Genomic DNA, 57,671 nt, shown 5'->3' on the forward strand with positions numbered 1-57,671 from the left:
TGGTATGAGCAGCTTGGCGGTGATAGCAGCCCTTTGGCTGACGCCATTCTGGACCGCATCGTCCATGATGCATATAAAATCAATATCGAAAGCTTGGATCCCTCGAAAGATATTTCTATGAGAGAGATTTATGGCTTGGATAAAGATTTAACAGAGTAATCTTCGGTATCGGCTCCCGCGGCTCCGGACAGGCGGCTCACACCGCTAGAACATCGGTTTCCTGTTCCGGACAAGCGGTTTCCGCTTCTCCGGAACCACGGTACTGCCGTACCGTAATATACAAGCGGCAATATATGCAATAGCAATTGGCTCTGTGCAGCCTAATGCCGGAACAAGTTCTTCCTTTAAAATTGCGATATACTTATCGCTGATTTTAGTATCCATCTTTATTGTCACCTCCATTTACTTGCACTACTTACAATAAAATTTGAAAACTACCTTACTTACTATTTATTGTTCTTTAATTCATTAATTTCATTTTGCATATAAATCATTTTTTCAATCAGATCTTTTGCCAGCATAGAAGTCATCAAATGATCTTGTGCATGTACCATCAATAAACTAAGTTCTAGCTTATCGCCACTAGATTCTTGCTGAATTAATTCTGTTTGAACTTTATGTGCGGCTATTAACCCTTCCTTTGCCATGCCTATATAACGATTTGCTTTATCCATATTACCAGCTTGAGCTGCACCCAAAGCTTCAAAAACAGTACTCCTTGCATCCCCTGAATTCGTAATTAATTGAAAAATTTTCGATGTTAGTTCGTCCATAATAACCTCCTGGTAGTAAAATTTTTTGTCATAATATAAACAATCTTCCCTTCTGTTCGAAATAGTTTTATGACTATTCTTACAGCAAGGAAGATTGTTATCCTATCTACATAACTATATCGTTTCTAACAATATCCTCTATTTTGTCTTTATAATTAACTATTTTTTTCTATTTCCTTGATTGCTTTTGTAAATTGCGGCAAATAATCTTTATGTGCCAATAACATTTCATTTAAGATTGTTTTAGCAATTTCCCCAGAAGGAATTAACGGATTGAGAATAAATGCTTGTAAAGCTTTCGCATAACTGCCAGTAACAGCAGCTTCAATCGTTACTTCTTCCATAGCTTTCATCAATTGCACCATGCCACGCATAGCTGGTTTAAATTTTCCAAAAGTGAGCGGTCTAGGTCCAATACCTGTTATGATACTACTTACTTCTACAACACATTCATAAGGTAAGTCCGTTAATGCTCCATGATTGCGCGTACTTACAACCATCTCTGTCTTTTTATTGTTCAATATTGAACAAATAAGTTCACAAGCAGCATCTGAATAATGCGTTCCACCACGTTTCGTTAACTGTTCTGGCTTGTCTTTTAGGTTGGGATCTTTATATAGTTCAAATAACTCAGCTTCTAATTTTTTTACCAACTCTGCACGTGTAGTGTGGTTTTCATAATTGACTAATTCTTTTTTTACCATATCATCTGTCAAATAATAATATTGATGATAGCTGCATGGTAACATTCCTAAATCACGAATCTGTTCTTCACAGAAGGGAACAAATTCAATATTTTCCATGGTACTTTCTTTCTGTTCAAATAATTTTTCCATGACCAAGGATGTTAAATCATCGCCCGACTTATCGTATATTTTGTGCCAATGATGATGATTCAATCCTGCATATTGGAATATTAATTCATCCGGTGATTTTCCGATTAGCTTAGACTCCCGAAAATTATGATTTATTGGCACATTACACAAGCCAACCACTTTTTCGAAATTTCCATAATTAAGAACTGCTTCTGTTATCATCCCAGATGGATTTGTGAAATTAACAAGCCATGCATTGGGGCACAATTTTTTCATATCATTAACAATATCTAAAATTACAGGTATTGTCCTTAAAGCTTTAAAAATCCCTCCGGCTCCATTCGTTTCTTGTCCTAATACACCATATTTTAATGGTATACGTTCATCTTTAATTCTAGCGTCTAAGAGTCCGACTCGAAATTGGGTCGATACAAAATCAGCATCTTTTAATGCTTCTTTTCTATCCAAAGATAAATGAATCTCCCAATCCAGTCCAGCTTTTTTGACCATGCGTCTTGCTAGATTGCCAACAATTTCCAATTTTTCTTTTCCAGCTTCAATATCAACTAACCAAATTTCTTTTATTGGCAGTTGATCTTTTCTAACAATAAATCCTTCTATCAATTCTGGAGTATAGCTTGATCCTCCTCCAATAGTAACAATTTTGATTTTTTTCATGATATTTTCCTCCCATTGGTAACTTTTCAAATTATAAAAACCTTATTTGTTCACGTCATTAGAACTTTCAGCTTCTTGTTTTATACATTGCTTCTCATAAATTTTAAAAAATGGATAATATATTACAAAGTCTATTACAATCAAGCATAATATCAATGCTGCCGCATGCCAATCCATGGTAGAAAGGAATGCACCTATAGGTGCAGGCGTTGTCCATGGCGCAGTAACAAAAGTAGCACCGACTAGTCCCATCTCCGTAACCGTATAGGCAATAACGCCATTAATTCCCTGAATAAAGACAAACGGTAAAAATAAAATAGGATTAAAAATCAATGGCAGACCAAAAATAATCGGCTCATTAATATTAAATAAACCAGGCAATAATCCAATACGCCCAATTCCTTTAAGTTGTTTCGATTTACTCCACAATAACATAAAGACTAACGCTAACGTAGCACCGGACCCACCTAATTGCATATAGAAATCTTGAAATGGTGTCGTATAAATATGTTCCAAAGGCAGCCCTGCAATTTTATCAGAAGCATTCGCCAAAAGATTGCTATCTAAAAACGGTCTGCTTACGCCACCGATAATGGCAGGTCCATGTAATCCTATAAACCATAACAAATTCATCATAGTCGCTATGACAAAAGTGCCACCTGCGCTATCTACAGCACCAACAAATGGCGCTAGACTTTTCATTATAGCTTCCGGTATAAGCATTCCAAAAGTTGATTCACATAATAAACTAATCAGATGAAAACCAAATACACAAATAATCAATGGAATGAGTAATTCAAAAGAAGAAGCAACAGCTGGTGGTACACCTTTTGGCATTTTTATTACAATATTTTTCTTTTTTAACCACCGAGCAATTTCAACAACCAGCAACCCTACTAGAATCGCCGTAAACATCCCTTTAGCATCCATGAATTTCAAAGGTAATGCATCTTGTCCTAATTTGCTTATTAAGGGATAGCTCATACTATCATTTATTTTAGAAAGAACTACTACGCTTTGAGAAGGTGCCGCAACCAACAAAAAAGTCGCAGCTGCCGTCATCGCACCAGAAAGTGGATTCATCTTGTAAGAAATTGATAAATTATACCCTACTGCCATAGCAACAAATAAAGCCATAATTCCCATAGTCATATTAAATGGTGCCAAAATTGTTGCCATATTGGCACTTGCCCAGCTATGCCACAGTAAAAGCATTTGAGTGAAAATATTGGGATTATCACTCACTCGAGTAGGATCAATTGGTGGAAAAGCCATTATCAAGCTTATCCCTCCCACAATTGTCAAAGGGACAGCGGCAATAACACCATTACGCACAGCTAAAATATGCTTTTGATTAGCAAATGAAGCAGCCATTGGACCAATTTTCAGTTCCAAAAACTGACTAAATTTTTCAAAAATGTTCATGTGATTCATGTTCTTGCTCCTAATGCCTTATTTTTATATAACTCTTTAGCAGCCTGCAAAATTTGATCTCCTCTGCAGCGTCCATAATCCATAGTGTTAATTACGGCTACAGGAATATTTACCCCCGCAATCTCTTGAAACTCATCCTTTTTAAATCGAACTTGCGGACCTAATAATACGACATCATATTCACTTACCACGTCATGAAATTGCTCAGCTGGCTCCGCTGAAATCACCCAATCTTTTTCCGTTTCACTTAAAGCATCCTGCATACTTTCTGCAACTAAACTAGTAGACATGCCTGCAGCACAAACTAATAGTATTTTCATGTTTACACCCTCTTTTCTATATGAATTTATCTATACTTACTTATATTGCAAATATCATGCCAACTTTTCAAGTAAAAAAAAGCGAGAGTTTTCCTAACGAAAACACCTCACTTTTCCTGGCGAATCATACACAATTCATACACTATTGCTTTTTCCACCAATAAATATACACTATTAATACACTATGACTGTTTTATAATTTGCAAAATAAAGCATATCTCATCAATATTAATATCAAGCGAATATGCTTGCTCAATAACCTCTAGAGTCTGCTTTATTTTATCAATCTCTACCGTATATTCTTGTAATATATTTTTTTTATTTTTACACTCACGAGTTTTTTTACCATCCAGCAAAATATCAATCGCACAAGTTACGTGAAAAATCAATCCTACCATCGTATCTTTATCTATAACAATATGCAAAACATCTTCCAAATTTTTTATAAACAACTCAAAATATTGCTTGAATTCATCAACATCAATATGTTTTAATTTGTCTTTAATAGCATCAAAAACTTGATTTTTGATTTCCATCATATCCGTTGCACTAACCGTTGTAATAACTTGTGCACCTTTCACTAAATTTCGAATTTTATCATAACGGTTAAACATAATTAAATCTGATAATGAAATAAATGGAATCCCATAAAAATGTGGATTTATTGTACCTACAATTGCAATAATTGTACGATCATTTGCAATTTTTTGTAATCTTTTTTCCAATTCTTGATCATCACTAATAGACATTGGTAAAATTTCTACGTGTTCTGCCTTAACATCCACATTATCTTCAATTAAGTTTTTAATTTTCACAGCACTACCTTCACCAGTTACACAAAGAGTAATAATGACAAATTCACTATTTACTTTAAAGTCCTTAAATAATTCTGTGCCATAGCTTAATGACATTGGAACTGTATCACGAAGTGATTGACATATAATATCAATATTATTTTCTACCGCTACTTTCCGTGCAGCCTCTAATGCCATAACCGTAGTAACTAAATGAATCACTCGCAAATCAATGCCTAATTCTTCACTAATTAATTCACCAAAGGTTCCAAGAGATCCCATATCTACAAGTAAAATCACACTGCTAGGGTTATTAACTTTTATTAATTGTTTAAGTTCTTCATAGCAAATCTTTGAACTTTTATCTAGGTTCATATCATAAGCTAGCACATACTGAATTCCCAACAGACAATTAACCACTTCAGCCATTGAACTAGCTGTGCTTCTACCATGCATAGCTATAACTAACAACGGATGATTTTTTTGGTATTCACCTTCTATTTTATCAATACTTAAGAACATTGTAATAAAGGCAATTTCCTCTACAGGTATTTTCACATCATATTCGTGTTCTAATTTGCGGCAATAATCATGGACAACTTTAAATTCTTCCGGGTACTTTTCTAAAATCTCGCCAAATTTATAATTAATGATTGGTTTCCCTATTCGCATTCTTTCCAAGCTAGCCTGCATATGTAAACATAAACTGTGAAAAACTTTAACAGGAAAAACTTTGTGCAATTCTTTGCCAGCATAACCTAGTAAACCATCAACAAATTTAATTGTATTTGCATTTACAATTTTAGAAATTTCCATTGTATAGTCATCAAAATTTCTGATATATTTATTAAAATAACCTTCAATTTCCGTAGTCATTATAAGTCGAATATCTTCTTCACTATATTGACGGCTATGCAACTCTTCCAATTTTTTTTCAATCTGCCCATAAAAGTTGTTTTTATATTTGCTTATATCTATTTCATTAGAAAATTCTAACTCTTTGCCAGCAAAAGAAAACCAGTGCTTATTTTGAATAATTTCTTCTATTTTTTCAGAATGATCCTTCAGATACAACATTCCTTGTTTAACATAATCAGGAAGATGATGTAATTCAATTGTAAATTTTTTCTGCATCTCGCCAATACAATCTAAAAAAGCATTTGCACAAGTTAATTTAATATCACTTTTTAATTGTCCTATATTGCCTATGCACGGATATAATAATAAGCTTTTTATTACTTCATCCGTTACAATGATTCGCCTATTTACCTGTCGTGACTCTTTTTGAAAAAAATCACGGATTAACAAAAATCGTTCTTCCAATGTCCGCTCTTTTAGCGACGGAATATAAATCGTCATAGGAATTCTGCGTTTAAATGTTTGCAATAAGGATGTATCTACTTGTTCTGTAGTCGCACACACCAGAAGAATATTGACTTTCTTTTTTACTGTATCTCCCAACGAACAAAATTCACCCTTATCTATTAAATAAAATAAAAGTTCCTGCCCTTCCGCAGGCAAACGATGAATTTCATCCAAAAACAGTACGCCTCCATCAGCTTTTTCAACGATGCCATGATGTTCTCGATCTGCACCAGTATACGCACCTTTTTTATATCCAAATAATTGTCCTATGAGTAATTGTGGATTATTTGAATAATCTGCACAATTGAATTCTATAAATGGAGAATTCAAAGGCATCACACCATTCTCACTAGCAAACTTATGCATTAAGCTAGCAAACATGGTTTTTCCGACACCTGTAGGTCCTAAAAGTAAAGTATGAATTCCCTTTGGAGGATATAACACTGCGGCCTTCGCCTGCCGAATTATTTTTTTTAAGCTGCCGCTACTTCCAATCAATGTAGAAAAACTAACCACATCGTTACTCATATAGATTGTTTTTTCTATTTCATCGGAAATAACATATCTAACTGGACGACCCTCTATTTTTTTAAGTTGTCCTTTTCGATAAAGCTTATTTAATACGGCACTCACATTACTTCGAAGTGATCCTACATATCGTGTAATCTCATTCGTTGTATGCCCTTGTCCGATTTTATTGTTTACACTCTTTATCTCTAAAAATTCAAATATTTTTTCTTCTAAACTTTTTTTCTCCATAAAGTCCTCCATATTTCACCTAAAGCACCTATACTGAGTTAAATTAATGGGGTGAATTGGCAACAGTTCATTGGTTTTTTCCATAATTAGTTGAATATATACTTTATTTAATTGTACTAAATTGCATTTTTTATTGCAGTGATATCTCTGGTTATACCATAAATGAAATCGATCTGCAACCTGAAAAATAGCCGTGGATCAATACTTAGACTATCAGTATTGATCCGCGGCTATTTTTCTTTACAGGCTCGCTTTATCTTTTCACTCCACGAAGGGAGGCTTTCAGAGATCACCTATAGACTTTTTTTAGTTTCTATAAGTGATTTCCATTTACCACAAAAACAATTTCACGTCTTTCCTTACAGTTTAAATTCCCCATCATGCTTTGCCTGCATTTCTTCCTCTGAAGCATCATAACAATGGTCACTATGTGGAGCCAGAATCAGCAATAACTATACTATTGATTGATCCATAGTCCGTGCTCTTTACAGCAATAATAAAGTGTTCCACGCTGACGTTTTGGAAAGCGCACTTCACCGCCTTGTTCCGGATATAACTTGATCAGAAGCACTCGGTCACAAGTTACATAAGCAAAAAAAGTGAGGTAATGCTTTTTTGTCATTTCATGTTTAAATGTGATGTAAAAATCATCCTCAATTTCTTCTACATTTATTTTGTGCAAATCATCTGCTGGTTTGGCTACGAGTGGCAAAAGTTTCCGACCGCAACAAGAAATCGTTGCCTCACCTGTAGCCGTTAAGATATTTCCACAAGTAGGGCATTCATAAAATTTAATTCGTTTCATATTGCCTCCATCGATATCATTCGGATCTAAATTTCCTAATAGGATTTTTTCAATATGTACGCCCAAGATATCAGAAAGAGATTTTAATAAAGATACATCTGGACAGCCCAAGCCGCGTTCCCATTTGGATATAGTTTTATCGCTGATATTCATTGCATCTGCCAGTTGTTTTTGTGTCATCTTCTTTTCTTTACGCAAATCAAAAATTAGTTTTCCACCCCTGCTGCAATCCATCTTGCTCACCCCCATACATTTATCATAACCATATAAGCCTCACGATTCAATAAACGTTCCGTAGAGTTAGCCGAATATTTATGCATCTGAAACATTTATGTTCCTAAAATTCAATGGATTTTACAGACATCAACCCAGCCCAAGCCGCGAGAATATTCTTCCAGTTCATGAATGGTCAGTTCAATAGCACTATTCGAACTTCCACAGGCGGGAAATACGCTATCAAATCGTTTTAGAGACTCGTCTAAATAAATTTCAACACCTTCATTAACAGCGAAGGGACAAACGCCGCCAACTGCATGACCGATCAAAGGCTCGGCTTCGTCGAAAGAAAGCATTTTCGCCTTCTTACCGAAGTGTTCTTTATATTTATGATTATCTATCTTGGTATCACCAGCAGCAACAATCAATACAACCCGATCATCAATATGAAAAGAAAGTGTTTTGGCAATGCGACAACCTTCACAATGTAAAGCCTGTGCCGCCAAATCAACAGTAGCACTGGATGAAGGAAATTCTTGTATCTTACTATCCAGGCCCTTTTCACGAAAATATTGTTTTACTCTTTCAATTGACATGTTTATCCCTCCATATAAGTATAAGCCTTTATTTTATGATTGATTCATATAAATTAGAAGACTGCATTTTCAATTGCATGACCCCGTCGTTCTAAATTTGCCGGTGAAAAAGCTGTTATATGCGTCTGATATTTTTTTGCGATACCAATATTATAGCCATAAACTATTCTGACTTGTATTTCTTTTGTGTGGCTCGCTAGTGGATATTTTTCTAAAACAATATTTATGATATTATCTTCCATCACCTTAAGATCAAGCTTTGGATCATGCGTGTAAACCGTGACATTCATATTTTGAATCATATTTCCATCGTTTGATTTCACCTGATTTCCAACATAAACACCAGTCGTATCTACACCTTCGATCTTGGCCAAATCTGCTTGTAAATTCGTCAGCATCGTCATCGTTTCAACGTTAGCCGGTTGATGCTGTAAATAAATAACGTATCCGCCCCAACACAAGACAACCATTACGAAAAGAGAACATATCACCAAATGGGCCCGTCCAATAATGGCACGAATTGGTTCTTTAACTCTATTCGCCTGCACAACAAACACCTTAGTTACAATATCATGAAAACCTTGGCGCGTATTACGGTTAAATAAATAAAAATATATTACGGCTACTGATATAGAAAAAAAGAGTAATCCTATAATAAGCTGGACAAAATCTGGTAACATTGGTAGATATAATACATTCAAGCAGATTGGAACCCCTAATATTGCTGCACGAGCAAAAGATCGTGCCAGTGTGATAAATTCTCCATCCTTATTTACAACACAAATCCTAAACAGTTTATTTCCAATACTTTGTCCTTTCCCAATATAGCTGTCGAGAACCCCAAAATAAAGTACCGTTATCACAAATCCAATCAATGGACCGCTTTCTCCCATAATAGCCAATTGCTGCTCAAGAGCTGTTCCAATAGCTATCCCAATTAGCCCCAATATAATAAGATCAATAACAAATGCCAGACTCCGGCGCCAAAACGCACTAATCATTTGATCCTTTTGAATCGTTTCTTTCGTTTTCATTTACAAATTCCTCTCTTGCTGCTTCTTTCTATTAAACTTACTAAATTTTACCAATAACAAGTGTCACTGCTACAAATATAGTTTGATTGGCTTTTAAAATGTTCTATGCTATTTCTATTTTTTCATCCTTGTATATTGAAAGAATGATCCACCCTTCTTCAGTATACAGGGATATTCTTTTTAAACATCTCCGATACAATCTGCTCCATTGAATATAAACCAGGAGATTGTTTTATAAGAAATTTTGCTGCAAAAATAGCACCTTGTCCAAAAGCAGCTCGATCAACACTCTCATGCATAAGTCGAACTGTCTGGTTGGGAAAGCCAAAAATAATATCATGTTTTCCAATCGTTTTTCCCACTCTAATAGAATGTATACTGCTTTGTTTTAAAGAAAGCACTTCTGCCATTTTTTTTGCGGTTCCAGAAACTTCTTTTTTTTCTTTGAAATGCTCTTCGACAATTTCAATGTCCGCATGTGGAGCAATATTTTGTAAAATTTGTGCTGCTACCATCAATATATTAATACCTACGGTAATATTCGGTGAATATAAGACTGCTGTTTTTGTCGCATAAGATTTTAGTGCAGCCAAATCTTCCGGTTCATATTTTGATATAGCTGATACAATCGGAATTCCTATTTGTGCAGCTGCATAATATTCATAAACTGCCTTACTAGATGAAAAATCAATAATAACATCGACCGGATTTTCACGAAAAAAGTCTTCGGTAATATCATTTTTCGCAAAAATTTCCCCTTGTTTAAATTCATAACCCAAAAGTTGACTCGCATACGTCAACTCTTCTTTATGTTGACGTATAACCCATTCCAAAATACAATCTGTTTCACTCATAATTTTATTTGCCACGATTTTGCCAGTTTTCCCAAATCCAAAAAGTCCCATCTTGATTTTTCCCATAACAGTCCCTCCTATCATTAATGGTTCATAAGTATAATATTTTTTAAAAATAGAGCCTAAAAATCGTGATAATCTTTCTTTTAAATCACAAAATATACGACGAGAATAGCATAACATCATTGTACCTGAAATCCAAAGTTACTGCAAAATAAATGTAGATTATAAATCCAGTTGCCGTATAAGAAATGGTTTACTAAAATGAAGAAAATATTGGATAGTGAGAACTTTTTTTATATTTTAGTGTATAATGAAAAGTAGTTTGATTTAAATGTTAAAGGAGGTTTTCTCATGGGTATTTCTTCAATTAACAGCATCCTTCCCAGTGCCTCTGTAAAAACCCAAGTGAATGGACAGTGTGTTCTAGGTAAGGGAACTTGTACCAATTGTGGACAATGCGGCAAACCAGTCAGCAATGCAAACACTACCAACAGTGCAAACATAGGTCCGGCAGCAGTATTAACATTAAGTGACAAGTCTGTCGCTGCTGCAGCCGCAGCCGCCAGCAATGCCATCAACCCTTATGAAAAAATGAATTTATAAAAAGTAAGCGGCCTCATATTGAAAACATAAATGTGAGCCTAGCTTATTCTAGATAAAATATATGAGCAGAAAGCATGCAGTTTATCAATTTCACCGCATACTTCCTGCTCTTTTTTATGCCTAAAATTTTTCAATCACATATTTGAAACGACTTTTTTGACCAAACCCATAAATTTTTCTTTGGCAATCTCTGCTGTTTCCATGACTTCTTTATGATTGAGTTTTTGCTTGGAAATGCCTGCTGCCATATTGGTCACGCAGGAAATACCGAGGACTTTCAGACCGCAGTGAACGGCTACGATTACTTCCGGCACCGTTGACATCCCGACGGCATCCGCACCGATCATTTTCGCATACTTGATTTCAGCCGGTGTTTCATAGCTAGGTCCACTCATCGCAACGTAAATCCCTTGCCGTAAGTTGATTTTAAGTTCATCGGCAGCAGCAAGAGCCAGCGTACGTAGTTCGTTCGCGTAAGCTTCTGACATATCCGGAAATCTTTCCCCAAACGTTTCTTCATTTTTTCCGCGCAAAGGATTGACGCCCAAAAGATTAATATGATCTCGAATCAACATCAAATCACCTGGCATAAAGTCTGCATTGATGCCTCCGGCTGCATTCGTAACGATAAGCTTCGAAATACCAATTTTTTTCATCACACGAACGGGCAGTGTAACCTGCTGTAAATCATAACCTTCATAGTAATGGAATCTTCCATCCATGCAGACAACAGCTTTCCCTGCTAAATAGCCAAAAATAAATTGTCCCTTATGCCCAACCACAGTTGATTGAGGAAAGTGTGGTATTTCACTGTATGGAACCACCGTTTGTTCTGTGATTTCCTGCGCCAGCATCCCAAGTCCTGAACCTAAGATAATTCCAATTTCCGGAGTTATTTTCACTTTACTTTTTAAATAAACAATGATTTCTTCATAATTCATTATAATTCCCCCTTGTATAATATATGTAACAAATTAAATCCATGCACTGACTCCAATTTTGCTCAATCGGAAGCATTCTATAAATATTCTTGCTATCTCTGCTTTTTCCCTTGTTTTATTCTGTATCGGAAATGTTGTTTATTTTAAAGCTTCAAGATCATGGGAAAACTGGCTGTTGTAAAGTTTGGCATACGTTCCATTTTTGCTCAATAGCTCTTTATGTTTTCCCTTTTCAACAATACTTCCCTGATCCATCACTAAAATCACATCAGCTTCTTTGATTGTCGACAAACGGTGCGCAATGACGAAACTTGTTCGGCCTTCGAGCATTTTCGAAAAAGCTTTCTGTATCCGTAATTCCGTTCTCGTATCAATGTTGCTCGTCGCTTCATCTAAAATGAGCATCGCCGGATTTACCAGCATAACACGAGCAATCGTCAACAATTGTTTTTGCCCTTGTGAAAGATTGGCTCCTTCATCGGTAATTAACGTATCATACCCGTTCGGCAGCCTGCGAATAAAGCTATGTGCGTCGGAAGCTTTGGCCGCCGCAATCACATTGGCCTCACTGGCATTCTCTACACCATAAGCAATATTGTCACGAATCGTCCCCGCAAAGAGCCAGGTATCTTGAAGAACCATCCCAAAATTACGACGTAAACTATCTCGGGTAACATTTTTAATATCAACATCATCAACTGCAATGGACCCTTGATCAATTTCATAAAAACGCATCAGCAAATTAACCAAGGTTGTCTTACCAGCACCCGTATGTCCAACAATGGCGATATGTGTTCCTGGACTTACCGTCAGGTTAAAATCACGAATCAATGGATTGCCTTCTGTATATGAAAAATATACATTTTTAAATTCTATATTTCCTTGACTATGCTCCAATTGAATTGCCGACACTTGATCTTGAACTTCTTCTTGTCTATCCAAAATATGAAAAATACGCTGTGCTGAGGCCAATGCACTTTGAATTTGCGTAAAAATACCGGTTATATCATTAAATGGTTTAGCAAATAGATTTGAATAAATAAGAAAACTAGCTATATCACCTACCGTAATTTTACCAGAAATTGCGAGAACGCTGCCAATTACACCGATTACACCGTAGGTAATATTGTTGACAAGACGCGTCGTCGGATTCGTTAGTGATCCATAAAATTGCGATTTCACACCCATTTGATACAAAGCATCGTTCATTTTTTTAAACTCGGCAAAAGACCGCTTTTCATACGTAAAGGCTTTGACCAGTTTTTGTTCTGAAATCACTTCTTCGGCATACCCATTTAATGCACCAAGACATTTTGCCTGTGCTTTAAATAATTGCTGCGACCGCTTTGTAATAAAACGTGCCACAAAATAAGCAACTGGTGCCGACAAAATAACCACGAGTGTCATCGATCCACTGATATAAAGCATAAAGCCAATTGCACCGAAAATCGTTATAATACCAGTCAGCATATTGGCGATACCTTGCACCATACCATCGGAAATAATATCAATATCATTAACAAAACGACTGACAATATCACCATGGGAATTTCGATCATAAAATTGCAGCGACAGCTTGTTGATTTTTGCAAAAAGTTCGTGCCGCATTGCATTCACGGTTTGATAAGATACTTTATTCGTAAAATAGGTTAAACTCCAGCCAAACACACTATTAATGCTGTATACCAAAACTAAAATCATTAAAATCCAGCGGACCTCAACAAAATCCACCTGATTTGTCCCCACCATATAATCCACAGCCTGTCCGATAAACATCGGTCCGAGTAAACTGGCTATAACGCTCACAATTGCCGAAAAAATTGATAGAATCATATATTTTTTATATTTTACAATATAGGTAAAAACCCGTGTCAACGTATTCATATTCATTGGACTGCCTCCTTGCTGGAAAGTTGTGATAAACAGATTTCCTGATACGTTGGACACGTTTTCATCAATTCAGCATGTGAATCGAATCCAACCAAAGAACCATCTTCAAAAACAAGAATTTTGTCCGCGTGTTTAATGCTACTGGCACGCTGGGAAACTAAAAGCACCGTCATGTCCTGACCATTTTTGCGAATTGCAGCTCGCAGCGAAGCATCCGTAGCGAAATCCAATGCACTGGATGAGTCATCCAAAATCAAGATTTCCGGCTTAGCAACTAAAGCACGTGCAATCGTTAGTCGCTGTTTTTGTCCACCGGAAAAATTCAAGCCGCCCCGAGTCACCGCCGTTTGATAGACATCCGGAAGCTGCTCAACAAACTCATGAGCTTGGGCAATTTGGGCCGCTTCGATGATTTCGTCAAGGCTGGCATCCTGTTTGCCCCAGCGAATATTGTCTTCAATACTGCCTGTAAACAAAACTGCTTGTTGCGGCACAATACCTATTTTATTTCGCAACGTATCCAACGAATATTCTTTTACGTTGATGCCATCAAGGAAAATTCCGCCTTTATTTACATCATAAAACCGTGGAATCAAATTGATGAACGTGGATTTCCCCGATCCCGTACTGCCAATAATTCCGACCGTCTGACCACGCTCAATCTGAACGGAAATATGATCGAGTGCCATATCCCCCGTTGTGTTATATTTAAAAGACACATCTTTGAATTCAATGATTGGCCGCGATACCTGGATTGGCAGAGAATCTTGTCCGTTACTAACGATAGAAGAATCAGTCGCAAAAATCTCCTGAACACGATTCGCCGATGCAACCGCTTTCGTAAAAATAACCACAAGGTTTGATACAACAATCAGTGCCAATAAAATTTGCGTTATATAATTGGCAAATGCAATAATTTCCCCTTTAGATAAAGTGCCTTCGTTAATATGCATACCACCAACCCAAAGAATAATGACAATTGCAGCATTCATGATAAAAGAAGTCATTGGATTTAAAAGTGCTGATATCTTGCCGATATGAATGGCCGTCACCATCAAATCATTATTTGATTTACTAAAACGCTCTTTTTCCTGGCGGGTTTTAGCAAAGGCACGAATGACCCTCACCCCTGACAGATTCTCCCTAAGTACAATGGCCAGCCGATCCAAGTTTTTCTGATACAAGCGATATAAAACAGAACTTTTTGTCATAATGAAATACAAAATTAAGGCAAAAATCGGTACCGCCGCAACCAAAATCATGGCCAATTTAAAATCAAGAAACATCGCCATCAAAATAGCACCAATACAGATAAACGGTGCTCGCACGACCAGTCGAATCATCATAGCAACCGCCAATTGCAGTTGGTTCACATCATTGGTGATCCGATTAATCAGCGACGATGTACCAAATTTATCGATTTCCGCATGCGAAAAAGATGCTATATGCTCATATAACGCATTTCTAAGGCTCGTTCCGACACCCTGCGATGCCCTGGCTGCATAATATTGGCAAACCATCGAACAGGCAAAACCTAAAATCGACATAGACAACATGATCCCGCCCATTTTTAAGACATAGTTTGTATCATGATTAGCAACACCATTATTGATGATAAAGACCATCATGGTTGGTAAAAGTAGTTCTAAAATAGCTTCAAATAATTTAAAAACCGGACCAATTATACATTCTTTTTTATACGCTGCTAAGAAAATCGCTAATTTAAACAAATTTATCATCCTTTATCTATATATCATTGCACCAAATCTATTGCATGTATTTCAATTTCCAGCTATGATTATATCATCTCGTTTCCCATATTAAAAATATCTGTTCAATCTATATTTCATATGAAAAAAGTATGAACAAAGGAGCGTCTCGTATGGATATACGACAGCTAAAATACTTCCTTACCATTGTCGATGAAGGACAAATTACATCCGCTGCCCAAAAATTGCAAATGGCGCAGCCACCGCTCAGTCAACAATTAAAACTTCTGGAAAATGAGCTGGGTGTAAAACTTTTAAATCGGGGGCCACGCCAAGTAGAACTTACAGATGCCGGTAAACTCCTACTTGACCGAGCGCGCCAAATCTTGGAATTATCAAATTCTACAATCAAGGAAATTGATGATTTCAAACGAGGTTTCAATGGTACACTGAAACTTGGAACCGTATCCTCTTCGGGTGGTATCCTTTTAACAAAAGGTCTGTCCAAGTTTCACAAAGAGTATGCCGGTGTCAAATTCGAAATTCATGAGGGCAACACCTTCCGCCTGATTGATTTACTAACAAAAGGAATCATTGAAGTCGGTATTGTCCGCACACCATTTAAAGGTGCAGCTTTTCATTGTAAATATTTGAGCTCTGAACCCATGATTGCTGCTATGACAAAGGAATATGACTGGAAGCCGAAACAACTCTCCATCGATTTTTCCGAACTCAACAACCGTCCCCTGATTATCTATCGTCGTTTTGAACCACTGATCCATGAAATGTGCGCAGAAAATAATTTTGAACCAAACATTACTTGCAAAAATGATGACGCCAGAACTACCTTACTTTGGGCAAATGCCGGTTTTGGTATCGCAATTGTACCAAAATCGGCCTTTTATCTTACTGCAAATCAAAATTTATCTTATAAAGAAATCAAAAATGTAAAAATGCAAACAAAAATTGCCGCAATCTGGGTTAAAGATCGCTATCTTTCCTCATTGGCCGAAAAATTCATTGAAAGTTTTGCTCTAGTCTAGTTTGTATATAATAAAATATTATGTAATATTAAAGAAAAATCCAATAAACCTTTGCTAAAATAAATAAAATATTAATTTGGCTGCATTGTTTTTAAATTGATGGCAAGTGCATTAGGCACTGTTATATAATATGAGGAGGAATGTATTTTGAGTATATACAAATATGGATTTAAAAAAGACAAACGGGATTTAAGGGATCATATTTTCTACTCAACAAAATTTAAGGTTGCTCTACCAACACATGTTGATTTACGTACGGACTGCAGTCCTATCGTTGATCAAGGTAATCTCGGCTCATGTACAGCAAATGCCATCGCCAGTGGATTACGTGAATATCAGCTAAAAAAAGATAACAAATGGATTGCGTTGTCTCGTCTTTTTCTATATTGGCAGGAACGAAAACTCGAAGGTGACATCGCTGATGATAGCGGTGCCCAAATTCGTGATGGAATGAAATCATTGCATAAGATAGGTGTTTGTCCTGAAATAGATTGGCCCTATGATATCACCACCTTTGCAAATACTCCCACGAGCAAAGATAATACGGATGCAGCGGCATATAAAATCAATGAATATCATCGTATCAATTCGCTTGATCTGCTTAAAGCCGCGCTCGCCGAAGGACTGCCCGTAGTCATAGGCATCACCGTCTATGATTCTTTTGAAAGTGCTAACGCTATTTCTACAGGCATTGTTCCCGTTCCGAATCTAAAAACAGAACAAATATTAGGTGGACATGCAATTTGTTGTGTAGGCTATGATGATACCAAATCTGCCAATGGACAAACAGGCTATGTAATATTCCGCAATAGTTGGGGCACATCATATGGAGAACAGGGTTATGGCTATTTGCCATATGCCTTTTGGACACAAAATCTAGTTTCCGATTGCTGGACAAGCAAAGATTAATATTTACATCAGAATGAAAAGAGTATCAAATCACTTATAAGATTTGATACTCTTTTTACTATGCAATATAAAATCCATATATATATATATATGAGCATCAATTCCTAGTATGCGAAAGCGGTTTTGGCACGTATTTTTCCTTTGTTAACCGTCCTGGCTCTTTTATAAATAAAGTAAGAACAAATCCAAATATTGGAAGTACCACCAGAATATCAAACACAAAAAGAATACCAAAATGATCTGCTACCCAGCCCAAAGCTAATACTCCCATGGTACCAAGACCAACACTAAACCCAAGTGTAAAACCCGATGCCATCGCTACATTTTTCGGCATCATTTTTTGCGTCAAAAGTAAACTGCTCGTTGCTGTGGCTGATAATAAAATACTGGCAAAAATCAAAATAACAAAGACCCACATGCCTGTAGCTGCCAAAAATGCATACATCAGAAACGCAATTGGTAAAATAGAATACAGCATCACCTGTTTGCTGCCATATTTATCGCTCAAAATTCCGCCGAACATCGTTCCTACAGCCCCGGCTGCTAAATATACCGTGAGCAGCGAACTTGCATAAATAGAACTGCCGCCCAAGTATGAAACATAATACAGTGGCACAAACGTACTGATACCGGATGTAACCGTGGCTCTAGTCAAAATCATACCAAGCAAAGCTAAAAGCGGCCAATTAATACATTCTTTAAGTGTCCCTAAGCTTCCACTCGTTTTGACTTCTTGATGCGGTATATTCTTTCTTTCATGCAATAAAGCAGCACCAATAAGCAAACTTGGAATTGTGTATAGCAATATCAGCGGCGTTTCACCATCAACCAAAAGCATCGCCAGTAGCATAGACCCTAAGGCCACCCCAACATACCCGCCTAATGAAAATAAGCTGACAGCTTTGCCTTTTTCTTTTCCCCCCATAAAATTAACTGTTTTTGCAGCTTCTGGATGGAAGGCAGAATTTCCCAAACCGCTGATGGCTGTACAAATCATAACCATATAGAAACTCGGAACTAATAACGATGCCGCCATAAAAACACCCGTAACAATACACCCGAGCGGCATCAACCACGGACGATGTTTTTGGTCACTCAAATAACCAAATAAAGGCTGGCTCACCGATGAGGCAATGTTTTGCGTCAATACAATCGCCGTAACTTCGGCATAGGATAAGGCAAATTTTGCTTTTAAAAAAGGTAACGCCACATACAAAGCTCCCGGCGATAAATCTGCCGCTAAATGCCCGAGAGCAATCAACCAAACAATTTTGGGAACATTTTTAAACATACTAAACAACGCACAACACCCTTACATGAAATAAAATTTCAAAACCCAATCTATATAAGCTGCATTAAATATTTTATATGGCAATCGTCAGGAATGGAGTATACACTATACCCCATCCTGGCATCCTAATAGGCTAGATGCAATTTCTTTAATGCATTCTATATAATCTAACTTTTTTGATTATTAAACTATATGCCACTGACAAAATTCTGTCAATGGCATATAGTTTAAATTTAAATGAAATTTATGTTTAAATCAATTCGATCGTGTAACCTCATATGGGTTTTCAGCGCCTTCAAGCCCATATTTCAGTGATAAGATTCCGCAGCGCACCATTGACTCTGTTGCCTCTTCGGTAAAAAATGCATAATGTTGGGTAAAAACAACATTTGGAAACTGCTTTAAATATAAAAGCGACCGTTTATCCAAAATCTGTGCCCCGATGTCAACATGCATTACGCCGTCTTCTTCTTCAATCGTATCAATACCAGCACCACTAATTTTTTCTTTCTCCAAGGCATGGATCAAAGCTTCCGAATCAATTAAACCACCACGTGCTGTATTGACTAAAACCACACCATCTTTCATTTTTGCAATTGTATCCTTATTGATCATATGATAATTATCGTCTGTCAAAGGCATATGCAGGGAAATAATATCACTTTGGGCATACAATTCATCCAATTCCACATATGTTGCATATTCTTCTACCGCTTTATTTTTATATTTGTCGAAGGCAATGATTTTACAACCAAATCCACTAAGATTTTGAATAACCGTGAAACCAATTTTTCCCGTACCAATGATGCCGATTGTCAAACTCCGCATTTCGCGGCCTTTTAACCCATCCAACGAAAAATCATTAACCAGCGAACGACAAACAGAAATTTTGACCTTTCTAAGTAACATCAGCATCAGCATTACTGTGAAATCAGCTACATTTGCTGGCATATATCTGGCATTGCTCACATGTATCCCCGTTTTTTCTGCCGCCTTAATATCAATGTTATCAAACCCGACCGTTCTGGTTGATAAATGAACAATCCCCATTTCTTTTAGCGTTTTCAACATTTGGGCAGTGACCCGGCTGTAACCCATAATTGACACTGCATCGCATCCAGCTGCAAGTGCTATATTTTCGGGCAGAAAATTTTCAGTTGAGCAGCGAAATTCTATTTCTAATTCTTGTTCTAGTTTTTTCAATACGGTTTTTTCATAGTCAAGTAAGTCATATACCATTATTTTCATAATAAATTCGCCCCTTTTTATCCTATAGAAACTATTTTTAAAACGGATATCGACAATTTCAAGTCCCGCTGACACAGCCAGTTACAACGAACGTGATCTTGGTCAAAAATAAAAAAATAGAGCTCCATTCTCTTCGTTGAAAATAGATAGCTCCATTGCTGCCTTTTACGAAACCAATATGAAAAATTATTTATCCATCCGTAATTTACTATATTTATTATATCATGAAAAATAAGCTCTTTACTTTTCATATAAATATGAAAATTTTAATTTGTATTTCATTTGAAATATAATATAATAAAATATATTGCAAATGATAAAACATTTACTATGTAAGTTGCATTATATATATCTATAGAAAACGTATGCAAAGGAGTATGCTTTCCATGATTGATGAAATTGATTTAAAAATTCTCCATGAACTAGAAGAAAACAGTCGTTTATCCTATCGAGAATTATCAAAAAGAGTCAATCTTTCGGCACCCTCGGTTGCCGAAAGAATCCGCAAGATGGAAGAACAAGAAATCATCACAGGCTATAGTATTAAAATTGATAAAAAGAAACTTGGGCTTGCCGTACAGTGTATTATCCGCATCACACTGCATAACAACAAATACGATTTCGAACCATCCTATATTATGAATTATCCAAACTGTGAATATTGTTATCGAGTATCAGGACAATCAAGCTATGTCGTTGTTCTTTCCGTAAAATCAATAAAAGCTGTCGAAGATTTCTTAAAAATACTTTCTCCCTATGCCAGCTGCAACACCACCTTTGTTTTCGACCAACTCAATATCCCCCAGGATATACGCAAATTTTTCCCAGAGCAAAAATAAGCAACAGGCCGTTTTTATGCCTGCTGCTTTTCATGTATAGATCAATAACCCAATTCTTCCAGTAATTGAATACTGCTTTGCACAAGATCATCGCAGGGTCTGACAGCATCTGTTTTAGCCCTTGTCGCCCTTTCCGGGGTTGATGGATCAAACCCCAATAAATCGCGGCAAACGATAGAATGATTCTTCTCTTGAAAAATCCTTATGAATTCTTTTGTTTTTTCACTGCATAATGCTTTTGCAGTTGTATCTGCCAAACTTTCATTTCCATATTTCAGTCCAATGACCATAGCTGCTCCGGAAACAACACCGCAAATTTCACCAGAACGAACGCCACTGCCAAACCCACAAGCAATTTTTAAAGCCAGCTTAGAATCAAGTCCATATTTTTCCGCAAAAACCGTTAGTACGGATTGGCAGCAATTGCCGCCACTATTAAAAATTTTCGCTGCGTTTTGCATATTTTGACTCAAAATAAAAACCCCTTTTTTAATATTTATCGGTATGATACCGTCTTTACTTAATAAATGTAGAATCTTCTAGTTCCTTGAATGCCAATTTTAATTCAGCTTTCGTATTCATAACAATAGGTCCGCCCCAGGCAATCGGTTCTTTCAAGGGACGTCCGGCCAGCAACAAAAATCGCATTCCATTATCAGCTGCTTTTACCATAAGCTGATTTCCTTGATGAAATAATATGGCCTGTTTTTTTGAAATGACACTATTTTCCGGCAATACAGCCCCTGTTCCCTGTAAAACATAAATAAACATCGTAGACTCCTGATCGATGTCAATCGACCACTCAGCATTTTTCTTCATTTCGACATCTAGATATAGCGGTTTCACATATCCACCCTCAAAAGCTCCCTTAATATCATGATAGGTGCCACCAATAATGTGTATTTTCCGATCACCCTCATTGCACACAGGAATATCAACCTTCCTTATTTCATGATAGTGCGGGGTGGTCATTTTATCTTTTGCCGATAAATTTAGCCATAACTGCACGCCGAGCATCCTTGGACTGGCTTTTGGCATTTCCTGATGGATAATACCAGATCCAGCTGTCATCCACTGGCAATCTCCATCCAGAATACTTCCCTTATTTCCAAGATTGTCGCCATGTTCAATATCCCCTTCAATAAGATACGTTATCGTTTCTATCCCGCGATGAGGATGCCAAGGAAAGCCTTTGATATAATCGGTCGGGTCTGTCGAGTCAAAAGCATCTAACATCAAAAAAGGATCTAATTCTTTTGTTTCTTTATAACCAAAAACACGCACCAAGTTCACTCCCGCACCATCAACCGTATGTTCTCCTATAATGATTTTTTTAATCACACATAGCTGTACCATGCTCAGACCTCCTCTTATTTCTTATATTGCCTAGGCTGGAATTTACACAAAAGGGAAAAATGCTTTACAATTCCAGAATACTATTGATAATGCACTTTTACAATATGTTTATTGTAATTTTAGCTCTATTATAAAAAAGCCGACTGGATAAATTGATTTCATCCAGTCGGCTTCAATGTGCTTTAAATATTCTATATGGCAATCGTCAAGAATAGAGGGAACGTTATTCTTTGCCGCTTACAGCGATATCGGTCTTTTGTAATTTAGGCAATTTGTGTGAGATAGCCGTTGTCTTTACTTCTTTAGCTGTATCACGCACCATCTGAGGAATTTCGATCGGATCGACTTTGTTATATTGCGAATACTTTACCTGCATCGTAAGCGTCGATTTTGTTAAAAAATCTTCCATCTCTGCTGCATTTTTGGGCTGGCTCATATCGAGAAATAAATTTCCTGCTTTTCGAATGGGATTTGCTAAATTCATATCAACTTCTTGTATCATTTGCGTTGTTTTATCAATTTTAACATTATATTTAATGTCACCTGCAGCTAATAAACCAAGCCGAGTGAATGCCGCCATACTCAATACATTTTTATCCTGATTCTTGTTTTCTCTAACCATTTCATCTATGGAATCACTGATTTGCATACTATCCAACGTGACTTCCATATATTTATAAGATGGTGTTTCTCTCGTAAGTTTCACATCTTTCACCATCTGCATCATAAGCAGCTCCATTTTGCTGTTTTCATCGGCGGTAAGTTCTTTATCCGCAGAAAATCCAACTGGCATGGTTTGTTTCATCCATTTGTTGTTACTCAATGAATAAATGACCACTGTATCCTTCTTTTGTTCAATATACTGCTGCAATGTCGTTGTAGTTTCCTTTCCTTTTACATCACGGAACAAAAAAACTGCATCGTTTTTATACAACATCGGTTTCATTTGTCCGTCACCAGCCATTGTAACATTTACATCGCCCATAGGTGTTTGTGCCGTTAACAAAATATCATAATGTACATTTTTGACATCAAGCATATTTTTATATACAGTTTCTAAATACTGTTTTTCCATTGGAACCTTCTCGGCCGCAAAAACCAAGGAACTACTCATCGTCACAAACAACATTCCCACTACGAAAATAAAACAAAATTTAAATTTTTTCAAGTAACTCATTTCTTCATCAATCTCCTATTTTATAAATTTGGACTATCCATCCGCCGGCAGTTCTATAACATGCAAGTAAAAAATACTGACAGATATCTATTTTTTAGATGCCTGTCAGTATTCCTCATTTTATTTACAATAAAATGCAAAATCATCTTAACCAATCAATCAATGTATTTTGAATTACTATTATAGGATGCCATCGCCGATTGAATTTTTTGCGTTAAAAGGTCCGTTTCATCGGACGAGGAGGTATCATTTGACGCAGCATCAAAAAAGGTGCCCCCAGACTGGAGCTTCTGATTTAAAAAATATTGTTTCAACATATCCGATGTCGTTGAGGTCACCGTAGTTGAGCTGGCGGTTTGTGAGTTCGTTGCATCCGTTGCTTTCACATAAGCCGTCAAATCACTAATAATCTGTGTACCAGATTTCGCGGCAGTCGTACTAGCAGATTTCGATGAATCTTTGGAATTGATATACGTATTCAATTCACTAATGAGGGCAGTCCCCACTTTACCAACATTCGAAGTACTTGAATCTACTGAATTGATATAATCTGTCATATCTTTGAGTACGCCAGTCGCTGTTTTTTTATCATCCGCACTAGCTTCTGTTTTGTTATCGACTGACTTAACATAATCCGTCAACTCTTTAAGCAATTGTGTAGAAGTCTTGATTTTACTCGTACCTGTATCCTCTTCTGTTGCTGTCGTAGTATTACTCTTTGTTGTATTTTGCTGTGCCAAGGCAGCAGCATAACCTGAAACAACCTTTGCATAGTCTGTTGAATATCCAGCAATCCTCATATAAAATCCCTCCATATATTATCTTATAAAAATTTATTCCTATCGGTGGAGTAAGTAACTTGCTTCACTTGATGACAAAACTTATTTATAATATCGTCATTTATCGTTTTTTTCTTAAGTCTATTTTTATTGAACAAGAATACGATTCGTTTATTTTACTGGACAGACAAAAAAATCCGCCTTAACAAAAGGCGGAAAATAAGGAATTGTGTTTACACAACTGGCGCTTCTTTGGTTTGCAGTAGTCGCATTTGGATAAGCTGCATCACATTACTGACAATCCAATAGAGTCCCAGACCCGCGGGGAAGCGCAGCGTCATAAAGCCAATAAACAGCGGCATTACAAGAAGCATGGCTTTGCCACCCGGATTTGAATTGGCTGCACCTAAGCTGCTTTGTCTTGATGAAAAATACGTAGTCAGAACCGCAAGTACCGGCAGAATATAAAAATGATCTACTGCAGATAGATTACGAATCCACAAAAAACCGGGATGGCTTAAATATTTAAAGCTTTGCAGTGCATAAAACATACCACTGAGAATCGGCATTTGAACAATCATTGGCAGACAGCCTGCTAATGGATTGATCCCCGTTGTTTTATACAATTTGGCAATCGCTTTTTGCTGCTCTTGTTTATCATTTTTGTATTTTTCTTGCAAAACTTTCATTTGTGGTCCCAACAGCTTCATCGCCTGCATCGATTTCATTTGCTTCGCTGTTAAGGGAAATAATAAAGCTTTGATAACGACTGTAAACAATATAATCGCTAACCCATAACTCGGAAAACCAAAATCCGCTGTAATGTCATAAAAAAAAGTCACCATGGATTGCATAAATCCAATAAAATAATCGAACAACCAACTTCACGTCCTTTATATTTTTAACTAAAATAACAGGTAACAGAATGAGCTTATATATAAAAAAGGCTTCTGAATCAAAACTATTCAGAAGTCTTTTCTTCTTACATTAAAGCATATTCAAATTATCGTAGCTAAAGAATACTATTTACCAGTATACTTGTCAATGTTTTCTTCCTGATATTTATGCAATAAAATCCAAAAATTTTATTTGCTAATTTCATCAATTGCTTTGATTTCTGCGGGTGAGAACGTTGTATAATCGACAATTTTGCAATTTTCGATAATTTGCTCTGGTTTGGATGCTCCAATCAGAACACTGGTCACAACATCATCTTTCAATACCCAGCTAAGTGCCATTTGTGCCAACGTTTGACCACGCTCCCCAGCAATTTCGTTAAGGGCGGCAATCTGCGCCAGTTTTTCCGCGGTCAATTGATCCGCTTGTAAAAATTGACCGCTTGTTTTAATTCGGCTATCCGCTGGAATACCATGCAGGTATTTGTCGCTTAACAGTCCTTGTGCTAACGGACTAAAGGCAATAATACCGCAGCCATTTTCTACTGCAACTTCCTTTAAACCATTGGATTCAATATGGCGATCAAAAATAGAATAGCGACTTTGATTGATGACAAACGGACATTTTAGTTCCTTTAATATTTTCATAGCTTGTCTCGTATGTTCCCCATCATAGTTCGATATTCCCGCATATAATGCTTTCCCGCTTTTTACAGCTGTATCCAACGCCATCATACTTTCTTCTAGCGGCGTATCAGGGTCCATACGATGATGATAAAAAATATCAACATAATCAAGCTGAAGTCTCTTTAAACTCTGATCTAAACTAGCGAGTAAATATTTGCGGCTGCCCCAATCACCATAAGGACCATCCCACATGGTATAACCAGCTTTTGTACTGATAATGAGCTCATCGCGATATGCTCCCATTTCTTGCTGCATGATTCGACCAAAATTGCTTTCAGCACTGCCCGGCTGCGGTCCATAATTATTTGCTAAATCAAAATGTGTGATACCTTGATCAAAAGCAGTAAAACACATTTTTTTCATATTGTCATAATCTGCACTTGTGCCAAAATTATGCCAAAGTCCCAGCGAAACCTGTGGCAATTTCAAACCACTTTTCCCACTGCGACTATATCTCATATGTTCATACCGTTCTTTATTTGCCTTATAGGTCATTGAAATCCCTCCAAATTTTTTAATAAAATCTCTCTATATAAATTACATCCAGCTTTAGAATATTATTTTTTAATTTCGTGAAAACTATTCCAAGACCTTTAAATAAAAAAAATATCGTACAAAATATCTCAAATTTCATCCTATAAAAAGCATGATTGATACGATCAACGAAACATTTCATGCTTTTCATTGAATTTAAATCCATTATATTATCATAATATATCCATAACTTTATCAACAAAATAATAAACTTAATAAAAATACTTGTTTTACTATACTCAAAATGTTATCATATTAACAGAATATTATTACTTTTTAGGAAGAAGGGTGTTTTACTATGCAAGAAGTTAAAAAATTGCAGTATTACGTAAATGGAGAGTTCAAAACCTCCAAAACCGAAATCTATTCGGATGCCTTTGATCCAAGCACTGGAGAAATCATCGCAAAAGTACCACGTTGTACTCCAGATGAAGTAACAGAAGCAATTGCCGCAGCTAAAGCTGCCTTTTCCGGCTGGTCATCGACACCAGTCATTAAAAGAGTTCAGATCTTACATAAATTTCGAGAACTCTTAGTAGAAAATATGAATGAGTTAACTCATTTAGTCGCTTTAGAAAACGGTAAAGCCTGGGGCGAAGCCGAAGGTGATGTTCTTAAAGCAAAAGAAGGAACGGAACAGGCTCTTGCTGCACCGTCCTTAATGATGGGTGAAAGTTTACTTGATGCTTCTAAAGGATATGATACCGTATCGTATCGTGAACCCTTAGGTGTCTTTGCCGGAATTATTCCATTTAACTTTCCAGCAATGATTCCAATGGGCTGGATGACACCAATTTGCATTGCCTGTGGTAATACAATTGTCTTGAAAGCCGCAACCTTTACACCTCAAACCTGTTTCCGTATCGTTGAATTGTATAAAGAGGCTGGTCTTCCCGATGGTGTTATTAATATTGTTACCTGTTCACGTCATGAAGCCGAAATTCTACTGACACATCCTGACGTAAAAGGAATTACCTTTGTTGGTTCTACTGAAGTTGGGAAACATATCTATTCCACAGCTGCCGCTTCAGGTAAAAGAGTCCAAGCTTTATGTGAAGCCAAAAACCACGCCCTTGTATTAGCCGATGCCCCAATTGACCGGACAGCCGCTGGCATCGTCAATGCTGCCTTCGGCTGTGCTGGAGAACGCTGCATGGCCTTACCAGTGATTGTAGCACAAGACAGTATTGCCGATGAATTAACACAAGCGATTATAAAACAAGCAAAAGCTTTAATCGTCGGTGCTGCCTATAATAAAAAGACACAGTTGGGACCGGTCATTAATGAAGCACATAAAAAATCCGTCTTGGACTGGATTCAACAGGGTATTGATGAAGGTGCCAAACTAGTTCTCGATGGTCGCAATATAACAGTAAAAGGTTATGAGCATGGTTTTTATGTGGGACCTACGATTTTCGATCAGGTAAAACCTGACATGACCATCGGCGATAGAGAAGTATTCGGTCCTGTTCTTTGTATAAAACGAGTAAAAACTTTTGAAGAAGGCCTATCTGTGATGAATGCAAATCCATTTGCCAACGGATCGGTTATATTTACACAAAATGGTCACTATGCCAGAGAATTCGTTCGCCATACAGACGGCGGTATGGTTGGCGTAAATGTTGGCATTCCTGTTCCAGTAGGTGTTTTCGCTTTTAACGGACACAAGCAATCCTTTTTTGGTGATCTGCACTGCCTCGGTAAAGATGGCTACAGATTCTATACCGAAGGAAAAGTTGTCACTACGCATTGGTTTGATGAAGATGAAAAAAAGTCAAAAACAGTCAGTACCTGGGATGGTACAATTTAAAAAACATTGTTACAACAAACTGGTATTGCATTATGCAATACCAGTTTGTATTTGATTAGGATTTATGTTGACAAAAAAAAATGATAATGCTACAATACTTCCATTGAGGTCTCGTACCAATGAACAATGAAGTTCACAGATATTATTATCTGTGGACTTTTTTTGTTACATTTTTTAAATTCAGAGGAGGATTTTTTATGAAAAACACGCGTATTTTAGCTCTCGTATCAACTTGTATGATGATTTTAGCTCTATTGGTTAGCGGCTGTGGATCAAGTCCAGCAGCTGAAAAAAGCAGTTCTAGTTCAGCTTCCAATGCCGCCGATAAAGAATTCATTATCGCTTGTGATGCGAAATATGCTCCTTTTTCCATGGAAATTGATGGAAAATACAAAGGTATCGATGTTGAACTCTTAGATGCCATTGCCAAAGTAGAAGGTTTTAAATACCAATTAAAGCCAATGGATTTTAGTGGTATTATCCCCGGCATCGTTTCTGGACAATTAGATGGTGCTATTGCCGGCATGAATATCACCGAAGAACGTGCTAAAAGCGTAGATTTCTCAGATGGATATATCAGTTCCGGTTCAGCTATTGTTGTAAGTAAAACAAACACAACGATCAAAACCATTGAAGACATCCAAGGAAAAACAGTTGCCGTAAAAAAAGGAACAACTGGTTCAACCTTTGCCGAAGACAATAAAGATAAATATAAATTAAACGTTACATATTATGATGATTCCCCAAGCATGATGATGGCCGTAGCAAATGGTGCTGCTGATTTTCTTATTGAAGATTACCCTGTTATTAGCTATCAGATTAAAATTGGTGAACAAGACAAACTGCGCGTTGCGGTTGATGCGATCAACACGCCTCCACAATATGGTTTTGCTGTAAAAAAAGGCGGCAATGCTGAATTGTTGAAAAAATTTAATGAAGGCTTAGCAAAAATCAAAGCCGATGGAACATACGATAAAATCGTAAAACAATATTTATAATGAAACATTCTCTTTGACTTAGTGAACAATGTGCCCCCTTTTTGGGGGCACATATAGATAGGAGTACCAAATATGGCTGCATATTTTAGTTTATTTATCGAGTGTCTGCCAACTCTATTATCCGGTTTAGAAATGACTCTATTCATGGCTGTTCTTTCTTTGATTTTCGCCTGTATTATCGGTGTAATACTTGGTATATTCAGTATTAGCAAGATCAAATGGCTAGAAAGAATCGCCACATTTTATATCTATGTTGTCCGCGGTATTCCACTTATGGTGTTGGGTTTTTTCATTTTTTTTGGTATCGGCGGCGGACTGAATTTACAATTTTCCGCATTAACAGCAGCGGTGATCTCTTTAACAATTAATGCCAGTGCTTATATGGCTGAAATTTTCCGCGGCGGTATCCAGGCAGTTGATATTGGGCAGGTAGAAGCCGCTCGCAGCTTGGGATTAAGCTATATCCAGGCTATGATGCGTGTCGTTTTGCCACAAGCGATCAAAATCATGATTCCTGCTATTTTAAACCAATTTATTACAACAATTAAAGATACCTCGATTCTCTCAGCAATCAGTGTTCGTGAACTGGTTATGAATGGTGAAATCATTGTGGCAAGAAATTTTAAACCATTTGAAGTGTATTCTTATCTGGCAATTATGTATTTAATTGTAATTACAATCTTGTCATTGATTACAAGAAGGATCGAAAGGAATATGAGTTATGATTCTAGAGGCAAATAACATCAAAAAGTTCTTTGGCAAAAATGAAGTTTTAAAAGATATTTCTTTTAATGTAAAAGAAGGCGAAGTAATTTGTATTATCGGACCATCGGGATCAGGGAAAAGCACATTATTACGTTGTTTAAATCGTCTGGAAGAAATACAAGCCGGAACAATTCAAATCCTCGGGGAAGAAATTACCACCATGAAAAACATCAATAACCTGCGAAAAGAAATCGGCATGGTTTTTCAGCTTTTTAATTTGTTTCCAAATTTTACTGTGCTGGATAATATAACCATGGCGCCAATTTTATTGAATAAAATGAGTAAGAAAGAGGCTGAAACAAAAGCTCTGGCGCTCCTTGAGCAAGTCGGGTTAACTGATTTTAAAGATGTATATCCATCTACCTTATCTGGCGGCCAAAAACAGCGTGTCGCCATTGCCAGAGCTTTGGAAATGGGTCCTAGAATCATGCTGTTTGATGAGCCAACGAGTGCACTTGACCCAGAAATGGTCGGCGAAGTATTGAAAGTTATGAAAGATTTGGCCCAGGCTGGCATGACCATGGTCGTTGTAACTCATGAAATGGGTTTTGCTCGTGAAGTCGCTGATCGAGTCATTTTCATGGATGGTGGATATATTGTCGAAGAAAACACCCCCAAAGAGCTGTTTAGCAATCCACAAAGTAAACGCTGCCAAACCTTTTTATCCAGCGTCTTACATCCAGCTGGTCTGGAAGGATAAGATCTTAGTAAAAATTTACAAATTTTTATTATATCACAAGTTTTACAGTTAATGCAAGTATAAAATTTGACAAAATAGAAAAAATATTATATACTAGATTGTAGACAGAGTGATCTACACCATAGTATCTAAATCATATATTCGTGAACCGCTTTGGGCATACAACGATTACGTGTAAGAGACTTCATACTCATTATCACATATCCGTATTCACCAACGCGGTTTTTTGTTGTCTAAAAAGCAAAGAACCCTGACAACGCTCAAATATATGGCAATAGGCAAAAAAGTATAATTACAATTCGCCTATTGTTAAATGCAAAAAAGTATTCAAAATATTCAGAATTAATCAACTTTTGCTGCTTTTCACATTTTAATCAATGGAATAATTTTACACACTATTGCTTCAGAAAAAACTGAATCGATTCAAAAAATAGGCGGTGCAAACTATGGAAAAACGAAATGAGTATTTAAAAAAACTTGAAGAAAAGCTTGCTGACTACGATTTGAAAATAGCGGAAATCAAATTCAAGGTTGCGGAAGTTCAGGATGACATGAAAACAGAATATTTATCACAAATAGAAAACTTGGAAGAAAAACGCGATGAATTAATCGTAAATTACGGTCAGCTCAAACAATCAACCGGAAATGCTTGGACAGATATAAAAACCGGAACTGAAAAAGCTTGGCTGAGCCTTGAAAAGGCTATCGAAAAAGCGAAAACTCGGTTTAAGTAAGCTTTAAGTAAGCTAAAATTATATCTGCCACGAAAAGGATGGTGGTATAGATGATGTAAAGTTCTTTATAACCAAAAACCAATAAAATATAAAATATATTATCGAGGAGATTTTTTATGAAAAAACATATGATTACTTTATTAGGTGCCTTATTCGCGTTATTTTTGATGCTTCCAGCAGGTTTTGCTCAAGCGAAAACCCCAGAAATAAATGATTACCAGTGGGCTTTCTCTTCCGACCAAACCAATTATTATTTTGGCAATAAAAAAATGTCATACGCACTTGACGAACATGGAGATATTGATAAAAGCCGTCTGCTTTTTTCCACTATCATGACCTATGAACCACCAAAACCACAGGCGATCATCACTCAGCGTGAAGCTCGCGGCCAAAAATTGTCTGGATATGCTAATTTCCATGGCATTATCGAAGTCAGAGAAATCGACTTAGATAAAAAAACCGTTTGGATTCGCAGTCATAATGATGTAGACACAGTTTTTAATATTTTATCATCAGAAAATTCTGATCAACTTTATGATCTTAAAGTATTGCCAAAAGATCAGCCTGAATATATTTTTGCACAACAAGTCATCGATTATGCAGCAAAACATAAAGATGATTTAAAAGATAACACAAAATCTATGCAAAAAGAATTAAAAGCTGCTCAAAAAGCTGCCGCTAAAAATAAAGATAGCAATAAAGATAACACTACACAGAAATAAACAAAAACTCTAAAACAACAAAAAAGTTTGAGTCGAAGCAATCGCTTCAGCTCAAACTTTTTTATTGTAAACTTTTATAAATTACGGGATATAAATCAATTGCGCCAGTGAAGGTTTACCCTCTTTCAGTAAAAATGCTTTTAGATTTTGCAGAGAATCAAAGATTTGTGTAAATTTAAGCCGAAGCCAAAAATGCATAAAGGTATGCGTTCCTCCACCAAAAACCGGAATCCTGTTCAAGGAATATAAGGTTGAACTAGTTGTATCGCGCCCAAGATTAATCGTAAAAGCTGCCCGGTAGCCAGCCGCTTTCGTAAAATCAATCACATGCTGATTATAAAAACCACACGGATAGGCCAAATACTGAATTTTCTTTCCCAGCCGCCACTCTAACGCTTGTTTTGATTTTTCCAGTTGATCTTGCAGTTCAGCATCAGACACTGCCTGTGTCAAAACCAAATGGCTCATCGTATGCCCCTCAAAGTTGATGCCGCCTTGCTCCATCTCATGAATTTCATCCCATGTCAAATACCGATCGTATGTATTAACAAAATCAGAAATCAGAAATATGGTTGCACTTAAATGATATTTCTGCAAAATTGGATATGCATTGATATAATTATCCTTATAACCATCATCAAATGTAATTAAAATCGATTTTGCCGGAACCTCTTTATTATATTGCAAATAATCGGCGAGTTCATCCGGGGTAATAGACGTATACCCCTCTTTCGCCAAATATTTCATCTGTGCTTCAAATTCGCTGCTGCTGAGTGTTAATGAATTATGATCCTGATCATTGATTTGATGATAGTTTAACACTGGAATGCCTTGAAAATAGTTTAACGAAATGTAAAATGCACCGCAAACTAAAATAAAGAACAATAAAATAATCTCCCATAAAACTTTTTTTGTAGGTAAAAACAGAATAACACAGCCCCTTTTGAAAAACTAAACTTCACTAAATGATTGACCAAAATAGCTAGCATCATTCAAACGTGAAATTATATATAGTATACTACAAATCGCTGAATTTTTGCTGAATCGAGCGAAGAAAGCTTTTTTGTTGTGGATAACTTGGCGAAATATCAAATATCTATGAAGTTATACACAGAAGCACTGTGTTTATCCTCTGTTTTCTGTGTATAACTTGCATTTATTGAAAAGTTTCAAACCATATAATAAAATCCCTATCTATTTTCACACAAAACTTTACAAAAAATGCAACAACCTGTTTACAAACTTACATAAAATGCAGTAAAATTGCAGGAGGGTGTTTTTATTTGTCGAATAAATGTAATTTGTAGCGACTTACAAAACAGCACCTTGTAGCATGGAAGGATGGTAAGAATGATTAAAAAGACAAAACAAAAATTACTCTGTATCGGTTTAGCAGCAATGACTACAGCCGTTGTTTTATCTGGTTGCGGCAATTCGGATGCAACAAATGGAGCCGTTGGTAAAAAATCAGCAAAAGTAGGTATTGTCCAACTCGTCGAACATAACGCTCTCGATGCGGCCAACAAAGGTTTCGTCGACGGGCTTGCATCAAAAGGATATAAGGAAGGCGAAAACATTTCCTTTGACCGCCAAAATGCCCAAGCCGATCAATCCAATCTGCAAAACATCGCCCAACGTTTTGTAAACGACAAAGTTGACTTAATCTGTGCAATCGCCACACCGGCAGCACAAACAGTCGCAAATCTTACAAAAGACATTCCCATCACAGCAACAGCGGTTACAGATTATGAACAGGCAAAACTGGTTGCCAGTAATGCTGAACCAAAAGGTAACGTGACGGGAACTACGGATATGAACCCAATTAAAGAACAAATTGATCTTTTACTAAAACTCGTACCAAATGCAAAAACGATTGGTACTGTCTATTCTTCCAGTGAAGTAAATTCTCAAACACAAGTCAATATTATGAAAGCCTATGCTGAATCAAAAGGCCTTACTGTCATCGAATCAACTGTCTCAACAGTCAATGACATCCAGCAGGCAACACAAAGTCTGGTTGGTAAAGTAGATGCAATCTACGAACCAACTGACAACGTAATCGCATCGGCCATGCCAACACTCGTATCCATTACAAATCCGGCAAAAATACCGGTAATTTGCGGCGAACCGAACATGGTCAAAGCTGGTGGTTTAGCAACGTACGGTGTTGATTATTATAAATTAGGCTTCCAGACAGGTGAAATGGCGGCAGACATTTTATCCGGCAAATCAAAACCAGCCACCATGGCGATCCAGTCAGCCAAAGAAATGCAAATCACCATTAATGAAAGCAACGCCCAAGCACTTGGCATCACAATTCCACAGGAATTATTAAATGGTGCTGACCTTGTAAAATAACTTTCCGCAATGAGTGCGAAGGGTTCCTCGCCATGAGGATACCCTTCGCTATTTTTTAAATATGAAACACAAGGAGGATCTATCATGTTGGATTTACTTATCCCAACCATATCACAAGGCCTATTATGGTCTATTTTAGCTCTTGGCGTATATCTGACATTTCGTGTCCTCGATATCGCCGACCTCACCGTAGAAGGCAGTTTCCCTTTGGGAGCAGCCGTTGCTGCCGCGATGCTCGTTAGCGGATCCAGCCCCTTCACTGCGATTTTGTGTGCCGGCATTGCCGGTATGCTGGCAGGTGTAATCACAGGTTTCCTGCACACAAAGCTTAAGATACCGGCCTTGCTTGCAGGCATCTTAACCATGATTGCTTTGTATTCTGTCAATCTAAGAATCATGGGCAAAGCCAATTTATCTTTGCTGCGGATTGATACCATCTTTTCTTTATTCAATAGTTACGGATTCGACACACAGACAGTTGTACTCTTAGTTGGCATCATCAGTACTCTTTTTTATATGGTTCTCATGTATTGGTTTTTCGGGACAGAAATCGGTTCAGCTATCCGTGCCACTGGCTTTAATGTGCAAATGATTCGTGCTAATGGCGTTAATACGGATTTTACAATCATTTTGGGGCTTTTACTCAGCAATGGACTCGTTGCTGTTTCTGGGGCACTCGTAGCACAAAGTAATGGTTTTGCCGACGTCGGCATGGGGGTTGGAACGATTGTCATTGGACTTGCTTCTGTCATTATCGGTGAAGTGCTTTTTGGCACGCGTAGTTTCAGAAACTGTCTGATTTCCGTTGTTTTGGGCTCTATTATTTACCGCATTGTCATTGCCCTGGTTTTACAATTAGGAATGCCGCCAAATGACTTGAAACTGTTCACGGCAATCTTGGTTGCCCTTGCACTTTCCATGCCACTGTTCAAAAACAAATGGAATGAACAGAAACGAAGGGGTATAAAATATGCTAAAAATTGAACATATAACAAAAACCTTTAATCCTGGTACAATTAATGAAAAATATGCTTTAGAAAATCTGAGTCTTCATCTCACTCTAGGTGAATTCGTCACCGTAATCGGTGGCAATGGCGCTGGAAAGTCAACTCTTATGAACTCAATTGCGGGTGCATTTTTTGTTGATGAGGGGAAAATCACGATTGATGGAAATGACATAACGAATGTCCCTGAGCATAAACGTGCCAAATTTATTGGACGCGTTTTCCAGGACCCCATGATGGGGACAGCGGCGGGAATGATGATTGAAGAAAACTTAGCCATTGCTTCGCGCCGTGGTAAAATACCTACCTTGCGTTGGGGATCACGCAAAGAAGACCACCAGCAATTTATCGAAATGTTAAAAGAATTGAACCTTGGTCTCGAAGACCGTTTAACGAGTAAAGTGGGGCTATTATCGGGCGGACAGCGGCAAGCCTTGACACTTTTAATGGCAACGATGGGTAAACCAAAATTATTGCTCCTCGATGAGCATACGGCCGCTCTTGATCCTAAAACTGCTGAAAAAGTACTGGAGCTGACCAATAAGATTGTCAACCGCCACAAACTTACCACGCTTATGATTACACACAATATGCGCGATGCTTTACGTTTTGGCGGACGCTTGATCATGCTGCATAACGGAAAATTGATTATCGACGTGGCTGGAGAAGCTAAAAAAAATCTAACCATCCAGGATCTGCTTAAGATGTTTGAAAAGGCAAGCGGTGATGCACTGGCTAATGACCGAATGCTGCTTGGTTAAGTGCTGATTATCAATAAGCAGGGACAGCTCTATTGATAATTTTTCTAGCTTGTTGTATAATTTTCCTTGTAGTTTTGTGGATGCAAATTACCCAAAAACGAAGTATCCGCAAAAAATTTGAAAGGAAGAATGTTAATGAAACGATTTTACACTGGTGTATTATGTCTCGCTGTAATTCTCTCCATCAGTATCGCTGCAGCTCCGCCTGCCTTTGCAGCAACAGCATCTATTCAAAAGAAAGCCTCTATCAAAACAGCTGTATCGACTCCGCAAAAATTGTCGATTGCCTATTATACTTTGCAAGTCAACGGGCAAAATATTGATCTCGCTGGAATCAATATCTATACGAAAGGAACCACAATTTTGGTTCCCTTGCGGAAAAGTGCGGAAGCTTTAGGATTCACACTTACATGGAATCCTAAAACAAAATCAACAGAACTCGATAATGGAACTATAAAAACCAGTATCACTGTTGGTTCAAATGCATATGCTTATACAAGCAGCAACGCAATCGGCATAAGTGAGCCAATGACACTGGGTTCAGCACCGATTATGATCGGTGGTAATACATATATCCCGATTACACTTTATAATATGCTCTACAACAACCCGGGAACCATACAAATAACAGATACAAGTCTCAATATAAAAAAACCAGCAACTACTATAAAAACAGGCACAGATGAAGCAGCTTTATAAAAATAAAAAAAGTACCTGTAGATTCAAAACACACCAAGGTGTTTCGTCTACAGGTACTTTTTTATACACTATAAGTAGATATTATATCCAGCCTATCAGTCTGCCAGGAATGGGATGATATAAACTATTTCATTCAACTTATATATGAATTAAGTAATTAAATAAACTTTTGTGTTTACCTTCTTTTCGCCTATTAATAGGTCTTTAGTCCATGTGCAGGGGTGTTTTATTTATATATAGTATAGTATAATATATATACAGTTTCCCTATAGTATATTATATTGTTGAAATATTCATTTTATTTTTGCAATATGATAAATCTATGTTAGTTTTCGAAAAGGCATGGCTATTTTAATACAAAGGGGTTGCACTTATGAATATAAAAACGATTAAAACCAAATTTTTACTTTTTCTTTTACCTTTATTCTTGATAAATTTCATTATCTTATCTGGAATCAGTTATTATCTTGCCCAGACTTATTTAGAAGAGAGTTCTGTCGAGACAGCTGAAACCCTTGGGAATGAATATGCTGCAGATGTTTCCAATGAAATCTCCTCTCGTTTGATTCATCTTGAAGATATCGCCGCCTCGAAAGACAGTAAATCGCTTAATGAGTCTTTAGTCTTAGAAAATTTAAATGCAGAAAAAAGCCGTCGGGCAAATTACACCACTCTTTTTTTTGTAAATCTTAAAGATGCTGGCGTTAATTATGGCATTACCGCGGAAGGGAACCATTTTGATTATAAACAGCGCTCTTATACACCTGTGATTCAAAAAAATCAAGAATCTTATGTGTCCGAACCGAATATTTCTTCTTCCACAGGAAAGTTATCGATCATGCTCGTCACACCGATAAAAAACAATGGGAAAATGGATGGCTTCATAGGTGCTACTTTGTCTACAGATTTATTATCGAAATCAATTGAAAATATAAAATTCCAAAAAACGGGATACGGCTACATCATCGACAACACAGGACTCGTGATTGCCAATCAAAAAGATCCGAGTGTTGCGGGTAAGCTTAAATTGCAGGATACACCTTTAAGCGAAATATATCAAACTGTAATGACGAGCGGAAAGCAGCAGCAAGCTACGTATCAAAATGCACTAGATAACACCATGCACATGGCAATCCTTACACCGATCGAACTTGCTGGGAATCGCTGGGTTATGGTAGTCACTGCCCCAACGAGTGAAATCAATGAAAAAGCTGGAACTTTAGCCAAGGTAATGATTGGTGTTTCACTATTCTTCCTGCTTCTAGCCAGTGTACTCATTTTTTATTTTGCAAAAAAAATGACCACACCGATACAAAAGGTACGTGATGCATGTGCATTACTCGGAAAAGGCGACTTACGTGAACATGCGTTAGATATAAATTCCGAAGATGAAGTCGGTCAAATGGCACAAGACTTCCACCAGATGCGTCAGACGATTGGAAAGCTCATCATCAATGTACAGTCACAAGCGGAACAAGTTGCCGCCTCCAGTGAAGAACTGACCGCTGGTGCGCATCAAGCTTCCGAAGCTTCTGAGCACGTTGCCGCATCTATCATCCAAATTGCAGAAGGCGCTGATCAGCAGTCTAAGCTTGCTAAAAATTCCGATCAGGCAGCACGTGAAATGTCAGATGAAACGATTCGTATCTCACAAAAAACAACAGCAATTCAATCTATTACACAAAAGACCGGCCAGGAAGTAACCGCCGGACGAAGTGAAATTGCTAAAGTAGTAGAGCAAATGACCTTAATTGAAAGCGGTTCGCAAAATGTCGAACATTCTGTAACAGAACTCGCCGCTTGTTCTAAGGAAATCAGCACCATCGTAGATTTAATTTCCAATATTGCCGGACAAACAAATTTATTAGCATTAAATGCTGCAATCGAAGCTGCTCGTGCCGGTGAACAAGGTCGTGGTTTTGCTGTTGTAGCCGAAGAAGTTCGAAAACTTGCTGAAGGATCACGTGCGGCATCCGAACAAATTGGCACACTCGTAAAACGCAATGAACAAGATATGGAAAATGCAATACTAGCTACACAAGCTAGTACACAAGGTGTAAAATTCGGTATGACCGCCGTCAACTCAGCCGATGAAACATTCAAAAACATCGTACTCGCTATTGATAAACTGGCTGGTGAAATAACGGAAGTCGCCCAAGCCATTGATTCCATGAGTCAGAAATGCACTACTGTGATGCAGTCAATTTCTATCATAGACAATGTCAGCAACAAAAATGCCGAAGAGTCCCAAAGTGTATCGGCTGCCACAGAGCAGCAAGCTGCTTCAATGCATGAAATTGCCGATGCCAGTCATGGTCTAGCTGAACTTGCAACCGTGCTGCAAAGTGAAGCGGCAAAATTTAAAGTTTAAAAGCAGACAAAAAAAACAGCAGTAAAAGGCATTTGCTTACTGCTGTTTTTTATTTACATTTGAAATTTCTTCTCATATCCTTTAGGATACTTTATAATAGTATATAACATAGCGAATCAAATGATTATGGGGGTATAGCGCCAAATTCTTTAATTCGTCTTATAAAATTTTAAACAAATGAACCCCTACAACGAAAGGATGTATACATACATGGCTAAAAATACGACCACGACCGTAGATCCGGTCAAACATCAATGCAGTTTTTGCAAAAAGACCATTACGATTAAAGATCAATACGACATGCCGATTTTTGACCCGCAGACGGGTTTTGCAATTTGTAACTCCTGCATTCGAGAAATTTATCACTTTATCTCGGAAGTAGATACAAAACAAAAGCAAACGGAAAAACAAAACTTTTCGGTCGAACTTGATGAAATTATCGCCCATAACAAACCCCATAACATCAAGGAATACCTTGATGAATATATCATTAATCAAGATAAAGCAAAAAAAATCCTGGCTGTTGCTGTCTATAATCATTACAAACGCATGCGTTATGGCTATAATAAAGACATTGACGGTGTTGAAATTGAAAAATCAAATGTTATCATGCTTGGTCCATCCGGCTGTGGTAAAACAGCAATGCTGCTCCATTTAGCAAAACTACTGGATATTCCCTTCGCCGTAACGGACGCATCAAGCCTAACAGAAGCAGGCTTTGTTGGTGCTGACGTAGAAGTAGCTGTACGCAATCTTTATTATGCGGCCGACAAAAATATTGACAAAGCCGAGCATGGCATCATATATCTTGATGAATTTGATAAAATTGCTCGAAAATCCGGTATCAATAATTCCATTACCGCTGATCCCGGTCACGAAGGTGTGCAGCAAGCACTTTTAAAAATGCTGGAAGGCAGCATCGTTGAGTTTACGGCCAGAGGTCAGCGCAAACATCCGGAAGCACCAACGATTAAAGTGGACACGAAAAACATTTTATTTATCGTTGGCGGTGCTTTTATTGGTATCGATAAGACCATTGCTAAACGTATCCAGCAAACCGACACCAATATAGGTTTTGGTGCTAAAGTAAAAAGCAGTGCCAATAAGCCAAAATACGATGAGCTCATCCATCAAGTTCGACCGGAAGATTTGATGAAATATGGCATTATCCCCGAAATATTAGGGCGTCTGCCGATTATTTGTACTCTTGAAACTTTAGATGAAGCTGCTCTGCTGCGCATTTTAACGGAACCTAAAAATGCACCAATCAAACAATATGAGAAATTGCTTCGTATGGATAACGTTGAGCTTACATTCAGTGAAGATGCCCTGCGGGCCGTAGCCAAAAAAGCAATTGAACGAAAAACCGGTGCACGTAGTCTGAAAGGTATTATTGAAGATGTGATGCTCGATATCATGTTCGATATTCCAAAGAGCAATGAACATCGTAGTGTAGTGATCACTGCTGACTGCATCAATAATCACACTGCACCGCAGCTCACAGAACTCTCTGACTAACCAATTTGTAAAAATAGTAAAACCCCCTTGGCTTTAAAGACCAATGGGGTTTTGCTATTTTTATAATCCAGCTTCATTACAAGCTAAGTTAAATGCTGTTTCCATTTCGCTCATATTTTGAAATCGATCTGCCAGTTTTAAAGTACAAGCTTTGTCAGCCCATTGTGCAATTGCCACTGGCAAATCACCACGAAAATGTTCTAATGGAATAAGTTGCTGGCGCTCATCCACTAAACCAGCTTGGAATGGGAATTTTCCATTTGATAAGATGCCATATGCAATGAGTCCCACCGAAAAACAATCCGTTGCCAAGTTCATTTCCCCATCACGGCTCTCGGGTGATAAATATTGCAAATACTCCGTTTTTTGTGCATCTATATCAAGAACAGTATTCAGGCTAAAATCTAATAAAACCGGTTCATTCTCCAAATCAACGATAATATTAGCTGGTGTTATTTTAGCGTGAATGACGGGTTCAGGCTGTTTTTGCAAATAAACAACGACTGACAATAGTGATGTAATCCAATGTTTTTTCACAGTCCAGTCAATCGTTTGTATAGAATTTTCCAAAATATCCGCCATTGTTTTTCCAAACAGATATTCCATCGGCAGCACACCCAATTTTCCGTTAGCAATCCAGTCAGGTCGTTCCACGCGGACAATATTGCGATGTTTAAGCTGGGATAAACGGCGATATATATCTAATGCTAATGGTGTTTGTTCACCATTTTTAAATACTTTCACCGCAAAAATCTTTTTCATTGGAATAAATTCGGCCTTGTAAACACGCCCTAATGCCCCTTTGCCCAAATACTCTAAAATCCGATAACGATGATCAATTACTTGTTCCGCTGAAAAAGGAACTGTATCATCCGTTGTATCTATGCCTGTAAAAGAACCTGTTTTAAGAAAATCGAACTTTGACCTCATCTAAATCACGCTCCATATCCATACAATGCAAAACTATGAATTCTTTTTACATACTGTATATATTATATCATGATTTATCGTTTTTGCGCGAACTGCATTCCGTTTAGGGACATAAAGCCTATTCGCAAAAAGAAAGGAACCCTCTATTTTTTATCCAAAACTCTTTGCAAATCACGCATCATATGTAAATGCGTTTCATAATCGAGATCATTTGCATCATATTGCATACGTTTTTTTAGTTCATCGATTTGTCCCTGGATTTTCACTCTGATTTCTGGTTTCAAACTCATATATATCATGTCTCCTAATATTATTTCTCAGTAACCATATATATATTATAAGCTTCAACAACAAGCCTGTCTATAAGCTCAAGCACAACGAGCAAAAATCTGAAACTATTTATGATTCATACAATTTTACTTTATGGTATAATTAAATAATTCAGGAAAAGTATACTGAAATCGAGGAGACTTTGTATGAAAATCGACTATTTTAAAAACAGTTTAGCAAAAGCACATCTAGACGAAAAAGTTTGTCTTGATCGCATCAATCGAATCACATTCTTACGATTTGCTGCTTTTTGCAGCATGATTATCATCTGGGCTTTTGGTTATGATCAGCAAAACCGGCTGTGTTATTTTTTAGCAATGCTTTGTTTGGGGTATTTTGTATATTTAATCAAAAGCCAGCAAAAATTAAAAAATACACAGCGACTGCTAAAAAGTCGTCAAACCGTTTTAAAGCAATACCTCGATCGTTTTTCGAAAAACTGGCATGCTTTTACCGAAAATGGCAAAGAATATTTGACCGAATATACAACGCAAGCGAAAGACTTGGATCTTTTAGGAAGTGCCTCACTCTACCAGTATATCTGCGCTGCCTATACAGCATATGGCAAACAAAAATTATCGCATGCTTTGCTTGATGCACCGCAGACCCCAACAAGTATAAAAAGGCGACAGCAATCCGTGTCAGACCTTGCTAGAAAGCAAGACTTATCAATTGATTTGCAAGTCTTGCTTAATCTTTTACCAGCAAAACAATCTACCCTTGCTGACAGTGAAAAATTTCTAAACCAAATCGAAGCAACCGAAGCTTATGCCGGACCAGTCTTAAAGTTTTTCATTTCAGTTCTGCCTATCCTGACGGTCTTAAGTTTAGTTTGCGGAGAACTTGGCATATTTTCATGGCAGATAGGCTTGATCTTTTTATTCGTTCAATTTTCCCTTTCAGGTTTTTTTTATGGAAAAAATAGCAGTTTTCTCGCACCACTTTCTTCATTTGATCAACAACTGAAAATGTATGAACAAATTTTTCATACGATCGAAAAAGCAGCCTTCACATCACCGTTACAAGAATTGCAAACCAAGCTCACAAAAGACGGCGGCGCCTGCAAAAAAATTCGCAAATTATATAGGATCAGTGAATGTGCAAAAATGCGTGGTAACTTATTTTTTTATTTTCTCGCCAATACATTGCTCCTCTGGGATTTCCACTGTGCTCTTCATTTCACAAAATGGAAGCAGCATACGGCACAAGATGTAAGAGTTTGGCTCGATACATTAGGCGAATTCGAATTGACTTTAAGCCTCGCAGTACTCTGCCATATTAAGGAAAATTATGTTTTTCCGACAATCACAGACTCAGCATCACCGATCGTCCAAGCTGTCGATCTTTCACATGTCTTGCTGGAAGAAAGCTCTGCCATTGCGAATTCGCTTGAAATCAATGCCACGACCTGTATTATAACGGGGTCTAATATGTCCGGCAAAACAACATTTTTACGAAGCATTGGTATCAGTAGTGTCCTAGCCTATGCCGGAGCTCCTGTTTGTGCGAAATCTTTTACGGTATCTCCGATGAATATTTTCACCTCCATGCGTATCGAAGATGATATTTCTAAAGGAATTTCTACCTTTTATGCAGAACTGCTTCGCATAAAAGGCATGGTTGAATTCAGCAAAAGCCATCAGCCTATGCTCATTTTAATTGATGAAATATTCAAAGGTACAAATTCTGCAGATCGCATCATCGGTGCTGCAGAGACAATCCGAAAGTTAACAAATCCCTGGAGTATTACTTTTGTATCAACTCATGATTTCGAACTCTGCCGCCTTGCTGAATCGGAACATATCCCCATCACGAACTATCATTTCGAAGAATATTACACCGACAATGAAATCCATTTTGATTACAAACTAAAACCAGGTCAATGTCAAACAACAAACGCCAAATATCTACTCAAAATGGCGGGGATTTTATAAAAGAATCTATCATTTGATCCACTATCTGCTATAATATTAGATAGTGGATTTTATATTATATAAGGAGATTAGATTGAATGAAATACGAAGCTAGTATTACCTCAATTGGTAACCTCGCAAGAAATTTTTTAGAAAGCAATAAAAGTATCATTATCCTGGATGAAGGTATACGCCCAAATTTAGCTGAAATGGTCGTTGCACATACAAAAGCCGAACTGAAAGAAGATATTGTCGCTGGTGATACTTTAGTTTGGGGCAAACACGCTTTCAGCATAACATCCGTTGGTGAAGATGCAAATAAGAACCTCCGCGATGAAGGTCATTGCACCATCGTTTTCAATGGTGACAATAACATGCCAGGTCAAATTTCTGTTAAAGGCGATATGGAACCAAGACTGCATCGCGAAGATCTGATTCAAATTAAATAGATATTGCAAAAGAGCATCCTGGAATTTTTCCCCGGGATGCTCTTTTTTTGTGAAAAAATCTTTTAAATATTTGGCAGCTGCCAATCAATAGCAGTTTGTCCTGTTTGTTCCAGAAACGCATTCGTTTTAGAAAATGGGCGACTGCCAAAAAAGCCTCGATGAGCCGAAAGTGGACTTGGATGCGGTGCTTCCAAAATGAAATGATTTGGATTGGTAATCATTGCTTTTTTCTTGCGCGCTGGTGAACCCCACAAAATAAATACCAGTGGTTTTTCTCGCTCATTTAATAAAGAAATTATTTTGTCCGTAAAAGTTTCCCAGCCTGCATCATGATGTGAATTGGCCTGATGAGCCCGAACCGTAAGAACTGTATTCAAAAGAAGTACCCCCTGCTCAGCCCATGGCTGCAAGCAGCCATTATTGGGTAGTGAACAGTTTAAATCGGTTTTGAGTTCTTTAAATATATTCAGCAGCGATGGCGGTGGTTCAACCCCTGGCTGCACGGAAAAGCTCAAGCCATGTGCCTGCTTGGGTCCGTGATAAGGATCCTGTCCTAAAATCACTACTTTTGTTTTTTGATAACTCGTATAATGAAGTGCATTAAATATATCATACACTCCTGGATATATGTTCTGCGTTTTGTATTCATGAATAAGAAATTCACGTAATTTTAGATAATATGGCAGCTTTAGTTCTTCCGATAAAAGCTCTGCCCAATCATTTTTAAAAATTTCCATATATGTCGCTCCTTATGTACACTATCCGATACTAAGTATATTATACTAAAAAAATCGTACAATGCCAGCAAATCATAAAAGAACAAAAAAAATAAAATGTTGAAATACTTTTACAGCTATTTCAACATTTATTTTTGAAAACATTGATTCTTATCTATAATATAAATACATTAAATAAATTACAGCTAGCCTATCAAGCTGCCAGGAAGGGGAAATATCTAATGCAACTTATATAGGATAAAATTGCTCTTATTTTGTTACAGCATCGTAACCAACTTGGAGTGCCTGCATATTACGATCAATTGTAGCCGGCGGTACACGCTGGGCAACTGCTTTTTTTATTGTTTCAAAGTCTACCAATTCCGTGATTTTAACAAGTGCACCCAGTGCTACAATATTCGCAAATAAAGATTTTCCTATTTTATCAACCGCAAGTTTTGTTATCGGAATCGATATAATATTAGGGAAATTCGGGGGATTCGGTACCAGGTCTGTATCAATCACCAGAGTCCCCCCCACCGCTAAATCCTTAGAATATTTATCAGCTGCCGCCTGCGTAAGTGCCAACACCAATTCCGGCACTAAAACTTTAGGATGATATATCGGCTGATCTGAAATAATAACTTCCGCTTTCGAAGCACCACCGCGTGCTTCCGGACCATAAGACTGCGACTGCACTGCTTCTTTACCTTCGCGCACTACTGCCTCCGCTAAAATAATAGCCGCAGTAATAACACCCTGTCCCCCTGAACCTGACAATCTTATTTGCGCCATTATTTTGCACCCCCTGCCACATCAATAACTTCTTGGTAAGCTGTCGTATATTCAACAAAATCAGCTTGATAGAATAAACCAATCGGGAATTTTCCTTCTCTTTTATCGTCCGGCAGTTTATCCCAAGCCGCTTTCATCACGGCTGTATCTCGCATCCATTTCATCATATCCGGTGCATCTCCCATCTTATTCTTACGACCAAATGCAGTCGGACATTGAACAACCGCTTCAATAAAGGAAAATCCTTTGTTATCAAAACCAGCAGCAATCATATCAGAAAGATGTTTTACATGAAAAGCTGTACTGCGTGCTACATAGGTAGCGCCAGCAGCTTCCGCAAGATGACAAGCATCAAATGGACGGTCAACGGTTCCGTATGGAGCTGTCGTCGCTTTTTTATGAAGCGGTGTCATTGGGGAAGCCTGCCCACCCGTCATACCATAAATGTGATTATTAAACATAATAACCGTTAAATCAACATTACGTCTTGCACCATGGATAAAGTGATTACCACCGATAGCCGTACAGTCACCATCACCGGTAATAACAACAACATTAAGTTCAGGATTCGCTAATTTAATCCCAGTAGCAAAAGGAATTGCCCTGCCATGTGCCGTGTGGAGTGTATCAAAATTCATATAGCCGGAAGCTCTCGATGAGCAGCCAATACCCGACACAATAATCGTTTTGTCTTGATCAAGATTTTTCGCTTCAATCGCCTGCACGATGGATTTCATAGCCGTACCATTGCCACAGCCAGGACACCATAAATGTGGTAAACGATTTTGTCTAAAATATTTTTCGTATGATCTTTCAAGCATTATTCATCAACCCCCGCACAAAGATTTTCAATAGCATTGACCAGTTCCTGCGGTGTAAAAATCTCCGTATTATATTTCGCCAAAAGTTTGACACGAGCATTGCCGCCTGCAGCACGTTCTACTTCGCCAACCAGCTGTCCATAATTAAGTTCTGGTACCAGAATCGCTTTGACCTGTTTCGCTGTTTTTTTGATAATTTTATCAGCAAACGGCCAGATTGTCATCAACCGAACCATTCCGACTTTCAAACCTTGATCACGTGCCGTACGGACTGCTTCATATGCCGTACGAGCCGTTCCGCCATAGGCAACAACTGCATACTGCGCATCTTCCATGAAAAATTCTTCAAAATGGGTAATTTCATCTTGCACATGCATGATTTTTTCATGCATGCGGCGGATGGCATCTTCCGTTACCTTCGGGCTGCCGGATGGAAAACCAGTTTCGTCATGAATTAGTCCCGTCACATGGATATGATAGCCTTGTCCAAAATCCGCAACATTTGGGACCATATCTTCGTCAGGGCGATACGGTTCATACCCTTGTGCTCTAGTTGTTTTAGGTACACGCCGTGGGTAAATTTCAATATCCTTTACTTCTGGCAAAACTACTTTTTCTCGCAGATGACCCACAATTTCATCCATCAATACAATAACAGGCGTTCTGAAACGTTCGGAATAATTGACTGCTAAAATGGTAGCATCAAATGCTTCACGAACCGTCCACGGTGAAAGTGCAATCATAGGATGATCACCATGTGTTCCCCAACGTGCCTGCATAACATCGCCTTGAGATGGTGAAGTTGGCTGACCCGTAGACGGGCCCACACGCTGCACATTCACAATAACAATTGGAATCTCTGCACAAGCAGCATAACCAATCAGCTCTTGCTTAAGTGAAAACCCTGGGCCGGAGGTTGCCGTAAGTGCTTTTTGTCCAGCGAGTACCGCTCCCAAAACAACACCCATGCTGGCAATTTCATCTTCCATTTGAATAAACTTACCGCCTAAGCCTGGCAGTTTTTGTGCCATCGTTTCGGCAATCTCTGTGGAAGGTGTAATAGGATAGCCGCCAAAAAAGCGTACACCAGCAGCCAATGCTCCTTGGGCACAAGCTTCATTTCCTTGAATCAGTCTTGCTTCACTCATAATTCCACCTTCTTATCTACAAAAATCGCATAATCTGGGCAACGCAATTCACACTGACCACAAGCAATACAAGCTTCACCATCAATAACTTGAACTTTTCCTAAAAGATTGATTCCCAAAACTTTTTTCGGACAAAAGGCGACGCAAATGCCACACCCCTTACACCTTACCGACTTAATCGTAATTTCGGACTTCATTCAGCTTTCCTCCCCTATCCCTATGCATAAGTGAAAATAATCACCACATTGAATTTATATAAAATTCATTCATGAGTTCACTAATTACAATAATAACAAATATACAAAGAAAAATCCATTGTCTTTGTACATTTATTCTTCAAGCATCCAAGTATACAATACAATTATGCAAAGACAGAATAATTATACAAAAATTTAATAACAAAAGAGATGGCAGGCGCAAAGCACCTGCCATCTCTTCGTTGAAATATTGAATATTTTATAAACTTTTATATAAGTATTCTTTAATTGCGTCGCCATCTTCCATTTTCATAATGGCATCAAGCGTTGCTTTTGCTTTCGTAAAGGTAACTGAACGAATCTTATCTTTTACTTTTGGAATCGACGGTGCACTCATGCTAAGTTCATTGATCCCCATAGCCATTAAGATAACAGCTGCATATGGATCACTAGCCATTTCACCGCACATCCCAGCCCAAATACCATTATCGCGTGCTGCTTTAATCGTCGTTTGGATCAAGTTAAGTACTGCTGGATTGAAATGATTATACAAATAGCTTACATTGTGATTTACACGATCGACAGCAAGCGTATATTGTACCAAATCATTCGTACCTATACTGAAAAAGTCAACATGTTTTGCCAACATCGGTGCCATAACAGCAGCGGCTGGCGTTTCCACCATAATACCGAGCTGAACATTGTTGGAAAAGGCTTTTTCTTCATGAGCAAGCTCTATTTTTGCCTGTTCGATGAGTTCTTTTACTTGCTTAATTTCAGCAACATTAATAACCATTGGAAGCATAATTGCTGCTTTACCATAAACACCCGCACGTAAAATCGCTTTCAACTGTGGCATAAACAAATCACGTCTCTGTAAGCTAATTCGAATAGCCCGCCAGCCAAGAAACGGATTTTCTTCTTTTGGTATTTCCAGATAAGCTAATGGTTTATCTCCACCAATATCCATGGTACGAATAACACAAAGATTGCCATTGCATTTTTCCACAGCTTCTTTGTAGGTTTTAAACTGATCTTCTTCGGTTGGGATATTCTGACGTCCCATGAACACAAATTCTGAACGGAACAACCCAACACCTTCGCAGCCATACGCAAGGGCACTTTCCACATCCATATGGGTTCCAATATTAGCCATTAGCTCTACACGAACTCCATCGGTAGTTTCAGCTGGAAGCGGTGCAAGTTTCGCATAATATGCTTTAATTTCCGATTGTTTTTGCATTTTTTCTTTATAGGAAGTGATCATATCTTCCGTTGGTGAAATAATAATTTCACCCGTTTCACCATCAAGTAAAACGGAATCACCATCTTTGATTATATCCACGCGTTCACCCAAGCCAACCACCGTAGCAATCGCACGAGCTTTCGCAATAATAACAGCATGACAAGTAGTACTGCCTTGACCTAAAATAACGCCAGCAATTTTTTCAGTTGGAATATTGGCAATAACCGATGGTTCAATTTCGTTACCACAAAGAATAACCGCCGCTGCACCAAGTTCCGGCTCTTTTACGCCTAAAATATATTTGGCAATGCGTTTACAAACATCGCGGATATCAACAGCGCGTTCACGAAAATAGGCATCATCCATACGTTCAAACATTGCAGCGGACTCTTCAGCAGCCGCAAGAACAGCACGAGGTGCTGAACCAAATTCTTCGACTTTGCTTTTCATGGAATCTTCCATCATTGGATCTTGCGCCATCATACGATGCGCTTCCATAATAGCTGCCTGTTCCGGCATGTCTCTTTCCTGTAATGTTTTCACATTTTTCTGTAAAATCTCAGTAACCGCCTGCAGTGCTTTTTCAACCTTTGCAAGTTCGGCATCTTTGCTTTCTGGTTTATAATCGGCTAAATACCCATCGATATTCTGTCCGACAAGCAAAATTTTGCCAATTGCAATTCCAGAAATAACACCTTTTCCACGTAAAACTTCTGGCATTTCCTGGGTCCTCCTCTTGTTTATTATTCTTCACCGAATTTTGAATTTACTAAATCTTTTAAAGTAGTTACTGCTTTATCCGCATCGTCGCCTTCAGCACTGATAACAACTTCTGTACCATTTACAAGGCCCATGCTCATAATCATAAGAATGCTTTTTGCATCAACCGTTTTACCTTTTGCAGTTAATTTTATTTTAGATTTGAATTTGGTAGCTGCCTGTACGAGCATTGATGCTGGACGTGCATGAATACCTGCTTTGTTGCTGATGATTACTTTTTGTTCCATAATTAAAATCCCCATTCATTTTTTATTTAGATCTCACATAGACAACCGTCTAATTGAAAATCAACATTAAATACATTCGACAACTAGACGTTTGTTTCCCTGCTTTCACTAACAAAATAACGATCTCTATGATAAAAAATCACTTTATTTTATGTAAGTACAAGCCGTTATATATTATTGCAAGTATCGTGCCAACTTTAATCACATGAGTTTTTAGACGAATTAAGTTACACACAGCCCCTAAAATATCATTTTATTTTAAAAATAGTGTAACAAAATTGTAAATTTTGAATTTTATGAAAATATTTTTATTTTACGCTATAGTAAAAAGTATCAGATTTAGGTGTTTACTTGATACTTTTTACTATATCTTGATATAAATTACCATGGTAAATTATATCAACCCATACTTTCTAGCTTTTGCTGCGACCGTTTTATGCGTTAATTTCAACATTTTTCCGGCTGCATTGAAACTACCACACTTTTTTAGAGCATTGCTGATTATTTGTTTTTCATACTCTTCCCACGGCAGTACTGCATCAAAAGCAAAACTTTTCATTTGTTTCACAACAGCTTCACCAGTGATATAGGATGGCAGGTGCTCAATTTCAATAAAATCAGAATCCGTCAACGTAATAACCCGTTCAATGATATTTTCCAGTTCTCTAACATTCCCCGGCCATTTATAGGCCATCAGAACCTCCATAGCCGCAGCCGTGACGCCTTGAATGTGTTTGTGATTTTGCAAACTGATTTTATTGACAAAATGTTCTGCGAGCAAGGGGATATCTTCTACCCGTTCACGCAATGCCGGTAAAAAAAGCGGGATAACATTAAGACGGTAATATAGATCATCTCGAAAGGTTCCCTCACGAACCATATCTTCCAAATTTCGGTTCGTTGCCGCAATAATCCGTACATCAACCTTTACCGTTGTTTCACCGCCAACACGATCAAATTCTCGCTGCTGTAGTGCCCGCAGAAGTTTTACCTGCATGTTTTTATCCATCTCCCCGATTTCATCAAGAAAAATCGTCCCGTTATTCGCCAATTCAAATTTGCCTAATTTACGTTTAACAGCTCCGGTAAATGCACCTTTCTCGTGGCCAAAAAGTTCTGATTCCAACAACGTCGACGGAATCGCACCGCAGTTCACACGAATAAAAGGCCCCTTACGCCGCGTACTTGCATAATGTATTCCTTCCGCAACCAATTCCTTACCCGTCCCGCTTTCACCACGAACCAGTACCGTGGCACTGCTGGCAGCAGCTTTTGATGCCATAGCAAGCACATCGACAACACGACCGCTGCGACCAATATAATTTGTAAAGGCTTTGCCCATTTTTTTGGTTCGTAAGAGCTCCTGTTCCAGATATTCCGCTTTCGCTGACATTTGATTTAATTTTTCTATCAAAGTTTGAACTTCTGTAATATTTTTTATAACGGATACAACCCCAGATATTTCTCCATCCACAAAAATTGGATTTACATTGGCGACAATGGTTGTACCGTCTTTCTTATGACTGAGGCTGCCAATACGGGCAACCCCTGTTTTTAAAACATTCGCCCGATTCCCGTTTGGTGCTACCTCATAGACATTTTCACCAATCACCATCTCTTCTGTTTTATGTAGAATCCGTAAATAAGATGGATTTACATAGGTAACTGCACCAGTTTTATCAACAACACAAATTCCATCCTGCACTGCCTCTAATATTAGTTGCAGCCGTTCCTGCATCAAAGCATTTTCATGCAATAGACGATCTACTTCGCGAAGCTCGCCCGGTGTCTGAACCATAAAATCCCCTTCAAGAAATATCACCATCGCCAAAACAGCTTCTTCTCTATTTTCGCCTTCCGCCGACACAAAGACAGAATCGCCATTATTGATTTTCAGAGCAATCAACATCATAAGACTGCGCATCTCAACCCGCTGACTATGTTCACTGCGCAAATAAATTTTACAGGCATATTTTTCATAGAGTTCATGCGATTTTTGGACAATCATAGCTGCAACTCTGGCATGGATTCCACTTTCATAATGAATGATTGCTTCTTTTTCAAACAGCATACTTTCAGCTTCCTTCTCTTTCAATAAAACAGATATCCTTACTATTATACTTGATAAAAAAAATCCTGACTATGCCTGAAAAATCAATTATTTTTTTTGTTACTAAAAAAGCAGGCAAAAATAGTGTATAATATTAAAATATCGATAAAAACTGCAAAAAACTATTGGATTATTTAGAAAAATTACAGGATTTTTATTAATTTTGTCGAATTGAAAAACCTTGTATACATATTTTAATGTTGATAATATTATATAGTTATAAGTTTTTATGTAAAATTGTGTTTATAAATAAATCATCTATACATCTTAATGTAGAATAAATTCAGAAATTATGGTGATGTGAATGAATTTCATGATGATTACACTTGTCGTAATGCTGATTAGCGTATTGGTAATTTTTAAAACCACCAATTATTTTGGTTTACAGCTAAAATTCAAGCCTTTACTGCTTTGTGCTGTTTGTGCATTTGCGGTAAATATCATCACACTTTCAATCTCTTCTTATTTAACGTTTTCTCATTTGATTTTTATTTTTTCTGCAGTGCTGCTTTCTGCCTGCGCTGTAACATTTTATAATGAGAAGTTAACGCTGCGGAGTGATTCCAGCATGTTAACTAAGTGCAGCAGTACCGACATCGCACCCATTACCAAGGAAGATGTTAATCACGCAGGTACCGAAACTGTACCACCACCCATTATCCCATTTGCATTTGCAAATCTTACAGGTGAAGAACCTGATTTGAATCAGTATATTACGGAAACACCTGATGAACTTGTTACTGTGGAATGGTCTCAAGTTGATGAAGGGCTTAGCTCTACAGCACCAATCATGCAGGAAACTTTAGCAAAAGCCACGAATAACCTGCCCGCACTTATTCCGGTGACAGTGCAGGAACAAATCAAAGCCGATATAGAAAAACACAAGCTAGCTGAACTAGATACTGTACTGCAAAAACTTACTTCTTTAGATGCCCTGCTTGATTATGCTTATGCACAAAACACGCGGCATAATTATTCAATCGCTATTGCAGCATTTCAAAAGACTTTACATAAATACAGCAGGGACAGCTATGCACCTTTTATCATTATCGAGTTAGGCAACATTTATAAAAACATCGGTTCTTATGATGAGGCACTTGCTATTTATGCAAAAGCATTTACCTTACCTGCAGTTTCAGTCGATAACGTAGTGAAAGAAAATTTTCAAATGAATATTGATTATCTACGTATCATAAAAGTGATTCTAAACAAACATAATTGTTTTAAAACACCATTTAGTCAAATTCCAAAAAACATTATGCAGGAAATTGAAATGACGCTCCAAGAGGAACAAAAAAAGAACAGGCACTATAATAACTAGGAGGACGATTCATGAAAAAAAGTGTAGAAATTTTAGGTTTACCCATTATCAGTATCACCGAAGGTCGTGAGCTCGGTATTAGTAAATCCCTGTTGATGGATGCGCAAAATGGCCGCGTCTCAGCATTAATTATTGAAGATGAAGATTGGTATCGCGGGGTCAAACTATTACCTTATGAATCCGTCATCGCAATTGGTGATGATGCTATCACGATTATCAGCAGTGAAAATATCTTAAAACTAAATGAGGCTACTGAATATGAACCTTTGCTGGATGCAAATGTCCGTGTAATCGATACAAAAGCCATCACAAAATCCGGCAGCATCCAAGGTAAAGTTACGGAAATATTTATTGATGATGATGGACGAATCGCAAAATGCGAAATCAATGCCGAACATCCTGACAATGCTGGTGAAGTAAAAGAAATCACCGCCGATCAAGTGTCGATTTTTGGTAAACAAGTTACTATTATTGACAGTAAAGTACCTGAAAAAGGCACAAAACTCGTCGGTACAGAAAAAAAAACTGAACTTGGTAAAATAGAAACAAAACCGGCCGAAAAAGTCGAAGTCGCTCCAGCCACTGAAGTTGCTGCACCAATAGTACCAGAACCAGCAGCAGAATCAGAAAAAAAACCTGCTGAAACGATAAAACATGAAGCAGAACCTGCTAAATCAAGTGCTGATAATAAAGCCGCCGAAGAAAGACATCGCCGTTTTCTACTCGGCAAAAAAGCTGGCCGCCGCATTACAACCGATAATGGCATTGTGATTGTCGAATCTGGTGCGGATATCACCGAAGAAGTATTGCAGAAAGCAAAATTGGCAAATAAATTTGTTGAGCTTTCCATGAATGTGCAATAAACGTATTCTACTAAAAAGCCCCTGCTGATTCACGCAGGGGCTTTCTGCTTAACAATGCGTAAAGGGAGGACTTTGTATTTTTCTAAAAAAGTTTAATCTATCGAAACGCCAAACCATGATTCTGCTTTTTTTTAGCATCATCCTTGTTTTTTCTACGATCTCCATACTCACATCTGCTCTCGTCTTAATAAATTCAAGCCGCATCAGCTATGGAATAAGTGTGAATAATGTACCACTCAGTGGACTCAGCAAAGAAGCGGCACTGGAAAAGCTAAAGCAAGCCTATGCAAAAATAACCGAAACATCAGAACTGGTACAGTTGAGCTATCAAGATCAGTCCTGGTCAATCCACCCGCAGGATATTGATTTTAAGATTGATATGAATGCTACCGTCAATGAAGCTTATCTAATTGGTCGTAATAAAAATATACTTCAGGGGTTCATTGACCGTGCGGACAGCGCGATCAATGGCAAAGAGCTGCCTGTTACTGTGAGTTATGATGAAGCAAAGTTGAAAACAATCCTACGAAATATAGCAAAAAAAACAGATCATCCCAGTAAAAATGCGGAATGCAATCTCAGTGCAAAAGGCGAACTGCTAATTACCCCCGAAGTACTCGGTCAAGTTCTACCAATTGATGAAGTTGCCGATGACCTCAAAAATTTCATTACTACGGTGGATTTGCCGAAATCCATACAACTAACCTTGACTGAATCGCCCCCACGAATAACCACCAATGATTTAAAGAGCATTGACACCATACTAAGTTCCTATTCAACTAAATTCAACAATGGCAACTATAATCGCAGTGAGAATATTCGGATTGCTGCGGCAAGCCTGAATCATGTTATCAGTAAGCCAGATGAAATCACTTCATTTAATGCTTTAACAGGGCTTCGTCTCGCTGAATCTGGATATCAGGAGGCGCCTGTTTTGATTGATGGAAAATCCGTCCCAGATATTGGCGGGGGCGTCTGCCAGGTGAGTTCTACATTATACAATGCCATTTTATTAGCTAATTTAAAATCTGTTGAGCGCACTTCTCATTTTTATCCATCTGCTTATGTTCCCATGGGGCTTGATGCTACTGTTGCGGATCATCTGCTTGATTTTAAATTTCAAAACACTTTAAAATATCCCATCTATATTATTACGCAAGTCAACCAAGGAACATTATCGATTTACATAGCCGGTAATCATGAAGATTTCAGTCTTTATAAAATCAGCTTACAGTCAATAGTCGATAAAACGACACCACCATCCATTACATTCAACTATGATAAAACGTTGCCAACTGGACGGCGTATCACCGTCGACAGCGGCAAAACAGGGTATACTGTATCTGCCTATCGCCTCAAGCTGCAAAACGGGCAAGAAATAGACCGTGAGCTTTTGCATACGGATACATATTCACCCGAAAACAAAGTTATTCTGATTGGCACAAGATAAAAACATACAGAAAAGTCCAGCTAATGCACATCATTTAGCTGGACTTTTTATATAATAAAATTTTTAAAACTCGGCTGCTTGAAAGAAATTGCCTATACCTCAATCATCAAACTGTAAATTATGATAACAATAACATAAAAATGGGGATTGTCACAATGGATAACAGGGTACTCGCTGAAACAACCACCGTCGCATATTCTGTATCCGTCTTATAAAAACTCGACAAAACGACAATTTGTACCATTGCCGGTAAAGACGCCATGATGACAAACACTTTATACATGAGTGCCGGAAGTGGAATAAAATACGCAACCAGCATGATACTTAGGGGGCTAATAACAAAACGTCCCAACAATACCCAGAGCAAATCCCGATTCAAACGAATCTTTTTTAAGTCCATACCATACAACGTTATCCCGATCAAAATCAGTGCCAGCGGCGTTGTCATATTGCCTAAATATTGCGCGGCATTTAAAATAAAATCTGGCAGCTGAATGTTTAACAAAATGAGTATAACAGCTGTCAAAAAACCGATAATCGGTCCAGAAAAAATTCGTTTTACTGTGGAACGACTAAATAATTTTACTTTTGCCTGTCCTGAATCTCCACTTAGTGAATAATTACCAATCGTCCAAAAAAATGTCGTATTCGCAAAAAAATACAGTAAAGTATAGGGTATAGCTTTTTCACCAAAAAGCGCTAAAGTCACCGGTAATCCAATAAAAATAGAATTTGATGTCGTAAAGGCTGCATGGAATATACCGATATGTTTTTTATTGATATGCAGCAATTTACCGAGCAATAGACTCAAGATAAAGCAAATAATCATCGAAATAAGCGGCACAAGAGCACCATATACTAAATGGATTAACTCATCACGATGAAAAGCATGGACTAAGCTGTATAGTAAAAATAAGGGCAAGGAAACATAATTCACCAGCTTCGGAATAATCGCTTTTGTATCTGGAGTAAACCATTTTTTATATGCTAACACATACCCAACCAATCCCATTAAAATAAGTGTTAACACGCCTTCAACTGCCTGTATTAAAACCATTGTATCCCTGCTTTCTTTTTTACACCGCGATATTATTCAGAAAAATTTCGCACATTCTTTAATGTGCTTAAACCTTAGGCAAAACCCAAAAACGAAAAAATCCCGTCATAGATTGCACCAAAAAATGCAAAAAAGTTAAACCCTGCTGGAACAGACTCATCCGCCAGCAAGTCAACCCGCTTCACTTCCTGACCATCATACAAGATAGAAACATAACCTACGACGGTGTCTTTTTGCGTGGGTGCCTTTACATAACGATCGGGCTTAATCTGAATTGAAAAATGACTACTGTCATCGCCTGATATTGGATATAGAATATCCGCTTTAGGACGTGCTGTCAATTGATACGTTTTACCGCCATGCACTCGAATATTTTGGACAACTTCATCTTTGGCAAAAGCTCGCACCATTTTCAAATTATTAAAGCCATAATCAAGCAGTTTCGCTGCTTCAATAAACCTTTGATCATCCGCTGCATGCATGACGACAGCAATTAGGTTAACTCCATTACGTTCAGCCGAAGCGACCAA

At 37.7% G+C, this 57,671-nt stretch carries 55 protein-coding genes (1 of these 55 running past the window's edge); 21 read left to right on the forward strand and 34 right to left on the reverse strand.

Annotated features, from left to right (window positions below; translation table 11 throughout):
• Positions 1-204: 204 nt before the first annotated feature.
• From F606_RS0110460 to F606_RS0110505, 10 genes are all read right to left on the reverse strand, one after another.
• A complete protein-coding gene (locus tag F606_RS0110460) occupies positions 205-384 on the reverse strand; it encodes a hypothetical protein (RefSeq protein ID WP_019553832.1) in 180 nt (59 codons plus the stop codon).
• Positions 385-446: 62 nt separating this feature from the next.
• Positions 447-773 carry a PTS lactose/cellobiose transporter subunit IIA gene (locus tag F606_RS0110465; protein ID WP_019553833.1) on the reverse strand — a complete coding sequence of 109 codons (327 nt, stop codon included), beginning with the start codon at positions 771-773 and terminating at the stop codon, positions 447-449.
• Positions 774-928: 155 nt separating this feature from the next.
• Complete coding sequence (locus F606_RS0110470) at positions 929-2,266, reverse strand: 6-phospho-beta-glucosidase (RefSeq protein WP_019553834.1); 1,338 nt, start codon at positions 2,264-2,266, stop codon at positions 929-931.
• A 42-nt stretch (positions 2,267-2,308) separates the two neighbouring features.
• Complete coding sequence (locus tag F606_RS0110475) at positions 2,309-3,700, reverse strand: PTS sugar transporter subunit IIC (RefSeq protein WP_019553835.1); 1,392 nt, start codon at positions 3,698-3,700, stop codon at positions 2,309-2,311.
• The gene (locus F606_RS0110480) at positions 3,697-4,020 is read right to left on the reverse strand and encodes a PTS sugar transporter subunit IIB (protein ID WP_019553836.1); all 324 of its coding nucleotides are present in this window, start codon (positions 4,018-4,020) and stop codon (positions 3,697-3,699) included. Before F606_RS0110480 ends, F606_RS0110475 begins: the two co-directional genes overlap by 4 nt.
• A 182-nt stretch (positions 4,021-4,202) precedes the next feature.
• A complete protein-coding gene (locus F606_RS20980; protein ID WP_019553837.1) occupies positions 4,203-6,938 on the reverse strand; it encodes a sigma-54-dependent transcriptional regulator in 2,736 nt (911 codons plus the stop codon).
• Between the two features lie 457 nt (positions 6,939-7,395).
• Complete coding sequence (locus F606_RS0110490; protein ID WP_019553838.1) at positions 7,396-7,977, reverse strand: type II toxin-antitoxin system RelB family anti-toxin; 582 nt, start codon at positions 7,975-7,977, stop codon at positions 7,396-7,398.
• A gap of 110 nt (positions 7,978-8,087) precedes the next feature.
• Positions 8,088-8,555: a YbaK/EbsC family protein gene (locus F606_RS0110495; protein WP_019553839.1), complete on the reverse strand. Its 468-nt coding sequence runs from the start codon at positions 8,553-8,555 to the stop codon at positions 8,088-8,090.
• 53 nt (positions 8,556-8,608) lie between these two features.
• Entirely contained in the window at positions 8,609-9,589 is a 981-nt protein-coding gene (locus tag F606_RS0110500) for an RDD family protein (RefSeq protein WP_019553840.1), read from the reverse strand.
• Between the two features lie 158 nt (positions 9,590-9,747).
• Positions 9,748-10,509 (reverse strand): 4-hydroxy-tetrahydrodipicolinate reductase, encoded by a 762-nt coding sequence (locus F606_RS0110505; RefSeq protein WP_019553841.1) that lies wholly within the window; start codon positions 10,507-10,509, stop codon positions 9,748-9,750.
• Between the two features lie 342 nt (positions 10,510-10,851).
• Between F606_RS0110505 and F606_RS0110510 the strand changes: the two genes are divergently transcribed.
• The gene (locus F606_RS0110510) at positions 10,852-11,049 is read left to right on the forward strand and encodes a hypothetical protein (protein ID WP_211210058.1); all 198 of its coding nucleotides are present in this window, start codon (positions 10,852-10,854) and stop codon (positions 11,047-11,049) included.
• Positions 11,050-11,183: 134 nt separating this feature from the next.
• Here F606_RS0110510 and F606_RS0110515 read toward each other — a convergent pair whose 3' ends face one another.
• The 3 genes from F606_RS0110515 to F606_RS0110525 all read right to left on the reverse strand — a co-directional run bounded on the left by F606_RS0110515 (position 11,184) and on the right by F606_RS0110525 (position 15,610).
• Positions 11,184-11,990 (reverse strand): purine-nucleoside phosphorylase, encoded by an 807-nt coding sequence (locus tag F606_RS0110515; RefSeq protein WP_019553843.1) that lies wholly within the window; start codon positions 11,988-11,990, stop codon positions 11,184-11,186.
• Between the two features lie 138 nt (positions 11,991-12,128).
• Positions 12,129-13,880 (reverse strand): ABC transporter ATP-binding protein, encoded by a 1,752-nt coding sequence (locus F606_RS0110520; RefSeq protein WP_019553844.1) that lies wholly within the window; start codon positions 13,878-13,880, stop codon positions 12,129-12,131.
• On the reverse strand, positions 13,877-15,610 hold the full coding sequence (locus F606_RS0110525) for an ABC transporter ATP-binding protein (RefSeq protein ID WP_019553845.1): 1,734 nt from the start codon (positions 15,608-15,610) through the stop codon (positions 13,877-13,879). The genes F606_RS0110520 and F606_RS0110525 overlap by 4 nt, the downstream gene beginning before the upstream one ends.
• A 152-nt stretch (positions 15,611-15,762) precedes the next feature.
• On the opposite strand from F606_RS0110525, the gene F606_RS0110530 reads away from it, so the two are divergent.
• Both F606_RS0110530 and F606_RS0110535 read left to right on the forward strand, forming a co-directional pair.
• Positions 15,763-16,632 carry a LysR family transcriptional regulator gene (locus tag F606_RS0110530; RefSeq protein WP_019553846.1) on the forward strand — a complete coding sequence of 290 codons (870 nt, stop codon included), beginning with the start codon at positions 15,763-15,765 and terminating at the stop codon, positions 16,630-16,632.
• Positions 16,633-16,779: 147 nt separating this feature from the next.
• Positions 16,780-17,541 (forward strand): C1 family peptidase, encoded by a 762-nt coding sequence (locus tag F606_RS0110535; protein ID WP_019553847.1) that lies wholly within the window; start codon positions 16,780-16,782, stop codon positions 17,539-17,541.
• Between the two features lie 97 nt (positions 17,542-17,638).
• On the opposite strand, the gene F606_RS20985 is transcribed toward F606_RS0110535, so the two are convergent.
• A complete protein-coding gene (locus F606_RS20985; RefSeq protein WP_019553848.1) occupies positions 17,639-18,832 on the reverse strand; it encodes an MFS transporter in 1,194 nt (397 codons plus the stop codon).
• Between the two features lie 255 nt (positions 18,833-19,087).
• Complete coding sequence (locus F606_RS0110545) at positions 19,088-20,080, reverse strand: NAD(P)-dependent oxidoreductase (RefSeq protein WP_019553849.1); 993 nt, start codon at positions 20,078-20,080, stop codon at positions 19,088-19,090.
• A gap of 386 nt (positions 20,081-20,466) precedes the next feature.
• Here F606_RS0110545 and F606_RS0110550 point away from each other — a divergent pair, with 386 nt between their 5' ends.
• Positions 20,467-20,919: an Lrp/AsnC family transcriptional regulator gene (locus F606_RS0110550; protein WP_019553850.1), complete on the forward strand. Its 453-nt coding sequence runs from the start codon at positions 20,467-20,469 to the stop codon at positions 20,917-20,919.
• Positions 20,920-20,960: 41 nt separating this feature from the next.
• Here F606_RS0110550 and F606_RS0110555 read toward each other — a convergent pair whose 3' ends face one another.
• From F606_RS0110555 to F606_RS0110580, 6 genes are all read right to left on the reverse strand, one after another.
• Positions 20,961-21,392, reverse strand: a complete 432-nt coding sequence (locus F606_RS0110555) for a C-GCAxxG-C-C family protein (RefSeq protein WP_019553851.1) — start codon at positions 21,390-21,392, stop codon at positions 20,961-20,963.
• A gap of 43 nt (positions 21,393-21,435) precedes the next feature.
• Positions 21,436-22,275, reverse strand: coding sequence for a pirin family protein (locus F606_RS0110560; protein ID WP_019553852.1), 840 nt, complete (start codon positions 22,273-22,275; stop codon positions 21,436-21,438).
• Positions 22,276-22,498: 223 nt separating this feature from the next.
• Positions 22,499-23,452 (reverse strand): DUF6612 family protein, encoded by a 954-nt coding sequence (locus F606_RS0110565; RefSeq protein ID WP_019553853.1) that lies wholly within the window; start codon positions 23,450-23,452, stop codon positions 22,499-22,501.
• A gap of 155 nt (positions 23,453-23,607) precedes the next feature.
• Positions 23,608-24,252 carry a hypothetical protein gene (locus F606_RS0110570; RefSeq protein WP_019553854.1) on the reverse strand — a complete coding sequence of 215 codons (645 nt, stop codon included), beginning with the start codon at positions 24,250-24,252 and terminating at the stop codon, positions 23,608-23,610.
• Positions 24,253-24,464: 212 nt separating this feature from the next.
• The gene (locus F606_RS0110575) at positions 24,465-25,085 is read right to left on the reverse strand and encodes a YidC/Oxa1 family membrane protein insertase (RefSeq protein WP_033368321.1); all 621 of its coding nucleotides are present in this window, start codon (positions 25,083-25,085) and stop codon (positions 24,465-24,467) included.
• Positions 25,086-25,316: 231 nt separating this feature from the next.
• Positions 25,317-26,309 (reverse strand): aldo/keto reductase, encoded by a 993-nt coding sequence (locus tag F606_RS0110580; RefSeq protein WP_019553856.1) that lies wholly within the window; start codon positions 26,307-26,309, stop codon positions 25,317-25,319.
• Positions 26,310-26,646: 337 nt separating this feature from the next.
• Between F606_RS0110580 and F606_RS0110585 the strand changes: the two genes are divergently transcribed.
• The 6 genes from F606_RS0110585 (at position 26,647) to F606_RS0110610 (ending at position 32,077) form a co-directional block, all read left to right on the forward strand.
• A complete protein-coding gene (locus tag F606_RS0110585; protein ID WP_019553857.1) occupies positions 26,647-28,158 on the forward strand; it encodes a CoA-acylating methylmalonate-semialdehyde dehydrogenase in 1,512 nt (503 codons plus the stop codon).
• A 197-nt stretch (positions 28,159-28,355) separates the two neighbouring features.
• Positions 28,356-29,156: a transporter substrate-binding domain-containing protein gene (locus F606_RS0110590; protein WP_019553858.1), complete on the forward strand. Its 801-nt coding sequence runs from the start codon at positions 28,356-28,358 to the stop codon at positions 29,154-29,156.
• A 72-nt stretch (positions 29,157-29,228) separates the two neighbouring features.
• Positions 29,229-29,897, forward strand: coding sequence for an amino acid ABC transporter permease (locus tag F606_RS0110595; protein WP_019553859.1), 669 nt, complete (start codon positions 29,229-29,231; stop codon positions 29,895-29,897).
• On the forward strand, positions 29,881-30,621 hold the full coding sequence (locus F606_RS0110600) for an amino acid ABC transporter ATP-binding protein (RefSeq protein WP_211210062.1): 741 nt from the start codon (positions 29,881-29,883) through the stop codon (positions 30,619-30,621). The genes F606_RS0110595 and F606_RS0110600 overlap by 17 nt, the downstream gene beginning before the upstream one ends.
• 446 nt (positions 30,622-31,067) lie before the next feature.
• The gene (locus F606_RS0110605) at positions 31,068-31,355 is read left to right on the forward strand and encodes a sll1863 family stress response protein (protein ID WP_019553861.1); all 288 of its coding nucleotides are present in this window, start codon (positions 31,068-31,070) and stop codon (positions 31,353-31,355) included.
• Positions 31,356-31,471: 116 nt separating this feature from the next.
• A complete protein-coding gene (locus F606_RS0110610; RefSeq protein WP_019553862.1) occupies positions 31,472-32,077 on the forward strand; it encodes a hypothetical protein in 606 nt (201 codons plus the stop codon).
• 81 nt (positions 32,078-32,158) lie between these two features.
• On the opposite strand, the gene F606_RS0110615 is transcribed toward F606_RS0110610, so the two are convergent.
• On the reverse strand, positions 32,159-32,962 hold the full coding sequence (locus tag F606_RS0110615) for a polysaccharide deacetylase family protein (protein WP_019553863.1): 804 nt from the start codon (positions 32,960-32,962) through the stop codon (positions 32,159-32,161).
• A 465-nt stretch (positions 32,963-33,427) separates the two neighbouring features.
• On the opposite strand from F606_RS0110615, the gene F606_RS0110620 reads away from it, so the two are divergent.
• From F606_RS0110620 to clpX, 6 genes are all read left to right on the forward strand, one after another.
• Positions 33,428-34,435, forward strand: a complete 1,008-nt coding sequence (locus F606_RS0110620; RefSeq protein ID WP_019553864.1) for an ABC transporter substrate-binding protein — start codon at positions 33,428-33,430, stop codon at positions 34,433-34,435.
• Positions 34,436-34,522: 87 nt separating this feature from the next.
• Positions 34,523-35,419 carry an ABC transporter permease gene (locus F606_RS0110625; protein WP_026329347.1) on the forward strand — a complete coding sequence of 299 codons (897 nt, stop codon included), beginning with the start codon at positions 34,523-34,525 and terminating at the stop codon, positions 35,417-35,419.
• Positions 35,406-36,200, forward strand: coding sequence for an ABC transporter ATP-binding protein (locus tag F606_RS0110630; protein ID WP_019553866.1), 795 nt, complete (start codon positions 35,406-35,408; stop codon positions 36,198-36,200). Before F606_RS0110625 ends, F606_RS0110630 begins: the two co-directional genes overlap by 14 nt.
• A 135-nt stretch (positions 36,201-36,335) precedes the next feature.
• Positions 36,336-36,899 carry a stalk domain-containing protein gene (locus tag F606_RS0110635; RefSeq protein WP_019553867.1) on the forward strand — a complete coding sequence of 188 codons (564 nt, stop codon included), beginning with the start codon at positions 36,336-36,338 and terminating at the stop codon, positions 36,897-36,899.
• Between the two features lie 373 nt (positions 36,900-37,272).
• Positions 37,273-39,270, forward strand: coding sequence for a methyl-accepting chemotaxis protein (locus F606_RS0110640; RefSeq protein WP_019553868.1), 1,998 nt, complete (start codon positions 37,273-37,275; stop codon positions 39,268-39,270).
• A gap of 210 nt (positions 39,271-39,480) precedes the next feature.
• The gene (gene clpX / locus F606_RS0110645; protein ID WP_019553869.1) at positions 39,481-40,788 is read left to right on the forward strand and encodes an ATP-dependent Clp protease ATP-binding subunit ClpX; all 1,308 of its coding nucleotides are present in this window, start codon (positions 39,481-39,483) and stop codon (positions 40,786-40,788) included.
• A 60-nt stretch (positions 40,789-40,848) separates the two neighbouring features.
• Here the strand turns inward: clpX and F606_RS0110650 are convergent, their stop codons facing one another.
• Both F606_RS0110650 and F606_RS0110655 read right to left on the reverse strand, forming a co-directional pair.
• Positions 40,849-41,718, reverse strand: coding sequence for a serine/threonine protein kinase (locus F606_RS0110650; RefSeq protein WP_019553870.1), 870 nt, complete (start codon positions 41,716-41,718; stop codon positions 40,849-40,851).
• A gap of 143 nt (positions 41,719-41,861) precedes the next feature.
• Positions 41,862-42,008 carry a hypothetical protein gene (locus tag F606_RS0110655; protein ID WP_019553871.1) on the reverse strand — a complete coding sequence of 49 codons (147 nt, stop codon included), beginning with the start codon at positions 42,006-42,008 and terminating at the stop codon, positions 41,862-41,864.
• A gap of 186 nt (positions 42,009-42,194) precedes the next feature.
• Between F606_RS0110655 and F606_RS0110660 the strand changes: the two genes are divergently transcribed.
• Together F606_RS0110660 and F606_RS0110665 are read left to right on the forward strand one after the other, a co-directional pair.
• On the forward strand, positions 42,195-43,982 hold the full coding sequence (locus F606_RS0110660; protein ID WP_019553872.1) for a MutS family DNA mismatch repair protein: 1,788 nt from the start codon (positions 42,195-42,197) through the stop codon (positions 43,980-43,982).
• Positions 43,983-44,059: 77 nt separating this feature from the next.
• Positions 44,060-44,410, forward strand: a complete 351-nt coding sequence (locus tag F606_RS0110665; protein WP_019553873.1) for a PTS glucitol/sorbitol transporter subunit IIA — start codon at positions 44,060-44,062, stop codon at positions 44,408-44,410.
• 62 nt (positions 44,411-44,472) lie between these two features.
• Here the strand turns inward: F606_RS0110665 and F606_RS0110670 are convergent, their stop codons facing one another.
• The 8 genes from F606_RS0110670 to F606_RS0110705 all read right to left on the reverse strand — a co-directional run bounded on the left by F606_RS0110670 (position 44,473) and on the right by F606_RS0110705 (position 52,411).
• Positions 44,473-45,147, reverse strand: a complete 675-nt coding sequence (locus tag F606_RS0110670; RefSeq protein WP_019553874.1) for a uracil-DNA glycosylase — start codon at positions 45,145-45,147, stop codon at positions 44,473-44,475.
• Between the two features lie 249 nt (positions 45,148-45,396).
• Complete coding sequence (locus F606_RS0110675; protein WP_026329348.1) at positions 45,397-45,924, reverse strand: 2-oxoacid:acceptor oxidoreductase family protein; 528 nt, start codon at positions 45,922-45,924, stop codon at positions 45,397-45,399.
• Complete coding sequence (locus F606_RS0110680) at positions 45,921-46,742, reverse strand: 2-oxoacid:ferredoxin oxidoreductase subunit beta (protein WP_019553876.1); 822 nt, start codon at positions 46,740-46,742, stop codon at positions 45,921-45,923. The genes F606_RS0110675 and F606_RS0110680 overlap by 4 nt, the downstream gene beginning before the upstream one ends.
• A complete protein-coding gene (locus F606_RS0110685) occupies positions 46,742-47,890 on the reverse strand; it encodes a 2-oxoacid:acceptor oxidoreductase subunit alpha (RefSeq protein WP_019553877.1) in 1,149 nt (382 codons plus the stop codon). Before F606_RS0110685 ends, F606_RS0110680 begins: the two co-directional genes overlap by 1 nt.
• Positions 47,887-48,087 carry a 4Fe-4S dicluster domain-containing protein gene (locus F606_RS0110690; protein ID WP_019553878.1) on the reverse strand — a complete coding sequence of 67 codons (201 nt, stop codon included), beginning with the start codon at positions 48,085-48,087 and terminating at the stop codon, positions 47,887-47,889. Before F606_RS0110690 ends, F606_RS0110685 begins: the two co-directional genes overlap by 4 nt.
• A 259-nt stretch (positions 48,088-48,346) precedes the next feature.
• A complete protein-coding gene (gene ptsP, locus F606_RS0110695) occupies positions 48,347-50,053 on the reverse strand; it encodes a phosphoenolpyruvate--protein phosphotransferase (RefSeq protein WP_019553879.1) in 1,707 nt (568 codons plus the stop codon).
• 23 nt (positions 50,054-50,076) lie between these two features.
• Positions 50,077-50,340 (reverse strand): HPr family phosphocarrier protein, encoded by a 264-nt coding sequence (locus F606_RS0110700; protein WP_019553880.1) that lies wholly within the window; start codon positions 50,338-50,340, stop codon positions 50,077-50,079.
• 394 nt (positions 50,341-50,734) lie between these two features.
• The gene (locus F606_RS0110705) at positions 50,735-52,411 is read right to left on the reverse strand and encodes an HPr family phosphocarrier protein (protein WP_019553881.1); all 1,677 of its coding nucleotides are present in this window, start codon (positions 52,409-52,411) and stop codon (positions 50,735-50,737) included.
• A gap of 352 nt (positions 52,412-52,763) precedes the next feature.
• Here F606_RS0110705 and F606_RS0110710 point away from each other — a divergent pair, with 352 nt between their 5' ends.
• From F606_RS0110710 to F606_RS0110720, 3 genes are all read left to right on the forward strand, one after another.
• The gene (locus F606_RS0110710) at positions 52,764-53,771 is read left to right on the forward strand and encodes a tetratricopeptide repeat protein (RefSeq protein WP_211210060.1); all 1,008 of its coding nucleotides are present in this window, start codon (positions 52,764-52,766) and stop codon (positions 53,769-53,771) included.
• 11 nt (positions 53,772-53,782) lie between these two features.
• Positions 53,783-54,634, forward strand: a complete 852-nt coding sequence (locus F606_RS0110715; RefSeq protein WP_019553883.1) for a PRC-barrel domain-containing protein — start codon at positions 53,783-53,785, stop codon at positions 54,632-54,634.
• Positions 54,635-54,854: 220 nt separating this feature from the next.
• Complete coding sequence (locus F606_RS0110720; RefSeq protein WP_019553884.1) at positions 54,855-56,084, forward strand: VanW family protein; 1,230 nt, start codon at positions 54,855-54,857, stop codon at positions 56,082-56,084.
• Positions 56,085-56,202: 118 nt separating this feature from the next.
• Here the strand turns inward: F606_RS0110720 and F606_RS0110725 are convergent, their stop codons facing one another.
• Both F606_RS0110725 and F606_RS20990 read right to left on the reverse strand, forming a co-directional pair.
• Entirely contained in the window at positions 56,203-57,141 is a 939-nt protein-coding gene (locus tag F606_RS0110725) for an AEC family transporter (protein ID WP_019553885.1), read from the reverse strand.
• A gap of 74 nt (positions 57,142-57,215) precedes the next feature.
• On the reverse strand, positions 57,216-57,671 hold the final stretch of the coding sequence (locus tag F606_RS20990; protein ID WP_071595048.1) for a D-alanyl-D-alanine carboxypeptidase family protein. Its footprint extends 657 nt past the window's final position; 456 of the gene's 1,113 nt are visible here — the last part of the coding sequence; its start codon lies beyond the right edge, outside the window — the gene reads right to left on this strand; the stop codon is at positions 57,216-57,218.

The organism is Propionispira raffinosivorans DSM 20765 (assembly GCF_000381065.1).
Classification (GTDB): Bacteria; Bacillota; Negativicutes; order Selenomonadales; family Selenomonadaceae; genus Propionispira; species Propionispira raffinosivorans.

What these genes read in the sequence shown, in the direction of transcription:
- F606_RS0110460 (WP_019553832.1), bottom strand. Translation starts at nt 384, where the DNA reads ATGGATACTAAAATCAGCGATAAGTATATCGCAATTTTAAAGGAAGAA.
- F606_RS0110465 (WP_019553833.1), bottom strand. Translation starts at nt 773, where the DNA reads ATGGACGAACTAACATCGAAAATTTTTCAATTAATTACGAATTCAGGG.
- F606_RS0110470 (WP_019553834.1), bottom strand. Translation starts at nt 2,266, where the DNA reads ATGAAAAAAATCAAAATTGTTACTATTGGAGGAGGATCAAGCTATACT.
- F606_RS0110475 (WP_019553835.1), bottom strand. Translation starts at nt 3,700, where the DNA reads ATGAATCACATGAACATTTTTGAAAAATTTAGTCAGTTTTTGGAACTG.
- F606_RS0110480 (WP_019553836.1), bottom strand. Translation starts at nt 4,020, where the DNA reads ATGAAAATACTATTAGTTTGTGCTGCAGGCATGTCTACTAGTTTAGTT.
- F606_RS20980 (WP_019553837.1), bottom strand. Translation starts at nt 6,938, where the DNA reads ATGGAGAAAAAAAGTTTAGAAGAAAAAATATTTGAATTTTTAGAGATA.
- F606_RS0110490 (WP_019553838.1), bottom strand. Translation starts at nt 7,977, where the DNA reads ATGGATTGCAGCAGGGGTGGAAAACTAATTTTTGATTTGCGTAAAGAA.
- F606_RS0110495 (WP_019553839.1), bottom strand. Translation starts at nt 8,555, where the DNA reads ATGTCAATTGAAAGAGTAAAACAATATTTTCGTGAAAAGGGCCTGGAT.
- F606_RS0110500 (WP_019553840.1), bottom strand. Translation starts at nt 9,589, where the DNA reads ATGAAAACGAAAGAAACGATTCAAAAGGATCAAATGATTAGTGCGTTT.
- F606_RS0110505 (WP_019553841.1), bottom strand. Translation starts at nt 10,509, where the DNA reads ATGGGAAAAATCAAGATGGGACTTTTTGGATTTGGGAAAACTGGCAAA.
- F606_RS0110515 (WP_019553843.1), bottom strand. Translation starts at nt 11,990, where the DNA reads ATGAATTATGAAGAAATCATTGTTTATTTAAAAAGTAAAGTGAAAATA.
- F606_RS0110520 (WP_019553844.1), bottom strand. Translation starts at nt 13,880, where the DNA reads ATGAATATGAATACGTTGACACGGGTTTTTACCTATATTGTAAAATAT.
- F606_RS0110530 (WP_019553846.1), top strand. Translation starts at nt 15,763, where the DNA reads ATGGATATACGACAGCTAAAATACTTCCTTACCATTGTCGATGAAGGA.
- F606_RS20985 (WP_019553848.1), bottom strand. Translation starts at nt 18,832, where the DNA reads ATGTTTAAAAATGTTCCCAAAATTGTTTGGTTGATTGCTCTCGGGCAT.
- F606_RS0110545 (WP_019553849.1), bottom strand. Translation starts at nt 20,080, where the DNA reads ATGAAAATAATGGTATATGACTTACTTGACTATGAAAAAACCGTATTG.
- F606_RS0110550 (WP_019553850.1), top strand. Translation starts at nt 20,467, where the DNA reads ATGATTGATGAAATTGATTTAAAAATTCTCCATGAACTAGAAGAAAAC.
- F606_RS0110560 (WP_019553852.1), bottom strand. Translation starts at nt 22,275, where the DNA reads ATGGTACAGCTATGTGTGATTAAAAAAATCATTATAGGAGAACATACG.
- F606_RS0110565 (WP_019553853.1), bottom strand. Translation starts at nt 23,452, where the DNA reads ATGAGTTACTTGAAAAAATTTAAATTTTGTTTTATTTTCGTAGTGGGA.
- F606_RS0110570 (WP_019553854.1), bottom strand. Translation starts at nt 24,252, where the DNA reads ATGAGGATTGCTGGATATTCAACAGACTATGCAAAGGTTGTTTCAGGT.
- F606_RS0110575 (WP_033368321.1), bottom strand. Translation starts at nt 25,085, where the DNA reads ATGCAATCCATGGTGACTTTTTTTTATGACATTACAGCGGATTTTGGT.
- F606_RS0110580 (WP_019553856.1), bottom strand. Translation starts at nt 26,309, where the DNA reads ATGACCTATAAGGCAAATAAAGAACGGTATGAACATATGAGATATAGT.
- F606_RS0110585 (WP_019553857.1), top strand. Translation starts at nt 26,647, where the DNA reads ATGCAAGAAGTTAAAAAATTGCAGTATTACGTAAATGGAGAGTTCAAA.
- F606_RS0110590 (WP_019553858.1), top strand. Translation starts at nt 28,356, where the DNA reads ATGAAAAACACGCGTATTTTAGCTCTCGTATCAACTTGTATGATGATT.
- F606_RS0110595 (WP_019553859.1), top strand. Translation starts at nt 29,229, where the DNA reads ATGGCTGCATATTTTAGTTTATTTATCGAGTGTCTGCCAACTCTATTA.
- F606_RS0110605 (WP_019553861.1), top strand. Translation starts at nt 31,068, where the DNA reads ATGGAAAAACGAAATGAGTATTTAAAAAAACTTGAAGAAAAGCTTGCT.
- F606_RS0110610 (WP_019553862.1), top strand. Translation starts at nt 31,472, where the DNA reads ATGAAAAAACATATGATTACTTTATTAGGTGCCTTATTCGCGTTATTT.
- F606_RS0110620 (WP_019553864.1), top strand. Translation starts at nt 33,428, where the DNA reads ATGATTAAAAAGACAAAACAAAAATTACTCTGTATCGGTTTAGCAGCA.
- F606_RS0110630 (WP_019553866.1), top strand. Translation starts at nt 35,406, where the DNA reads ATGCTAAAAATTGAACATATAACAAAAACCTTTAATCCTGGTACAATT.
- F606_RS0110635 (WP_019553867.1), top strand. Translation starts at nt 36,336, where the DNA reads ATGAAACGATTTTACACTGGTGTATTATGTCTCGCTGTAATTCTCTCC.
- F606_RS0110640 (WP_019553868.1), top strand. Translation starts at nt 37,273, where the DNA reads ATGAATATAAAAACGATTAAAACCAAATTTTTACTTTTTCTTTTACCT.
- clpX (WP_019553869.1), top strand. Translation starts at nt 39,481, where the DNA reads ATGGCTAAAAATACGACCACGACCGTAGATCCGGTCAAACATCAATGC.
- F606_RS0110650 (WP_019553870.1), bottom strand. Translation starts at nt 41,718, where the DNA reads ATGAGGTCAAAGTTCGATTTTCTTAAAACAGGTTCTTTTACAGGCATA.
- F606_RS0110655 (WP_019553871.1), bottom strand. Translation starts at nt 42,008, where the DNA reads ATGAGTTTGAAACCAGAAATCAGAGTGAAAATCCAGGGACAAATCGAT.
- F606_RS0110660 (WP_019553872.1), top strand. Translation starts at nt 42,195, where the DNA reads ATGAAAATCGACTATTTTAAAAACAGTTTAGCAAAAGCACATCTAGAC.
- F606_RS0110665 (WP_019553873.1), top strand. Translation starts at nt 44,060, where the DNA reads ATGAAATACGAAGCTAGTATTACCTCAATTGGTAACCTCGCAAGAAAT.
- F606_RS0110670 (WP_019553874.1), bottom strand. Translation starts at nt 45,147, where the DNA reads ATGGAAATTTTTAAAAATGATTGGGCAGAGCTTTTATCGGAAGAACTA.
- F606_RS0110680 (WP_019553876.1), bottom strand. Translation starts at nt 46,742, where the DNA reads ATGCTTGAAAGATCATACGAAAAATATTTTAGACAAAATCGTTTACCA.
- F606_RS0110685 (WP_019553877.1), bottom strand. Translation starts at nt 47,890, where the DNA reads ATGAGTGAAGCAAGACTGATTCAAGGAAATGAAGCTTGTGCCCAAGGA.
- F606_RS0110690 (WP_019553878.1), bottom strand. Translation starts at nt 48,087, where the DNA reads ATGAAGTCCGAAATTACGATTAAGTCGGTAAGGTGTAAGGGGTGTGGC.
- ptsP (WP_019553879.1), bottom strand. Translation starts at nt 50,053, where the DNA reads ATGCCAGAAGTTTTACGTGGAAAAGGTGTTATTTCTGGAATTGCAATT.
- F606_RS0110700 (WP_019553880.1), bottom strand. Translation starts at nt 50,340, where the DNA reads ATGGAACAAAAAGTAATCATCAGCAACAAAGCAGGTATTCATGCACGT.
- F606_RS0110705 (WP_019553881.1), bottom strand. Translation starts at nt 52,411, where the DNA reads ATGCTGTTTGAAAAAGAAGCAATCATTCATTATGAAAGTGGAATCCAT.
- F606_RS0110710 (WP_211210060.1), top strand. Translation starts at nt 52,764, where the DNA reads ATGATGATTACACTTGTCGTAATGCTGATTAGCGTATTGGTAATTTTT.
- F606_RS0110715 (WP_019553883.1), top strand. Translation starts at nt 53,783, where the DNA reads ATGAAAAAAAGTGTAGAAATTTTAGGTTTACCCATTATCAGTATCACC.
- F606_RS0110725 (WP_019553885.1), bottom strand. Translation starts at nt 57,141, where the DNA reads ATGGTTTTAATACAGGCAGTTGAAGGCGTGTTAACACTTATTTTAATG.